Origin of the sequence: Aquibium microcysteis (assembly GCF_014495845.1) — a bacterium.
In the GTDB taxonomy this organism is placed as follows: Bacteria; Pseudomonadota; Alphaproteobacteria; order Rhizobiales; family Rhizobiaceae; genus Aquibium; species Aquibium microcysteis.
This window is the reverse complement of the sequence record NZ_CP061080.1, coordinates 288,986-341,549: the sequence shown is the minus strand read 5'-3', so window position 1 is coordinate 341,549 and position 52,564 is coordinate 288,986. Positions and strand designations below refer to the sequence as shown.

Below are 52,564 nucleotides of genomic sequence, written 5' to 3'. Positions count from 1 at the left end.
TCGATCAAATACGTCGACTTCTTTCCGGAGGATATCTGCATCCTCGTCGGAGCAAATAACGCTGGCAAAACAAACATCTTGTCGGCGGTCAATTTCATACTCGGCGAGCGCTGGCCGATGCCCGCGAATCTGGATGACTCCGACTTCTACGCCCGCAACCGGGACAACAGCGTCTACATCAAGCTGACGCTCGATCATCCGTATGTTTCGGAGATCGAGTTCGACACGTCGAAGCCGCAATACGCCCTGAACGCGTTGGACAAACATGGACGCGGCGTGCGCCCCTTCACCAACGCTCACCGGGAGGAGCTGGCCTTCGCCTACGTCGACGCAAGCCGGAATTACGAGAGGCAATTCAGCACGTCCCGCTGGTCAATTTTCGGTCAGGCGCTGCGCCACCTTCATCAGACCCTGAAGAACAGCGGTGACCAGCTGGCCCAGCTCCGCGATGCCCTCAACACGGCTCACGGCCTGTTGCAGACCGAGCAGTACAAGAAGTTCGAGCAGGAGCTGAAGGATGCCTTCTCTGCTCAGCTGAAGACGGCCCGCTATGACGTATCGTTCGAATTCCGCACACTGGAAGAGACCAACTTGTACCGCAGCCTCTATCCGACGTTGGTCGAGCGTGGCGTGGCCCGCAATCCCTTGGAGGTCGGCTCGGGCGTGCGCAACGTGCTAGTGCTGGCACTCTTCCAGGCCTTCGCCAAGTCGTTCCGCGGCGATGCGGTGCTGGGCATCGAAGAGCCTGAGCTGTATCTGCACCCGCATGCCCAGCGCAGCCTGATGAAGCAATTCGAGGAGCTGGCGGCGGCCGGGAACCAGATCTTCATCTCGACCCATAGCGCCCATTTCCTCGACGTGGCGCGAAGCGACCGCATCGTGCTCGTCGACCGCTGCGAGGATGAAGACGACGAGGTCTGCACGCAGGTGAAGACAGCCTCCAGCGGGGACCTGCTGAAGGCCCGCAAGCAGCTGCATCCGGCGCGCGACCAGATGACCGTAGACTCCGTCCGTGCCTTCGTCCGGAACGTGCGCACCTCTGAGATGACCGAAGCCTTCTTTGCCCGCGTTGTCATCGTGGTTGAGGGGCCGTCGGAGCGCGAGGCCATCCCGATCTTTGCCCGGGCATATGGTATGGACTTCGACACGCACGGCATCTCCATCGTGTCGGCGGGCGGCAAGGCCACAATCGACACGCTGTCGCAGCTTTATGATGTGCATGGCATCCGCACCTACACCGTGTTTGACAACGATGGCGGCAAGCTATCCGAACGAGCGGCCAACCGCACCCTATGCAGGCTGCTTGGAATGCCCGAGGCCGACGAGCCGGCGGCGTGCGTGAAGGCTGACTACGCCATCCTGCAGGGCAACTGGGAAGACCAGTGCAAAACGCACGTGGAGGTTATCGAGACAGGCCTCTTCGACCAGCTCGAGGCACAGGCGCGCTCGGAACTTGGCATTTCCGGAGACCGCAACAAACCCTTGGTGGCGCGTTTCATTGCCGAGGCCCTCGTCCAGCGCGGACACACCCCGAAGTTCGTCAAAGACATCCTCGACGCGGTAAAGAAGAAGCTGCCTGACCATCCGGGTCAGCAGCCTGGGCCTCAACCACCCAGCCCACCGCCGAGCGGCTCCGGCAGTGTCTTCGACTGAAGCGCTCCCGCCGACCGATCGAGGACCCGCTACGAAAAAATGCTGCAACCATAATATTAACGCTAGCAGGGAATGACTTGCGCTAGTCACTATATAGCGTTCGAAAAGTCAATTCCGCGAACGCCGTCAACAACTTAGTTGTTGCGCCGATAGACGAAAGCATCCACCTTTGTTGTGTGGATGGCGCACGGCGCGCCGGAAGCCCCCGGGGGGACCGGGGACACGGGATCACTGAGGAGGCATCCCATGTTCAGCTACAACGAGACCATCATCCGCGGCGCAGGCCGCAACGCCCAGATCGAGGCCTTGATCGGCCGCACCGACATGTTCGGCCTCTCCTGGCAGCTGACCGCGGCCGCCGTCGATGCGATGCTCGAGGACGGCAGTGAAACGCATGCTGGCTGGAACGTCGCCGGTGCCATCGAGATGGGAACCCATGCGGTCGACGTAAGTGAACTCGATGCGGAAACCGAGCCGGAGGTCACCGAGGCCGTACAGACCGCGATCGACATGCTGCAGCACCTCGCAACGGCTCCCAAGGGCATCGTCCTTGTTAATGGCAACGACGGCCTCGTTCATGCCGCAGAGCCCACACTCGACGAGGCGAAGGCCTTCCTCGACCGCGTCAACGGGCAGCCGCTGTCGTGGTCGGAATCCAGCAGTCGCGTGGCCTCGGTCAGCCCGCATCCGGAAGGCGCAATCTATCGCGCGGTCGAGATCGGCTTGCTCGACTGGGAAGCCGGCGACGGCGAACGCGTCGCCGCTCTGGGGACGACCGTGGGCTACTGGCTGGCCCGAGACACCGTCATCAGGCGGGCAGCCTGACATGGACGCGAAAGCGCGCTTCAACGAACTCAGGGGGGAGCTGCGGCTTCCCCTCGACGACCTCGCCCGCCTGCTCGGCAGGGGCCACGGCACGATGCGCGCCTACGCATCGCCCGCCAGCCGGCTCCAGCCCCCTCAGGAAGTCCTGGAGGCGATGGAGGCCGAATTGGTCGGGCAGGCAATAGACCGCATCCGGAAAACCGGGTTCGACGTAATCCGCCGCAAGGCGGCCTGAAAGGAGCAGGACATGTTTACGATCATCGAGCAGCGCGAGTTCTTCGGTCCGTCGTCGGCGACGGGCCTGATGCTTGACCCCTGCGGCAAGCCCGAAGTCTATGAGACCCGATCCGCAGCCGACACCCGCATCCAGGAGCTGGACGACGGCGAATGCCGGATCGCGCACAACGAGAGCAGCCGGCCGCAGTACAGCGTTCGGCATGTGAACCGCCTCAGCCGTGCGGACCGCGCCCTCGTCGACGGTTAGGCCTGCCGGCGGATTGCGGGGGGCTTGTCCCCTGCGAACCACGAAGCGATCTTCTTCATCACGATCAGCAATTGCGCCCGGGCCAGCGATGACCCGGACTTTTCTTTCGCAGGCACCCGTCCCCCGGACCCTGCCAAGCCGGCGGCCATAGCCTCCTCAGCTCGGCTGCGCCCATAGCGCGCCCGCCGCCGGCACACCCATCACCGTGGCATGCAGGCAGGCATGGGCAGCCCTTGCGGGGCGCCTGGCGCGGCCTCGGCCCGCCTTCCGGACGGCTGCCTCGCATCGGGTCTGGCATCAACGCTGCGCCCTGGACTAAACCCTGCGCTGGCCCGATGACGGCGGCGCACGGCCACGTCATCCAGCATCACAACGATCACCGGACGCTGGTCTGCCTCGTGGCGGACGGTCGGCATCGCGCCGTGGGTGACGACCCGCTCTACGCGGAAGCGCTGGCCGCCTGATCAGCGGTGCCCGTACTTCACCTCGAACATCTGGTCTTCCATCCAGGCGGCCAGCCCCTCGACCTGCTCGATGGCTGCCAAGAGGTTGTCGCGCGTAACGACGAGAGACAGGCTGAACCAGGCATAGTCCTCCGCTTGATCCGTCTCGAGAACCCGCCGCTCGTCTTCGCTCAGGAAAAGCGGAAGCGGATGCTTCTCCCGGACGTTCGAGCTGTGCTCCAGCCGCATGTCGTCGATGCTCTTGGCATGGTTCGCGTCGTTCCGTGCCAGCACGACCTGTTCGATGATATCCCAGTCCGCCGGGCAGTCGGACCAGTCGGTCTTCAGAAGCTGCCCGTAGCAGGCCTTGTAGCCGTTGACGAAGCCCTTCTTGAATTCCTTGGGCAGATGCTTCTGGCACTCGATCCCCAGCTGTCGCTCCCACGTCATGAAGTAGAGCTTGAGCGTGTCAGAGAGTATGGAGACGCAGGTCGCGCCGAGTACATCGAGCGACGTTCTGGCATCCGTCCATTCCGACATGAAGGCAGGCTCGCCGCCGTCTTCGCTGTAGGGAGGCTCGTAAGGTTCCTCCTCCGCCTCAATCTTACGGATGATCTCCCAGAACGGTGACGCTCCCACGTCGTAGTGCCGCCGGATGAAGGCGGTTCGCAGCTTCAGAAACTCGTTCACCTCCATCCCCGGATCCTTTTCCCTTTCGAGCCGGCGCTCGACCATGAGGCCTTCTAACGGAGAGCCGCCGTGGCCGCCATGCGCTTGCATCAGCAGTGGCGCGACATCCTCTGGAAAGCCTGGTCGATCCGCCTGATGGCGCTCGCCGCCGTCTTGTCGGGTCTCGAAGTCGCGCTGCCATTCCTCGACGGGCTCCTGTCTGTCGGCACCGGGACGTTCGCCGCGCTGTCGTGCGTGACGACAGCAGGCGCTTTCATCGCGCGCATCGTCGCCCAGCGGGGGCTGTCGGAATGACCAATTTCCTCGCCGCCATCGCTGGCGGGGAAGGCCTGCGCCTCGTGGCCTATCAAGATATCATCGGCGTGTGGACGGCCAGTTACGGTGAAACCAAAGACATCATGCCCGGCAGGGGGTTCAAGGAACATGAGGATTACATCGCTGGGATGGCTGACGGCGAGTGCATTATCGGTCCTGACGCGGACGGGCTGCGCGAGCTCTGGAGGTAGCTTCCGCGACCCGGCCCCTCGCGAGGCGCTGGAACTGACAGCCTCGGACAAGTCCTGCTTCGACGCGACGCTCGAAGTTCCGGACGGCGACATCGGCCGCCGGGATAACATGCGCCTGTGGCTCGAGGCCCGGAAGCTGGACCTGAGGAAGTCGGAGTCGCGCCGGCCCACTCGAATCCTTGTAGCGTCAGCCCGCCGCAAGGATTCGCTCCCGTTTTTCTTGACTGTCTGATCACGGAATGTTCTGACTCTCGCGAGCCGCAAAGGATTCGAAAAGGATTCGTTGCGCCAGGGGAGAGGCAATGCGTTCTGTGGAGTTGTTCGCTGGGGCCGGCGGGCTGGGAATTGGCGCGTCACGGGCTGGATTCAAGCCCGAGGCGGTGGTCGAGTGGGACCGCTGGTGCGCCGATACGATCCGTGAGAACGCGACCCGAGACCTCGAGCACGTCGCTCACTGGCCCCTGACGCACGGCGACGTGCGGGATTTCGACTACTCCCAGATTTCCGATGGCGTGGATCTCGTCTCAGGCGGCCCGCCTTGCCAACCCTTCAGCCTCGGCGGCAAGCATCGCGGCAAGGACGACGCTCGAGACATGTTTCCGGAAGCCGTTCGCGCCGTCCGCGAGCTACGGCCGAAGGCCTTCATGTTCGAGAACGTGAAGGGTCTCACACGGAGCACGTTCGCCAGCTACCTCGAATACGTCCGCCTGCAGCTGACCTATCCCGAACTCGTCGCCAAGAAAGACGAAGAATGGGAAGACCATCTCGGCCGCCTCGAGAAGTACCACCTGCGGGGCAAACCGACTGGCCTGCACTACCGTCTGGTCATGCGGCCAGGGAGTATCGGAAGCCGAGGGCATGAAGGCCCCGCCTCACGGCAAGTTCGGGTTTCGTGTCCTTGCCGCGGACAGCTGACATCATTCGCGCGCGGACTTCTTTCGCGATCTCCTGGGCCATGGGGTCTATCTAAGCTTTTCCAGTAGAGACTCTACTTTGGCGAGCACCTCCTCGTGCTCCCGGGCAGCCACCCACAGATCGTCGACGATCTCCTGCGTCGGCGCCGGATACGGCCCGGGCTTGCGCACCCGCCATTGGTGGACCGACTGAACGGCGCGGCCTGACAGCGCGGCGATCTGCGTGAAAGACATGCCGTACGCGCGAAGCTTCTCAGACACGGCGTAGTACTCGTCCCGCAGACGCTGGCGCTCCTCCGCAGGTACGTTGGAGCGGACCTGGTCGCGCCGACGTGGCTGGATCGTCCGGGGCGCTGCCGTGATCGCGATGGGAAGCGCCGGCGTGTCCGAAGCAAGCCGCGCCTGTGCCGGCACGGGGCCGTCGAGTCCGTTGCGCTGGAGCGCGAGCCGCACAGTCTGCGGACCCACCCCGGTAGCATGCGCAATTTGGTCGGGCCGCATGCCGCTCGCGCGCGCCGCCGTGAGCAGCGACATGGGGAGTGCCGGGCTCCGCTTTGCTCCTGACTTGATGACAGCCTCCCTGTGCACCCGGTAGTCGGCGCACTGGCGCATCGCCAGTGAAAAGGCACCTTGCCCCTTGGTCCAAGGGGTGGGCGCAAGGGCGACGTTTCTGAGCGTTGTGGTTTCCATCACGCTGCTTCCCTCCAGCTCTCTTCCCAATCCCATTGCGCCTGCGTCACCCGCTGCTGCAACTCTCGGCCGATGTAGGCCATGCAGGGCACCGCCATGCTGTTCCCAAGCGCCTTGTAGCGGGGGCCGTCCTCAGGGGATTCCTTGCCCTTGTACGGCACATCGCTCCAGCCGTCGGGGAACCCTTGTAATCTCTCGCATTCCAGAGGCGTGAGCCGGCGGACGATCCATTTTCGGTTCGAGTTTGCCGCAGACCTCAGGACGATGCAGAGATCCGTCTCGTTGCCCTGGCCGGCTGCCCGCGCAAGGCCGGCACCGGACGCACACAGGGTGCCGGTCACCGCCGGATAAACCACGAGGTCAGTTTCGTATGCGGCGCTTCCGCACGCCCGCAAGGTCGAGGCGATGCCGGCCTCGCCGTACTGGTCGCTTTTCTGCCTGTCGTAGTACGCGACGCACTGCTTATGGCCACCTCCGGTGGGCGACCCGGCCAGCAGAGTGTACGCAAGATTGAAAGATGCCTTCGGATCGTAATCGTCGCAGAACGCGATCGGAGCTACTCCCTGAGCGCTTCCTCCAGAAGCGCCGGGAGCTTCTTGTTTCGGTTCTCCGCCCGCCGCAGCACCCCATCCTTGGCGGTCCGGCTCAAAGAGTACCTCGCCTGGACAGACGGGCTCGTCTCCAAAACGGCAGACAGCGAAGATGCGACGGCGGCGCTGTGGAACTCCCCAACCCTGCGCGTCCAGTACGCGCCACGCTGCTTGTCCTGCAGGTCCAATAACATGACCTGCACCTGTCCACCCTCCTCGCCAGCCGTCCCCTGAAGAGACCAGACCACACTCGGGTCCTCCGACAAGCGCTGCCAGGAATTTGCCGAAGGCGTTCGTTCTGTCAGTGAGGACATGGTAGACATTCTCCCAAACGACGAACCGCAGTCCGTTCAGTTTCTTCATGCGCAACGCGAGCTGTACGAATGCCAGCGTCAGGTTCCCGCGGTCGCCGTTGAGCCCCTTGCGAAGCCCGGCGATGCTGAAATCCTGGCACGGGCTGCCACCCTCCAGCACGTCGACCTGACCCATCGAGAGCAGGTCCTTGTCGGTGATCTGGGTCACGTCGCCCCAGTTAGGGACAGAGCCGCCCTTGATGTGCTTGTAGTTCGCCGCCCGGTAGCCTTCCGGCAGGTACACGGGAGCCGTCGCATCGCACCGGGCGTTCAGCACGTGGCAGGGCAGCGGCTCCGGCTCGCAGTAGCCGACGAAGTCGAAGCCGAAGGGCTTCCACGCCACCGAGGCCGCGGAGATCCCGGAGAATGTGGAGAAGACGCGCAAGGTCATGCGGCCTCCTTCACGCGAACAACCGCCTCCTCGCCGAACCTGTCGGCGATCGTCTTCATCGCGACCTGCAGGTTGTACTCATCGAGGATGCTGATCGCCTTCCACGGCGGGCACGTACCCGACGCGCACCTGTAATGCCGGATCAGCGCTTCCGATCTCTCCATCAGGTCTGCGATTTTCGCGTCCGTCAGGCTGCACACCGCCCGTGCCTTGCGCCAAGCGGCGCGCCTCTCTTTGCCGTCTGCAGGTAGGTACCTGGAACTCATCGATCCCCCTTCTCTCCGGCTCCTCGTGGCCGGGCATGAGAAAAGGGTGAGTCTGTCAGCGGATTTTTGCAACACCTTTCGTTCAGGTTTTTCAGAGCCGGATCAGTCGTTTACCCTATTTCTGGGACGGACCGGGTTATTATCGCTTGAGACGCTGGAAAAGTCTTAACGTTAATTTCAAGTCCGTTGTCCAATGCCGCCGCCGGCTGGACCATGTCTTCCGAAATGTGGAGAAGGACACCATGATCAGACGAATACTCGCGGGCATCGCCGGGGCTTTGCTGGCCGGGGTAAAGCTGCCGTTCGACGTGCTCGCCGACATCGCGCGCATGATCGGCCTCGGCTCGCCCGGGACTCCGATGCCGCCGCCGGCCATCGCTGAGGACGTGATCGACAGGCAGGCCACCGAACTGCGCCAGCAACTCGCGGCCGCTCCCTCCGTCGTTCCGGAGTTCCCGAAGGCGAGCGCCGGGCACATCGTCCACGCCTACGCCACGGGCCACCGCGCGACGCGCGACAGTTTCGACGCGTCGAAACTCGAGGAGCACGTCGCTGTGGCATTGCTGACCATGCACCCGAGCCAGCTTGCGCGCCTCGCGCTTGCGGGTCCGGAAGCCTGCGGTAGGTGGGCCGAGGGATGCAAGGGTGTCGTCGGGGTGCCGCTCCCGGATCGGGATTGGCTCAGGCGACCAACCGCTGCAAAGGACGGCTCTGCTCCCAACGAGCAGGACGAAGCGCCTGCCTATAGGCCTGCTCGACGGGCTGCCTGATCGCGGCAGCTACCTCGGCGCGGGTCCGGTTCTCCTTGAGCCCGGACTTCGCCGCCCAAGTCTCCCAGGTAGCTTGATGTCGAACGGTATATGAAGCCGTGAAGCAGTTCGGGGTCTCATCGATCTCCACCCCGCGCGCGGCGCACGGCCTCCGCATCGAAGCGGCCGGCATGGACCGCAGCCTCAATTTCGAACAGGTCCATGACCCGCGTGTTGTCGGCACCGAATTCGAGCGCGGCTCTGATCTTGTCGACAAGCCCGTTGGCCTCTGGCAGCCCTTTGAAGATGCCGGCACCGTCCGGACTTAGTAGTTCTCGACGGTCCCGTGGCCGAAGCCGATGTCGATTGACGTGTTGATCCGCGTCGCGCCCAGCATCGCCTGCAGCTTGATTTTACCCCACCGCCCGAGTGGGACGACGCGTAGGCGCGGAAGGCGGCGAACCGGACGTGGTCCTCCAGCAGCCCGGTCGGCGACATGGAATCGTAGTAGGTCCGGGTCAGCAGATCGGGGATGACGAGGTCCAGGTCCTCGACCGGTCCCTCAGATGCGTGTCCGTGTCCGGAGCTTACAGGGCATGCGCGGGATCGGCGACGAAGGCCACCAGCGATCCCTCGAGCATCATCGATGCGCCGAACGCCTCGTTGAGTCTGTAGACGGCCCGCTCAAGCACGTAGCACTCAAGAAGATGGTCGTTGTGGATGCTCAGCAGCTTCGCGCGCTGCTTGATGCGCTCGGCGACTATGTCGCCCGGTGTCTTCTCCCCATCGCCGCTCTTCCCCGTTGCGATAGGGTGAGGGTTCGGGCCGCCGATGCATGGGACCAACGAATTGTTCGCCTGACGGTGGCCGGCCGGTCAGTAGGTGCGCTCCCCCGTGATCTCTTGGGCGACGGCGATCCGGCTTCGGCGAGGAAGTCCTTGAGGCCTTGGTATGTATCCCGGTAGCGGGCGGACTTGATCACCTTCGGCGAGAACAGAAGGCCGAACTCGGAGACCTCATCCTTGCCGTTGTTCCGCACGAACAGCGGCGAGAGGAGCGCGAGAAGAGCAAGTGCGCTTTCGCGCTGGGCATCGTTGCCTCGGGTGTGGACGTTCATGGCGTAGCGCATGGAGCTGACGACGATGTCGATCAGGGAAGTGAAGCGCGACTGCCCGACCGCGGTGTAGTGCGGGCCGAGGATATGCTTCAGCCTGTACTCTTTCGAATAGGGCATGTCCTTGAGGCCGACCGAGAACTTTTCGGTCAGGTGCCCGTCAATGAGGTTATTCTGGTCGTTGAAGCGGTCCAGCAGCACCAGCCCCTGCGACTTCATGCGCACGAGGCAGCAGTCGAAGTGGAAGCAGACCGTGTTGATACCGTTCCGGCGCGCCTCGTCCATGCTGCTGCAGATATTGTGCAGGATCAGATAGGATAGAAGCCCTACGTTATGCGCCACGGCAGCCTGAATGATCGCCTGCTTCAGGTTCCGGAACTGCTCGTGCGTCAGGTTGTCGGGGCGCGGATTGAACTTCAGCCGAAAGTCACGCGGGATGCCAGCGTCGTCCCTGATCTTCTCGATTGCCGCTGAAAGGCTCGGCGCGGCATCTGAAGAGATCATCACCGCGGCGTAGACCAGGAAGTCCCCGGCATTTTCGTCGATGTTGCTTTCGTCGCAGTAGAGGAGGTACATCGAATCACCCCACAGCTCGTTATGAGACCGCGCAGTTTACGACGCGGAAGCCGGTCACACGAGGCGGCGAGCCTTCACTCCTTCTTTTCCACTGGCTGCCCGGTCGACGGGTCGATCCCGTCCGGGAAGTAGCCGCAGAGCTGTTCCGCTAGGCGGCCGTCACGGTAGCGCTTCCATGCCTCGCGCATGGCCCTCCGGCGGGCTGCCTCGCGGCGCTGCTTCGCTATTGCGTCGACAATCTCGAGCATCTCGTGGTCCATGTCTCCAGCTACGAGGAATGCTGCGGCCACGTCTTCGTCACGCATGTCCGGACAGGCTCCTGATGAGCGTGTCGCGGCTGGCGACGGCCTTGCGCAATGCGGCCACTTCCTCTTCGAGATCGTGTACCCGGTGGACCGCCGACCGCGCAACCGCCAGCGCCTCGGCAGCCGAGGAACGGGCGCGGATCAGCCTGGCGTGCCAGAGGCTCGAGACCTGCGCCTCACGGCGCTCGCGGACCGCCTGCACGCCTGCTTGATGGGCGGATGCGGCTACAGCGACACCAGCCATCCCGAGAGCCAAGAAAGTATTCCCCACGCCCTGCGCGGGACACGGAACGGAACGATGATGATGTGCCATAATGCGGCCTCCGGAACTCAGAACACTGCAGGTAGATGGCAGGATCTTATTCCTAGGACAACCCAGAGGTCCGGAGAACTCGCCGGCATGCCTGGCAGAGATCTAACAGTAGACGGTGTCGCCCCATCGCTCGCCTTCGCGCGACACACGACGCGCATTAGGTTGTGATTGCCGTCGGATCTGAATCGCTGCGGACCTTCCGCGCTTCATTGATGATGTCTACAACGAGCGCCGGCTACACACGGCGCTAGGATATCTGAGCCCGCAGCAGTTCGAGGATCAATACACCCGGCACTCTGTCAAAACCGCCGCCTGATCCTGTCCGCCCGCAGGGGGCGCACTCCAGAGAGCCTTCAGTTAGAGATCGCTCCAGCCGTGTTGGACCAGCACATCTATCAGCGATTCTTCGTCCTCCCGCCACTCCCGCCGGCTCCTGCCATATTGGAGATTGATGGCGAAGACGCGGTTCAGAGTGGACCGTTGCCGGTCTTCGGCGGCCTCTTCCGAAGCGGCGGCGGCGGCTGTCGGCCTTCTCTTTTCGCCCGGATTCGTTGCTGCTCTCGCTGGAGGCGCAAAACTTCCCAGCGCATACGAGTTCTGTCAAACCAGCTTTGATACGCGGTTAGAAGCGGCAACATTGCATCATGCGCTTTTTGCGCTGCCTCCACATCACCAGCTTCAGCAGCAACTCGTTCCCAAGGAACCATGGTGCGCTCTTTCTCGCCCTCATCCGGAACGAATAACAGACGCGCGGTGAACCCTTCCGTCGAAGGGATAGCCAGGGAAGCGGTCCAACGGCCGTGGTTCACTTCGATCACATAATGTCCGGGGAGCGTCGGCCGTTCAGTCGCTTCAATCGAAGCTGCGAAGAATTCTTGTATGATGATCATAGCGAATTCGGTAACTCCGATCCGGTTAAAGATGTTTGTAGGTGTCGCTAATCGGCTCATGATCCCGAACTGCCAAGTGGTGATCGCATGCCATAGACGCTAAGGCGACGTTGTGACCCACGAAATGCTCGCCGATAAGGAGTCGGAGCTACGATAGATGCGGTAGCGGCTGGAAAGGCGTTGTATCGCCTAGTCCGACTCTTAGAACTCGGCAGCAGGTCGGCAAACGATCCCCGTAACTAGCTCGCCGGATATGTGGCCGACCCATCTTCGTGCATGACGGCCCCGTCAGTCGGCGTGGCTGGCTCGATCCTGCCCTTGCCGATCAGGTGGCGGACCTCAATGCCATGCGTCAGCAGATGGTCCGCGATGATGCGTCGATGGCATCGCCACCAGACAGCCTCTGAGCACATGATGCCGCATCGGCGCTCCGTTCCCAAGGTGATGAGCTGATGAAGGCCAGCCGTAAACTCGTCGGCGAGCGCGTAATCCGCGTAGTTGTGAAAGATGCGATTGCGCCACACGCCGTTCGTTTCGGCGGGAATGACATCGACCTTCCCGCGTCTTCCGCCCAGCGGAACGACGAGCTCGTATCCGATCTGGGCTCCGACCAATGACTGCGCAAGACGTTCGCTGTCGAACTGAGGATGCGTGCGGGACCCAGGCAGCCTTCGGACATCCACGATCAGGTCGATGCGGGGGACGCGCAGCAAGTCGATGAATTCGTCGATGGTTCGGTTCGAATGCCCGACCGTGAAGATGGGGTTGTCCAATCTCATCTCGCCTGAGTCGTTACGCCGGGCCGCCAGTGACCCAGCTCCGGCCCTCTGACAACAGCGGCCGGGATGCACAGTTCGGGTTAGCCGACGAGCACGTTGCGGAACTGCCACGGATCCGCTGTGTCGATGTTTTCCGGGAAGAATCCGGGCCGACCTTCGAGCGGCGTCCAGTCGGTGTACGTCCCCGAGACTTTCCCGAGGTAGGGCGTCTGGATCTCCAGGCAGCGACGGAAGTCCAGCTCCTCGACCTCGACGATGCCCTCCGACGGGTTTTCGAGCGCCCACACCATTCCGGCGAGTATCGCGGAAGTCACCTGAAGCCCCGTCGCATTGTGGTGAGGAACGAGCGCGCGCGCCTCTTCAATGGAAAGCGTCGAGCCATACCAGTAGGCGTTCTTGCCGTGGCCGTAGAGCAGCACGCCAAGTTCGTCGACGCCATCGGCGATCTCGTCCTCGCCGAGGATGTGGAAGGTCTTCTGCGGCGTTCCGGCCTTGCCGAACATCTCATGCAGGGAGAGCACCGCGTCGTCGCACGGATGGTAGGCGTAGTGGCAGGTCGGGCGATAGGCAGCCGTTCCGTGCTTGTCGCGCACCGTGAAATAGTCCGACAGCGTGATCGCCTCGTTGTGGGTGACGAGAAAAGCGTGCTGGGCGCCGGCGGTCGGGGTCCAGGAACGGACGCGCGTGTCGGCGCCGGGCTGCAAAAGGTAGATCGCGGACCGCGCGCCCTTCTCATGCCTGCGGCCGTTCTCCGGCATCCATGTCTCGTGCGTGCCCCAGCCGAGTTCGGCCGGCTGCAGGCCTTCGGCGACGAATCCTTCTACGGACCAGGTGTTGACGAATGTTCCGATCGGCTTCGGGGAAAGGGAACGCTGGGTGTCGCGCTCGGCGATATGGATGCCCTTGACGCCCACACGCTGCATAAGCGCGGCCCACTCATCCCGCGTCTTCGGCTCCGGAGCTTCTATGCCCGTGTCCGTCGCGAGGTTCAGCAGCGCCTGCTTGACCAGCCATGAGACCAGGCCCGGATTTGCGCCGCAGCAGTTAACGGCTGTCGGGCCACCGGGGTTTTCCGCCTGCGCCTCGAGGATGATCTCGCGCAGGGCATAGTTTGTGCGTGCTTCCGGCCCGGCGCTTTCGTCAAGGTAGAAGCCCGCCCAGGGCTCGGCGACGGTATCGATGTAGAGCGCCCCGACCTCGCGACAGAGCTCCATCACGGCGCGCGACGAGACATCGACCGACACATTCACGCAGAATCCCTGCCCGCCGCCTTCGGTGAGCAGCGGCGTCAGGAGGTCACGATAGCCGTCGCGGGTGACAGCCGCATGGACGAAGCGAATGCCATTCGCGTCGAGGAGCGCCCGGTCCGCGTCGTTCGGATCGATGACGACGAAGCGCGAGCGGTCGAACTCGAAATGGCGCTCCAGCAGGTGCAGCATGCCTTTTCCGATCGAGCCGAACCCGATCATGACGAGGGGTCCCGTAATCCTGCCGTGGATCGGCCATTCGTTGTTGTTCATGAGACTGTCCAATCTTCAATTCTGCGCCTGTTCGGCGCGCTGTTCTGAGTGCGCGGGGAGATCGCTGGACGCGGATGCGCGTCCGGTTTGTCGCGCGTCGGCGCGATCAGCGGCTTGAGCCGCTTGTCGGGACGGATCCGTTTCCGGCCTACGTCGTGCGATAACCGCCCCGCGCCCAAGGCGTGTCGACGGTCCTGATCATCATTTGAGAAAAAGAGATTGCCTGCGCGGCGTCGATCGGCCGCCACCAGCGTTGCGCCCCACAGCCGGGCGCAACGCGTCCCGACCGGGGGCTAGTTGCCCGCGATGGGGCACACCCTGAAGAGAATTCCGCCGATGGGGAAGACGCTGGTCATACCTGATGAGGTGGGCGTTCTCGCCATGCTTGTCAAGCATCCGTCGCGGCAGCGGCGGGCATCTGACAGGTCCTGTGCGATGCAGGAATTCGCCCAGCTTGACTTTATGTCTAGGGTGTCCCACGTTCTCCCGCATGTTGACTGATCGTTGCCTCCTCCCGCTTGAACGGGCATTCCCTATCGCGGGCACCTAACCCCCGGCTCGGTCGCGTCGCGCCCCGGCCGCGGGGCATAGGGCTACACGCGCTGCGAAACGCGGCGATGTAGGAACAGCGACAAACCAATCCACACATACAATCCTTCAGCCGTTCGCCGCCTGTTGCGGCGCGGTTGGATAATCTTGAAAGAGTTTTGAAATGGCCACCACCACGGGCGGGCGCAAGCCTGCCATCACGATGACTCGCTCCGACCATTTGAGCCTGTCGCGTCTTGCGGAATCCCGCGCTGCCAGGGATCCGGATATGTCCGATCAGCTCCTCGCCGAACTCGACCGCGCCCGCGTGGTTGAGGACAGGCGCATCGCAGCCGACGTCGTCCGCATGGGCTCGACGCTGCGGTTCACCACCGACACGGGCGAAGACCGGACCGTCACGCTTGTGTTCCCTGGGGAGGCAGATATCGCCATGGGCAAGGTCTCGGTCCTGACGCCTATCGGCGCGGCCCTGATCGGCCTGTCCGCCTCGCAGTCGATCGACTGGACGTCGCGCGACGGCCGCGTCCACAGGCTGACCGTCGAGCACGTTGGACAGAACGATGTCGCACGACCGCCACGGCCGCAGCCGGAACTTCGGACGGCATGACCATGTCGGTGCCCCTCAGCCGCCTCTCGCTTTACGGAGGATGTCTCATCGCAGGCTCGTAGCCCCCTGTGCCGCACCCGCGCGGCCAGGGGTTCTCCACTTCGTCCCGACTTTCCCGCTCCCAGGCGGAGCAATGGAGAACTACGATGTCAAAAGAAACCTGCATCCTCACCACGAAGGACTTCACGATCGTCGAGGTCATGCGCGACCGCTGCCTCGGCAAGGACGATCCGCTCGCGCCGATACTCAAGCGGAAGCTCGAATCCGCCATCGTCATGTTCCGCGACGACGTTCCGGACGATGTCGCCACCATGAGCAGCCGCGTCACGTTCAGTGTGAACGGGCGCGATCCCGATACCAGGATCATCTCGCACGACCGGATGACGTCTCCGGTCGGGATGTTCCTGCCCGTCACCACCTTGCGCGGGCTGGCGCTTCTCGGTCTCGCCGAGGGCGAGCACTTCGTGTTCACGAACAGCGACGGTATCGAAGAGCGGATTCTGCTCGAGAAGGTCCACTACCAGCCGGAAGCGGCACGACGGGAAAAGGAAGCCCTGGAGAGACACTCGATTGGACAAGCTCCCGGCAAACCTTCGCTGAGACTGATCCGCGGCGCGTTCTACGATCGTGAACCGCTCGTCGCCGTCTCCCCGGACGGGTTCGACGATCCCGGCCCTTCGGCTGCATGACGGCAGCGTCGTGAACTCGAGAAGCACACGATGACTGAGTATCTGCTGCTGGCCGTTGCGGCCTTCCTCGCAGGCATGCTGAACACGGTGGCGGGCGGAGGCACGTTCCTGACCTTCCCCGCCCTCGTCTACACGGGCGTGCCGCTGGTGGCCGCCACTGCGACCAGCGCCGTCGCCGTCTTTCCGGGGTATCTTGGCGGGGCGGCGGGCTTTCGTAGGGAAATCCGGGCATTCGACCGGAGCCGCCTGTTGAAGGCCACCGCAGCCACTGCCTTGGGCGGTCTTGTCGGATCGCTGCTGCTTCTGGTGTCTTCCAACGAAGCCTTTGCGGCCGTGGTTCCGTTCCTTCTGGCGCTGGCCACGTTCGTCTTCGCGTTCGGCGACCGCCTCAAGAACGTGATGGAGAAGCATGCCGTCGGAGCCGGTGCTGCCGGACACGTCGGAACCATCGCCGTCGCAATCTACGGCGGTTACTTCAACGGTGGTCTCGGGATCATGCTGCTTGCGCTGTTTTCGCTCTGGGGAATGCGCGACCTCAACCAGATGAACGGGCTGAAGAACGGCCTGTCCTTCATCGTGTCGGCGATCTCCGTCGCGACGTTCGCGGCAGCTGGCCTCGTGGCCTGGCCGCAAGCGGTGGTGATGATGGCGGCCGCTACGCTTGGCGGCTACCTCGGCGCACCTGTCGCAAGGGCCCTACCTGCGTGGATGGTGAGAGCGGGAGTCATCGCGGTCGGCGTCGCGATGAGCGCGGCGTTCTTCTGGAGGCTCGTGGCGTGAACGGACTGACGGCATGTCCCCGGATCACGATCCGGAGACATCGGCGGGGCGGCAGGGCAGCATTCGCGCGGCCCTGCCCGTTCCGGAACGCTAACGCCGCTTTGCTCCAGGTCCCGGCGCGGCGATCGCCGACACTGTCGACGCAGCCTGAGCCTTTTTCTCCTTGGGTTGCTTCGGCTTGCGGACCTCGCGGTTGCCTCTTCTTGTCGCCATTTCGGCATTCCTTCTTCCAATGTCCCACCGCCCGGGCCGCGTCTGAACGCTCGAGCCCCGTCGGTGGGAATGTTTCGATCTATGGAAAGGATAGCCCTGGTCCTGGGCGCTCGCCGCGGACCAGGGCTACAAGCCTGCTTTGGGCCGCCTACGGAAGGAAAGTCCGTATGAAGGAATTCTAGTCATGGCCCACATCATGACGAAGTTAAAAATAAAGTCAAACATAATTAGGCGAAGACAAGCAGCGACGCAAGGCCGCACTCGACCTTTGTCTGTTGAAATATCTCTCTGAATTGATTATATATTTGCTATGTTGAACTTCATCCAAGAAAACAACTGGTTTGCTTTCCTAGCGCCATCCCTGACCCGCTCCTAGCCCCGAGCGGCTCGAACGCACGCGTTCGCCGCCTCGGGGCTTCCAAGAAGACAATCAGAGCATATCGCGACGGCGCGCTCCTCACGCGAACGCACCCGTTGCCATGCACGCCGCCTTCGCATTCTTGCGCGCGCGGCTCGATCAACTTTGTGAACGGAGCGGCAATCATGTCCGAATTCAAGCGATCAGGAACCCATCCAGCATCATCCCCTCGCGCGGGTTTTCGCGCGACAGTAGCGGATCTCATCTCCCGCGCGGCGCAGCGTTGGCATCGCGGCCAGGCGGCCGCGGCGCTCCATCGCCTCGACGACCGGCAGCTGGAAGACATCGGGATCTCGCGAAACGACATCCCCCGCGTCGTCGCAGGCCTCGTCCCTTCGAACATCGAGACCTCGACGCAGGACGCCCGGATCTCGGCGCATGCCGCCAGGCTCCTGAGGGCAGCCCGATACCAGTGAAGGAGGCAGAGATGGATATGACGACCAGGACGATCGTGGCCGTAGGGCTTCTCAGCATGATGATCATCGCGTTCTTGGTGATCTGAACGAAACAAGCCTCCGGCGAAGGCACGCAGTCTCGAGAGGCAGGCAGGTAAAATATCGCCATGTGCACTGAAACTTTCATCAGGATTTCGAGGCTTGTCGGGACAGGCCGAATCCTTCGCCGGAGCGGGCAGTCCAACCCTCAATCCCGCATGCAACGCCCTGCTCCGGCACTACCCCCGACAATGCGGTTCATTCCCGCGGCGCCATCTCGCCGCACGATGGAGCGTGACATGAGAATATTCCGGTCGAAGCGCGTCTGCCTTTCCTGCAACCGATCCCTTCCGAGAGCGGCGTCCCGTTGCCCGTGGTGCATCGATTCAATCGTCGTGCCGGCGGCGCTGCTGGACCGACCGATCCCGCACCGCGATCCGCGCGGGCGCAACATGGCACCGAGGCTGTCATGAAGCGCGGCGACCTGCTTGGGGACAAGCGACCTCTTGCTAGGCGCACGACCAAAGGAAAGCGTTCGACGCTGCATCGGAATTGCTCGCAGATACGTTACCGCGAGCCCTCCGATGGCTCGCCACCGTCACCAGCCGATCCCGCGTCTCCATTGCAACTAGAGAGCGCGGGGAGAAGACTGCCGGCCACAAGGAAACGAAGGAGGACAGCATGATAACCGGGTCACAGTGTCGAGCGGCAAGAGCGCTCGTAGAGATCACCCGCGGGAAACTCTGTATCCGTTCCGGCATCGATGAGACCGTCATCCAAGACTTCGAACGCAAGCTTGACAAGCCGGACGACAGAACCATCGACGCGCTCAAGACGGCGCTGGAAGAGCTCGGCGCGGTGTTCATCGACGAGAACGGCGGCGGAATTGGCGTTCGGCTGAAGTTCACGGAATCGGAGGCGAAGCGGATCGCTCGCCTGGAGGGCGAAGGAGGAATCGTCGCGAACGACCGGGTGCCGTGATCCTTCAGTACTGAAGATCGGCTAGGAAAGAGCGCTCCGCTCTCACCACGTCCCGATGCCGGATCAGTCCAAATGGCCTGCTCCGATCGGCGCGAGGGCGAGTAACCCGGGCGGGCTTCGGCCCGCGAGGCCGCCTGCGGAGACATTCCGGTGGCTTTGCCGACGGGTCACTCGGTCCATTATTACAGGAAGTGAAGGAGCGCTCCCAAGCTGCTCGGCCACAGGAGGTCGAGCAGCAGCTCGACGTATCCGTCGTCAATCGCGTCGAACGCGACCGGATGTTTTCGTCGTGGCGATCGCCGCGGCATTGCCTTGCCCGTTTTCACAGGGCAACGCCGGATGTGAGGTTGCTTGGTCCGCCCGGGTCGCGACCCAAGCGAACACATCCAACGTGTTGTGCGATAGCAACCGTAGCACGGGCGGCATAATGTCACCTCGGAAAGCCCACAGCGTGAGCTTACATATGCGACATGTGCATGGAGAATTTCATCAGGGTGTCGAGGCTTACCGGGAACGGGCGCATCCCTTCCCGGAGCATGTTGCCTCACCCTGAATCCCGCACCTAAGCCTGCTCCGGGAATTATCGAATACATTGCGGTCTACTCCTGCGGCCTGATGCGCCGCATCGATGGAGCGTATGATGAGAACCTCCCATGTCCGGCTGATATGCCTTCCATGTAACCGCTCGCTGCCGAGAGCAGCAAACAGGTGTCCTTGGTGCCTGTCGACGATGGTCGAGCCATCTCGGAACCTCTTCCATTCCTTCGCCCGCACTTTAGGCTCGACGGCCGCGCAGGTGGTGCGGCAATGACCGCCGGGCTGGCAAGTCAGACCGTCGCCGAGGCATCGTACCGAGCCGAGTACGCGGCGCTTCCGTGGCGCATGAGTGGCGAGGGAACGATGGAGGTCCTGCTGATTCGGCAACGGCAGGAGAAGCGGTGGACCGTCCCCAGCGGCCCCCGTTCCGGAACGAGAACGGAGTTTCGGGCGGCCGAGCGGGCTGCATTCCAGCATGCAGGCGTCACCGGACGGCTTGCACCGGCACCGGTCGGGCGCTTCCTCACCACCCTCACCCTTGCCGACGGCCGGAAGGACTCCTGCGAGGTGACCGTATTCGGACTGCACGTGTGGGGCACCTTGGTCAACTGGCCAGACGAAACGAAGGTCCTGAGGCGGTGGATGCCCTTGAGCGAGGCACGGGCTTTGGCAGCCGATTCCGGACTTGCAGAGCTGCTCGCTTCCGTCATGTCGGGCGCGACAGTTCAAGACCCGGACGAGCCGCTACGCGTCATCCCAGCTCGGGACGACCGCCGCCTGTCAGGGTCCGCGCCGCTGGCCGGAACGGCCGGGATCGGCCCATGCTGATCCTGCCGCAGTTCGTTTCCCCCAGTGGAGCACGGCTCCTCAAATCGGGATCCTGACCCGGACGCGATCTGACCCCTGGCTCAGCGTCCGGGTCAGCCAGGCTTCAAACAACAGACATCCACTTCGCGCCCATCGCCCGGGCGCGACCGCCTCGGCAGTTGGGCCGGCGCGAGGAGGCCATCATGGATATTCTCGATCTTTTGCATCTGCGGGACATTCACGTCCGAGAGCCGGCACAGGCAAGACGGCCACTGCTCAGGACGTTATCCGGCCGCCTGGCTGCCCGGGCCGGCGCACCTGAGGAGACGGTCCTGGCGGCGCTTCTGAACCGGGAAAGCCTCGGTTCTACTGGTATCGGACATGGCATAGCCGTTCCTCACGCCCTTCTGACCGGGCTCCGGGCGCCTGCTGCGACGCTTGCGATCCTTGACCGCCCGGTCTGGTTCCGGGCTCCCGATGAACAGCCTGTCGACGTGGTGCTTGCGGTTATCTGGCCCCGGGAACGTGGCGGTGAATTCTCGCCCGCGGTGGCGCGCTTCTGTCGCAAGCTGTCGAATCCGGACGTCCTCAAACGAATCCGAAGCGCTCTTTCGTCTGACGGGGTCCTCACATGCCTTGGGGCTTCAGACGGCGTCGCCCAGCAATCACCAACTGCAATCCCGCCTCCTTCGACGGGGGCGGAAGCACCAAGACGGGCGGGGTTCAGATGATGGCGAAGGTCGATGCCTGCCGCGAGATTGCCTGGCATGAAAAGATGAAGACCGATCTCGGAATCGCGGATGCGCTGGAATGCGACGTAGCCATGGCTCGGGAGATTGTCGACGCCTTGTTCCGCGCGCGTTCGACGGCTGGATTCGCACCCGTCGAACGATGTCACGGGACGGAAGCCGGCATCAGGCTGGCGATCGCGCACGCACTCCACAAGGTGGCTGGACTTGGCCTCACCGACGCGGCTGCCGTGTCGGCGGGAAGCCGGCAGGTTTCCGCGTCTCTGACGAAGCTCCTTGAGTTCCGTCCTCGCGGCCTCCGACCGGGCGAAGATGATCTTCCGGACGGCGGCTGCGCGGATCCGCTGATGCTGTTCGCCGCGCATGCGGCGGAAGCAATCCCGATCGCCGCGGCCGACGAGTACCTGGATGTAGCTGATGGCAGGCGCGTCTACTGGCGGAAGCCGCGGCGCGACGCCCACGCGCTCGCCTGCGAGCTCCACCGTCTGTCATGCGCAAGCAGGCGGGAAGACACGCCTGCGCTCCAGGAAGGGTATCTGGAACTGCTCGCCCGGCTGCGAGAGCCGGAGGACCACGTCTGCGAGTGGATCGGGACTGTCGCCGACGGTCGCTTCCACCCTGCTCCCGACAGGTTCTCCGAGCGCTCCCCTGGGATGAGGCAGGGACCGTCCGACATCCCGCTCCGGTCCTTCGCCGAATCCTACGCGGCGAAGGTTTCGGTCAACGTGTCTCTGGCGGCGCGCGCGATGAAGAGGCGGGCGCTCGGCCTCGCCGTGGTCGATCCGCTGAAGATGTCGGCAATCCGGAAAGGCAAGGGCCAGCCATGACGAAGACCCCGCACTATCTCATCGACAAGTCCAGGCTGCTCCGCAACCTCGAGCGGATCGCCTACCTGCGCGAGAAGTCCGGTGCGAAGGCGCTGCTTGCACTGAAGTGTTTCGCGGCCTGGGGCGTGTTCGACTTCATGCGCCCCTACATGGACGGCACGACCTCCTCCTCGCTTAACGAGGTCAGGCTTGGGCGAACCCGCTTCGGAGGCGAAACCCACGCGTACAGCGTCGCCTGGGCTGACCACGAGATCGACGAAGCGGCGATGCTTGCCGACAAGATCATCTTCAACTCGATCGGCCAGCTTGATCGCTTCGGCGCGCGCGTGGGCGGCCTCGCCTGCGGGCTTCGGCTCAACCCGGGCATCAGCGCGTCGCACTTCGATCTTGCCGATCCGTCGCGTCCGTTCAGTCGCCTCGGCGAAACCGACCCGGGCAGGATCGAAGCCGTCCTCGACCGGATCAACGGCTTCATGATCCACAACAACTGCGAGAACGGCGACTTCGCGCTGTTTTCCCAGATGCTCGACCGGATCGAAGCGAGGTACGGCGACCTGCTGCACTACGCCGACTGGATAAGCCTGGGCGGCGGCATCCACTTTGCAGCAGACGGCTATCCGCTGGACGCGCTGTGCGAACGCCTGCGGCGCTTCTCCGAGAAATTCGGCGCCCAAGTCTACCTCGAGCCAGGCGAGGCCGCGATCACCGACAGCGCGACGCTCGAAGTGACGGTGCTCGACACGTTCGACAACGGCCGGAAGCTGGCGATCGTCGACGCCTCGGTCGAAGCGCACATGCTGGATCTGCTGATCTACAGGCAGGATGCCAGGATCGCGCCTGACACCGGACCCTTCGAATACATGGTCTGCGGCAAGTCCTGCCTGGCGGGAGACATCTTCGGCAGCTTCCGCTTTCAGGCCCCGCTCGAAGTCGGCGACCGCGTCTCGGTCCAGGACGCGGCTGGCTACACCATGGTGAAGAAGAACTGGTTCAACGGCGTGGCGATGCCCTCCATTGCCGTGCGCGAACTCGACGGGTCCATCCGAACCGTCCGCGAGTTCGGCTACGCCGACTACGAATCCAGCCTCTCGTGAAATCCTCATCCAAGCAAGGAAGGAGCACCCTCCCCGAAATGAAAAAGCATGCCCTGATTATCGGCGCGGGCGGCGTAGCGAAGGTCGTCGCGCACAAATGCGCGCAGAACAACCACATCCTCGGCGACATCCACATCGCCTCCCGGACCTTGGAAAAGTGCGAGGCGATCATCGCGTCGATCCGCGAAAAGAACGTGCTGAACGCCGAGGGCAAACTGGAGGCCCACCAGCTGGACGCGCTCGATACCGCAGCCACCGAAGACCTGATCCGGCGAACAGGCGCGCAGATCGTCATCAATGTCGGCTCGGCATTCGTGAACATGTCCGTGCTCTCGGCCTGCATCGCGACAGGCGCCGCCTACATCGATACCGCGATCCACGAAGACCCCGCCAAGGTGTGCGAGGCCCCGCCCTGGTACGAGAACTACGAGTGGAAGCGCCGCGAGGAATGCGCCGCAGCCAACGTGACCGCCGTCCTCGGTGCAGGTTTCGATCCAGGTGTCGTGAACGCCTACGCGCGGCTCGCGAAGGACGACTATTTCGACCTGATCGACTCGCTCGACATCATCGACATCAACGCCGGCAGCCACGGGAGGTACTTCGCCACGAACTTCGACCCGGAGATCAATTTCCGGGAGTTCACCGGGCAGGTCTGGTCATGGCAGGAGGAGAAGTGGACCTCCAACCGGATGTTCGAGGTCGGGCAGGAGTGGGAACTTCCCGTGGTCGGGCGGCAGAAGGCTTACCTGACCGGGCATGACGAAGTGCATTCCCTGTCGCAGTTGCTTGACATCCCGAACGTCCGCTTCTGGATGGGCTTCGGCGATCACTACATCAACGTCTTCAATGTCCTGAAGAACCTGGGTCTACTGTCCGAAAAGCCCGTCACCACGGCGGAGGGCGTCGATGTCGTTCCGCTCAAGGTGGTGAAGGCGGTGCTTCCGGACCCGTCGTCACTGGCTGACGGCTACACGGGCAAGACGTGCATCGGCACCCTTGCAAAAGGCGTGAAGGACGGCCGCGAGCGCGAGATTTTCATCTACAACGTCGCCGATCACGAGGAGGCCTGCGAAGAGGTCGGGAGCCAGGGCATCTCGTACACGGCAGGTGTGCCGGCCGTGGCCGCGGCAATCCTGGTCGCCACTGGCCGTTGGGACGTGGGCAGGATGGCGAACGTGGAAGAGCTGCCGCCGCGACCCTTCCTCGGGCTGCTGGGCCAGCTCGGACTGTCCACGCATCTCAGCGAGGGATGCGACGATCGGATCCTGCTGTTCCCATGATTTCTGCGGAGCGCGCCCGGCAGTCCGGGTGCCCTCCGGCCCGCGGCGTCAGCGGGGTAAAGGCCGGAATCCTTCTGCGCCGTGACCCGTCTCCAGCCCGTCGACCGCGCGAAGGATTCCTTCCCTTGTCGGCGAGGCGGCCGTGAGGGACTCGATCCACGGCAGCTGCCCCAGCCGAGTGGCGATCTTGTCCGACAGCGACAGGGACCTCGCCCTCCTGCAGACTTCGGAATTGCCCGTCGACGCGACCAGTCCGCAGAATGCATCCGCTGTCCGCACCGACATGAACAGCACGGCGTCGATCTGTCCGCGTCGCAGGAGGTTCTTCGCTTCCTCGGGCAGCTGCCGGGCCTGGGAGGTAGCGTAGACTTCCACCCGCCCGCAGCTGTAGCCCTGCGCCGCAAGCGCTCCCGCGACATCCACCGAGACATGGCGGCCGCTGGGATATGCCAACGGCCCATACTCCGGCCGCCAGTGGTGCCTGACCATTTCGAGCAGGCTTCCAGCCGTGCCGGAAGCGGCCACGATGTTCGACAGGCCCGCAGCCCTCGCGGCCGATGCCGTGTCGGGACCTACCGCGAAAACCCGGATCCCCGGATCCAGACCCTCGAGCGCAGGCACCGCGTTGGCGGAGGTGAGGATGATCGCCGAGGCTGTCCCGAGGGTCCTGCCGTCGAATGGCAGGGGATCCACCTGCAGCAGAGGCGCGAGATGGACACTGTGCCCTCTTCGCTCCAGAACCTCCGACATGGCGGCAGCCTGCGCCTTGGGACGGGTGAGCAGCAGGTTCAACGCGATCTCCGATGAAGGTCATGCCGCAGCATCAGCTGGTGAAGAAGCTCTGGGTGCCGTGAGCCTCGATCGCCTCGGCGAGACGGCCGAGCGCGTGGACATAGGCCGCGGTGCGCATCGTAACCTGTTTGCTCCTGCTGACGTTCCAGACCTCGCGTCCTTCGCGTTCCATGATCGTCCGCAGCCGCTCGTGGATTTCCTCGACTGGCCAGTAGAAGCCCTGTCGGTTCTGGACCCATTCGAAGTAGGAGACGGTGACCCCTCCTGCGTTCGCCAGGATGTCGGGAAGCACGACGGTTCCGTTTGCCTGCAGGATTTCGTCCGCTTCCGCCGTGAGGGGGCCGTTGGCGAGTTCAAGCACGAGCTTCGCCTTGACCGTTCCGGCGTTTCCCTCGTGGATCATGTTCTCCAATGCCGCGGGAACGAGCAGGTCACACTCGGCCGCAAGAAGCTCGTCCGGCCCCGCCCGCTCGTGGCCGCCGGTTCCGGCGGTGCTGGAAACGGATCTTCCGTTGGCCTTTGCGTCGATGAGCAGGTCGACATGCAGGCCCGCTGCGGAGAAGACCGCTCCCTCGGAGTCCGATACGGCGACGATCTTGTGGCCGTCCGCGGCAAGCAGCCGCGCGATATGCTGCCCTGCGTTGCCGAAGCCCTGGATCGCCACCCGCATCGTCTCGTCGAGTTGCAGGTCCGATGTCAGATGTCTCACGAGATAGTAGCCGCCTCGCGCGGTGGCGTCGCTGCGTCCCAGGGAGCCGCCGAGCGCGATCGGCTTCCCGGTGATAACCGCAGGCTGGTGCTGGCCGACGATCTGCGCGTACTCATCGGCCATCCAGCCCATGATCATGGAGTTCGTGTAGACGTCCGGCGCGGGTATGTCCCGGTCGGGTCCGATGATGCGTGCGAACGCCTGGATGTACGCGCGGGAAAGCCTCTCGAGCTCCGCCTTGGACAGAGTTCGCGGATCCACCTGGACGGCCCCCTTGCCGCCACCATAGGGCAGGTTCATCACCGCGCACTTGAACGTCATCCAGAAAGCGAGCGTCTCGACTTCCTCTGCGGTCGAAGCCGGGTGGAAGCGGATGCCGCCCTTCGTCGGTCCGCGTGTGTCGTCGTAGCGGCAGCGCCACGCCAAAAACGATTTCCGCGATCCGTCGTCCATGCGGATCATCAGCCTGACCTTGGTGGTCTCGCGGGCGTATTTCAGCTTCTCGATCACGTCGGGATCGATGCTCAGGTGAGCCGCGGCTTCGTCGAGGCGGATCAGCGCGTCATCGAGCAGGGTGTGTTCAGCCATCATGTTTCCTTCATTGATATTGCTTGGTCGTGAGTGTTGCCGCGATGGCGCGGATCAGGCAGCGAGCGCTGCGTGGCGACCGTAGTCTCGAGCGAAGCGTCGGCCGAGCCGGGTGAGGATCTCATAGCCGATCGTGCCGGCGGCACGGGCGACATCGTCCACGGTCTGTTCTCGACACATGAGACTTACGAACTCGCCTTCGCGAGGGGCCTTGGCGCAGTCGGTCGCATCGACGACGATGCTGTCCATCGATACGCGCCCCGCGAAGAGCAGTGCCTGACCCTTGTAGAAGGCGGACATGTTCGCGGCGCGTGGCCAGCCGTCCGCGTAGCCGAGCGAAAGCGTCGCGAGACGGCTTTGCCTTTCCACAGTCCGCGCGTGGCCATAGCCGACGCTTGTCCCGGCTGGGACCTCGCGGATCTGAATCACACGCGTCGATAGCGTAACGGCCTGCCTGAAGGGGTTCGAACCATCTGGGACCGGGTTGATCCCGTAGAGCGCCGCTCCCGGCCGAACCAGGTCGAAGCGGAATTCCGGCCCCAGGAGAATTCCGGCGGAGTTCGCGAGCGAAGATGCCGCCCGCCTGGGCAGAACAGTCCGGAGCTTGGCGAACGCGCGCCGCTGCCGTCCGTTGGCAGGGTGCGCCGGCGCGTCGGCACAGGCGAGATGGCTCATGACCAGCTCGACGGAGAGGCCGCTAAGGCCCATCGGCTCCCCCGCCAGCTCGGCCACGTCGCCGTGCGACAGCCCGAGGCGCGACATGCCAGTGTCGAGTTGGAGGGCGACAGGCATGCTGCGTCCCTTCTCCCGGGCATGATCGCGCCAGGCGGCGAGTTCTCCCGCCGTGTTGACGACCGGGATCAGGACCGAGTTGAGGAACTCGCTTTCGGTACCCGCAGGAGTGCCGTTCAGGACGAAGACACGCGAACTGAAGCCGATCGCCTTCCGGAGTTCGAGTCCTTCCTCGAGATGGGCGACGAAGAAGGTCCTGCAACCCGCCGCCTGAAGGGCGACGCCGACCCGCCCCGCGCCGAGGCCGTAGGCGTCCGCCTTGACCACGGCGGCGCATTCGGCGCCCTCCGCCAGCTTCGACAGCAGCCGCCAGTTCGCAACGACCGCATCGAGGTCCACCGTCAGGATCGCACCCGCGCGCAGGGCCGCGGCGCTCATGATCGGTACCGCCCAGGACCGAGGTCGGTCACGTCGATCTCTGGAATCTTTCCGGACACGATGTCGGCGAGTATACGTCCGGAACCACAGGCCATCGTCCACCCGAGGGTGCCATGCCCTGTATTGACGAAAACGCCCGGCACGGACGTGGCGCCCACGATCGGGGGGCCATCCGGGGTCATCGGCCTGAGGCCGCACCAGAAGGAGGCTTCGCTGGCGAGTCCGGCTCCTGGAAACAGGTCCGCGACCGAATGTTCGAGCGGTGCGCGGCGCGAGCGTGGCAAGGAGAGATCGAAGCCGGAAATCTCGGCCGTGCCGCCCACCCGGATCCGGTCCCCAAGCCGCGTGATGGCGATCTTGTAGGTCTCGTCCATCACCGTGGACACAGGCGCGGCAGCCTCGTCCGCGATCGGGAACGTCAGCGAGTAGCCCTTGACCGGGTAGACCGGAATGCGGACGCCCATGGGCTTCAGCAAGCGTGGCGAATAGCTCCCCGCCGCGATGACAACGGCATCGGCGGGGAACACATCTTTCGCCGTGCGGACAGCCGAAACCTTGCCGCGTTCCTGAACGAGACCGTCGACGGCGACACCGTAGCGGAAGTCGACAGCTGCGGACGCGAGCGCCGCAAGCTTTTCCGTGAAAACTCGACAGTCTCCTGTCTCGTCGTCAGGAAGCCGGAGGCCCCCCACGAACTTGTGGCTCACGCGCTCGAGCGCGGGTTCCGCGGCGACGCAGCCCGCGGCGGCAAGGACCGTGTATTCAACCCCGAACTGCTTCAGGACCTCGATGTCGCTGACGATCCCGTCGAGCTGCTTTTGCGTGCGAAAGAGCTGCAGGGTGCCATGTGACCGTTCGTCGTATTCGATGCCGGTCGTCGTTCTCAGCTCGCGAAGGCAGTCGCGGCTGTATTCCGCGATGGGCACCATGCGTGCCTTGTTTACCGCGTATCGCTGCGAGGTGCAGTTCGACAGCATCTTCAGGATCCAAGACCACATCGCGGGATCCAGACGTGGGCGGATCGCCAGCGGCCCGTGTTTCATCAGGAGCCACTTGATCGCCTTCAGCGGCACCCCGGGGCCTGCCCAGGGAGACGAGTAGCCGGGGGATACTTCCCCCGCGTTGGCGAAGCTTGTTTCGAGCGCCGGACCGGGCTGGCGGTCCAGCACGGTGACCTCATGGCCCTCGCGAGCCAGGTACCACGCCGAGGTCACGCCGATGACCCCGCTTCCTACGATGACCACCCTCATATCCGCCTCCCGCGGACAACGAAGATGAATGCCACGCCTGGGCGACCATGGATTTCGTCTGTCATGATGCATCTCCACCGGGCCAGCGGTGGCGGACCCGGAAATCAGAACCGAATTTTAGGCTTGGTTGGATTTCCGGCCCCCGGTCGACGGCCTCGCGGCCGCGCCAGGGCTAGATGCATGCGATGAGGCAGCCGGCGTGGTTGAAGAACCGCCCGCGGAAACTTTCGACAATGTGGCCTTCAGGATGCGACAGCAATTGGAGACGCTCTGTTCTATACGACGTTGATAACCGTTCCGGGGCAGTTTGCAAAGTCGCACGGCTTTGCCCAGCGTGCAGCCGTCGGGGATCGCGGAGGGAATGCGCGACGTGGCTAGAGGGCGTAGGCGGGGAAATCGATCACTAGCCGATGATCTTCGACGCCACGGACGCCGGCGAGGTTCTCCGCCAGGATTCGAGAAGCGCGCCGTTCCTCTTCCGAGTTCACGGTCCCCCAGAAAGAGACGAATCCGTCGCGCACTTCGACGCCGATCTGTGTCGCGCTTGCCCAAGGCTGAAGCCCGAGCTCCTCCAGCAGCCGTGTTCGTATTCCCTCGTCGCTCGGATGCGCATCCGTATCCTCCGGTTTCGCGCCCGCGATCGCCTTGACGAGGTCCGCCCTGCTGACGATGCCGACCACAGCGCCGCCCCTAGTCACAGGAACCCGCTTGATCCGGGCGCGGTCCATGAGTTCCGCTATCTGTTCAACCGACGCCTTCTCCTCCACCGATCGGACGGTCCGGGTCATCAGGTCTGCGACGTGCCTGGAGTGGGACCGGGCGTATTCCTTGGCCATAGTCGACGGGTCCCGGAAAAGTGTGAGCCACCAGGAGCGGCTTCGTTCCGCGGTTCCGATTTCGGCGCGGTGAACGAGATCCCCTTCGCTGATAATCCCCACGAGCAGACCGTCGTCGACCACCGGGACGGCGCTGATGCGGTGACGGACCATCTGGGCCGCAGCCTCTGAAATCGTGCTTTCCGATCGAACGGTGACGACCTTGCGGGTCATGATGTCTTGCGCGTGCAGCATGTCGACGCCTCCTTGATTGAGGGCGACCACGTGCACGGGCCTCGACCCTCGCTCGCATCGTCGCGCCTCGGTCGTCGTCAATCAAACGAATAGAAATGCAGCCTGAATCCGCATTCCTTGCACTGTCCGCATCAAGCTTTTGCGACAGGTGTCATGGTCCGAGCACAGTATGCGCCTGGCTTTAGAGGCCGCTGTGGTGTCGGCTAGGAGGCGAAGGCAGGCTCTTTGCACTGCCGTGGCATTGTGCCTACGCTCTCATCAATCCTGGCAAGTTGCCACAAGGATCCAGTTGACGTCACCGCTCTCCAACTGGCGCGCGAAGGTCCATACCTCGTCCGTCCCCGTCACGGCGGTGGATTCCCCGCTCACCACGGCGCCCGTCGCCGATAGAACCGCGCTCACGATTTCGGCCCGAAAGCGCACGCCTATCTCGGCTTGATCGCCGTTCACCGCCACGAACTCGATTTCGGCGGACGTGAGGCCCACGTAGGCGAAGACGACCGCTTCACCTCGTTCATCCTGAGCTTTCCTGACGTCGGAAAAGGCCGCATGGACCTCCGCCGAGATCAGCGGTCTGAGGGCTTCCAGATCGGCGTTTGCGTACAGGTTCAGGATCTCTTCGTAAGCTCGTGCCGCACCCGCAAGGAACGTGTCCAAGTCGAACCCGGGATCGACCGCACACAGGGCTTCGAGGCGGGGATCGGGCTGGTTCTGTCGGTCCGGCGGAACCCCAGACGCCGGAACCTGCTGCCGCGCCTGTTCCGATTTCTCACGCGACAGGTGTCGATCGAATGCGGAAATCACCGCCCACCAGAACGACAGAAGGATTATCGCTGGAAGGTTGGCGACAAGTTCGCTGGATTCGTTCATGGCCGTGTCCTCACCGTATCAGTGGCAGCTGGCTGAATGGGTGCGTCGGCGGAGGCGAGGACAGCGTCCATTCCAGCGTCGTCGCGCCCTCCCCCAAGGATTCGCGCCCGCCAGGCGCTTCCGGACGAACGCTTCGACGACCGCGACGAGGAATACGCACAGGCCGGCTGCCGAGATGTAGGATCCGATCGAAGAGACGAGGTTCCAGCCTGCGAACGCGTCGGGGTAGTCGGCGTAACGGCGCGGCATGCCGGCGAGGCCGAGGAAATGCTGGGGGAAGAAGACGAGATTGACCCCCGAAAATGTGAGCCAGAAGTGGAGCTTCCCGAGCGTCTCGCTCATCAGGTAGCCGCTCATCTTCGGGAACCAGTAGTACCAGCCCGCGAAAATGGCGAACGCGGCGCCGAGAGACAGCACATAGTGAAAGTGGGCGACGACGTAGTAGGTATCGTGCAGGACGCGGTCGATGCCGGGATTCGCGAGAACCACGCCCGTCACGCCGCCGATCGTGAACAGCAGCACGAAGCCCGCCGCCCAGAGCATGGGCGTCCTCATCGTGATGGAGCCGCCCCACATGGTGGCGAGCCAGGAGAAAACTTTCACGCCGGTCGGCACGGCGATGACCATGGAAGCGAAAGCGAAGTACCGCTGGCTGTCCAAAGAGAGTCCGACGGTGAACATATGGTGTGCCCAGACGACGAAGCCGATCATGCCGATCGCCACCATCGCATATGCCATGCCGAGATAGCCGAAGATCGGCTTTCTCGCGAACGTCGAAATCACATGGCTTACGATGCCGAAGGCTGGGAGGATCATGATGTAGACCTCCGGGTGACCGAAGAACCAGAACAGGTGCTGGTACAGGACAGGGTCCCCGCCGCCTTCCGGCACGAAGAAGGTCGTGCCGAAATTGCGGTCCGTCAGGAGCATGGTGATCGCGCCTGCAAGAACCGGGAGAGCCAGCAGCAGCATGAAGGCGGTCACAAGCATCGACCACGCGAAGAGTGGCATCTTGTGCAGCGTCATGCCCGGCGCCCGCATGTTGAAAATGGTGGTGATGAAGTTGATAGCGCCGAGCACCGACGACGCTCCCGACAGATGTATTGAAAGGATGACGAAGTCGACGGCGGGGCCGGGCTGGCCAGTGCTCGAGTATGGCGGGTAGAGCGTCCAGCCGCCGCCGTGTCCGGAAATTCCGGGCGCCCCGGGTACGAACATCGAGCAGGCGAACAGGACCAGGGAAGCCACCAGCAGCCAGAACGAGACGTTGTTCAAGCGCGGGAACGCCATGTCCGGCGCGCCGATCATGATAGGCACGAACCAGTTGCCGAAGCCGCCGATGAGCGCTGGCATGATGACGAAGAAGATCATCACAAGCCCGTGCGCGCTCACCACGACGTTGAACAGTCCGGGATCGGCGAATAGCTGCATCCCGGGTTCCTGCAGTTCCATGCGCAGCGCAACCGACAGCCCGGTACCGAGCACTCCAGACAGCATCGCAAGGAGCAGATAGAGGGTTCCGATATCCTTGTGGTTGGTGGAAAAAGCCCAGCGCACGAAGAAGCGAGACCGCTGGTCCTCTCCTGTCGTCGCAATATCCGACATCGTGTCCTGCCTTTCTCCACCGCAGACGTGGCAGTTTGACGGCGATGCCGTCGAAGCCATCGGTGCGCAGGCCATGCCTGCCTTCCGTGGTCAGTCGGTGACGATCGTATCCATGGGAATGTCGTGCGGCTGCGGGTAGATGGTCGCAATCTTCGCGGTGGCGAAGCCGATACCGATCCTGAGAGGCATTCGGGGCATAGCCGCCAGCGTTCGATCGAAATACCCGCCGCCGTGCCCCAGGCGATAGTTTGCCGTGTCGAAACCGACGACCGGCGCGATCACCACGTCCGGAAGGACGGCTGGTCCGCGGGAGGGCACCAGGATGTTCCAGACGCCTCGCTCCAGCGGATCTCCCGGTTGCCAGACCCGGAATTCCAGCGGTTCTGACTTCCGAAGCACGACGGGCAGCGCGATCCGCCCGCCTCGTTCGATCACCTTTATGGCCCAGTTGCGAAGGTCCGGTTCGCCACGAAACGGCCAGTAGCTTGAGACGATGCGCCCCGAGACCCGGCCGATTGCCTGGTCAAGCTTTTCCGCGAGACGCTCGGACCGAGCGATACGGTCCGCCGATACCAGCGCCAACCGCTCGTCGATCAGCCGCCTGCGCTCCGCTTTCCTCCACCGTGAGACATCGTCCCAGGCATCGCTGCGCTTGGGCGCGAGCGGCGCTCCCCGTGACAGCTCGTGCATGAAGCACGGAGGAGAAGCGTATTGAGGCAGGTCGGTTTCGTCTTCGTCTGACATCGGAGACCGTTTCGTCGTGAGGTGCGGCTTGAAACTGCGCCCGAGGAAACATGAAGGCAAACGGAATTAAATGCGCTATCAATGCAAAATTGTTGCTTCGAAGGGGAGGCCGACGTGGATGTCGATCGCGCACGCACGTTCCTCGAGATCATTCATACCGGGAGCTTTCTCAAGGCTGCCGATCGCCTCCACGTCACCCAGACGACCGTAAGCGCCCGTATTCGCACGTTGGAAGAAAGCCTCGGGAATCGGCTTTTCGTGCGCAGCCGCAACGGCGTGACCCTGACTGCCGCAGGCCGAGAGTTCGAGCGTTACGCGCAGTCTTTCGTCCAGGTGTGGGAGCGTGCGAGACAACAGCTTTCCGTCCCGCCGGGGCGCACCAGCGTCGTCGCTCTGGGTGGAGAACTCAGTCTCTGGAATCCCGTTCTGCTCGACTGGCTGGTCTGGATGAAGAAACGGCATCCTGAGATAGGCATCCGTGCCAACGTTGGCGTGCCCGACCAGCTAATCGAACAGCTCCGTACGGGCGTTCTCGACATCGCGGTTCTATACGCGCCGCCGCTGCTGCCCGGCTTCAGGATTGAACTCGTCGAAGAGGAAGAACTGGTGCTCGTGCGTACGCCGGAACACCATGAGGATGGACACCAGCCTGATTACGTACACGTGGATTGGGGTCCGCAGTTTGCCGCGGCGCACGGTTTCGCGAGCGCAACCGCCGAGGCTCCGGGTCTTGCGGTAGGACTTGGGCCATTGGGCCTGAGCTATATCCTTCGTGCCGGCGGCATGGGCTATTTTCGCAGAGGGGCGGTGAAACGGCATCTTGAAAAGGCAGAACTCAAGCTCGTTGCGGATGCGCCGCGCTACACCTATCCGGCGTACGCGATCTATCCGGACGGTAGCGAGGTGCGCGCGGATCTCCAGGCGGCGATTGAAGGTCTCAAGCAGGTGGTCCGGTGACGGTCCCGGAGGAAAGAAGCGCTGAAATCGCAAGCTCGCGTCCTTTCCTGCTGATGCCCAAGCCCGACGGGAGTCTTGTCGCGAGACCCAGACAGAGCAATCGAGCGACGGTCACCTGATCGATCGCGAGGCAACGGCCTCGGTTGAGACGCATGAGCGCGGCCTGTTCGGCTCGGTCGAGCTGATCCCAAGCGACGGCTGCCTCGGGGCCGTCTCCGTCCGGCCGGAGCGTGAGCGGCGTTCGTTCCCGAAGGACTTCACCGCGGCCGCGTCGGGTCATCCCCGCCTCTCTCCCATCCGGGCGAGCATTCCCTGAGCGTCAGCGGCAAGCTGCCGTGTGAGTTCGCCTGCAGGAAGCTCGCGGCAGAGCCTTGCCGCCTGACCGGACCATAGCGACATGAACTCGCCGGACCCCGTCTCCTCTGCCGCGGCCCTGATGGGGGCTAGCGCTCCGCCCGCCAACGGAAAGGAAGGAGCCACCGAGCTCATTGGACCGAGTTCACGCATGACGCGATTGAGGATGCCTCGTGCGGGCCGTCCGGTGAACACGTTGGTCAGCGCAGTCTCTTCGGCACGTTCGTTTTGCAACGCCTGTCGATGCGGCGTCGCGAGACGTGCTTCGGGTGTGAACAGATAGGCCGTGCCGATCTGCACGGCGGACGCTCCTAGCGCCAGCGCCGCCAAGATCCCGCGAGCGTCGGCGATGCCTCCCGCGGCGATGACTGGCACCCGAACGGCGTCTACCACCTGTGGAACGAGGGCAAAGGTGCCGAGCTGGGTCGCCATGTCTGCCGTGAGGAAGCTGCCCCTATGTCCTCCTGCTTCGAATCCTTGCGCGATGATGGCATCGCAGCCATTCAGTTCCAGCCAACGCGCTTCCCGGACCGTCGTGGCGGACGACAGCACCTTGGCGCCGGTGGACTTCACCCGCTCGAGCAGGGCCCTTGAAGGAAGGCCGAAATGAAAGCTCACCACTTCCGGGCGGAACTCTTCGACCAACCCGCAGAATTCATCGTCGAAAGGATTCCGGCTCGACGACGCGTAAGGCGCCTCCGGATCGAGGCCGAATTCGCGGTAGTAGGGTTCCAGGGCTCGCCTCCAGGCGATATCCTTCCCGGCGTCGTCGGAGGGCTGATCGTGGCAGAAGAAGTTGACGTTGATCGGCCGCGAGGTCCTTTCGCGTATTCGCGCAAGCTCCGATCGCGCAACCTCGGCCGTCATCGTGGCGCATGGCAGCGACCCAAGGCCGCCGGCCTCCGAGACCGCCACTACCATATCGGCGAATACAGGACCTGCCATGGGTGCCTGAATGATCGGCAGTTCCATGCCGATCATCTCGAGAATTCCTTTGTTCGGCCAGTCCATGTGAATGCCTTTCGCGTCCGTCGAAATTTGTCAGAACTCACTATTTTGCGTCACTGGAATGCCTGACAAACGAAAAGATCATGGGCTAGCCGACAGCTTTCTTGCACCGTCGACATGCAGGGCGCGGACCCAGGCCACTGCACGCGTGTCTACGGAAGTAGCGGCGGCCTGCTGCAACCAAGGTCGGCTAACCGGCCGTCGCGCAGCCCGTATATCCATCCGTGAACCCTGATGCGGCTTCCCCGTTTCCATGCGGATCGCATGATCGTCGAGTTGCAGAGTCGATCCACCTGCGATTTCACCGAAAGGCGGCAGAGCAGATCTGCCCGCGTCAACGGATCCTGGACACGATCGAGGTCGGCCGCGTGCAGTTCCGCTAGTTCGCGGACGGGCTGCAGCCAATGATCGACAAGACCGTGGGGCTGGTCCTCCATCGCTGCCCGTATGCCGCCACAGCCGTAGTGCCCGCACACGATCACGTGGCGTATGTGCAGAACCTCGATCGCGTACTCGAGCACGGAAAGCAGGTTCAGGTCGCCGGGATGAACAAGGTTGGCTACGTTTCGATGAACGAAAACTTCACCGGGTTGCAATCCCGCAATCACGTTGGCGGGCACCCGGCTGTCGGAGCACCCGATCCATAAATATTCGGGCCGCTGCAAGGTCGCCAGTCTCTCGAAATAGCCAGGATCATTCTCGACCTGCGCCGCAGCCCACACGCGGTTGTTCTCGAGCAGATCGGACAGCATCGTTTCACTCCGGAAGCGAGAATTCATCGTCACCGATGACCCCTGCCCGATGGCAACTCAATAGAATTTTTTCGCTATATAACGTCTCAAATTTTCATTTGACTGATCAAGCTCAACGCCAGTGACATGAACGTTTCGCCACCCCCTGCGGCCGCGCAATGAAACATGTCGAAACGGTCGGTATCTTCATCGGATGAGCGAGCAACGTCGATCCGCTAGAACATCCGAACCGCTACAGCGATCAGGCTGACCGCCACAGCTGCGATGCTCGGAACAATCACCGCCGCTCCAGCGGCGACGGAGAGCGCCGCGATCCAGTCGAACTTCCTGTCGGCCGTCATTCCCATGATCGTTCCTTTTCGTCCTCAACGCCTGCTTCCGGGACGACATTCCGGCCCGGGCAGCGGCGCATCACTGCCTTGGTGAAGAACGCGCTCCGCCGCTCCGTCGAGATCCTCGAGCTGTCCGCTCTTCATCGACCAGAGGAAGGCAAGCAGGCCCGCCAGGCCCATGCCCAGGGCCACGGGAACCAGCCACGCCAGGAGCCCGGTCATGCCGTCGCCGGACGCAGGACGTCCGCCCCCGATTCTGGCGCTGGCTCGCGTCTGTCGGAAAGCACCCGCAGCGAGTTGGCCACGACCAGGATGGATGACGTCGACATCGCCACGGCAGCGACGAGCGGCGTAACGTAGCCCGCCACGGCGAGCGGCAGCGCGAGCGCGTTGTAGGCGATCGAGATCGCGATGTTCTGCCGGACGAGGCGCATCGACTTACGCGCCACGGATATCGCCTCCGGCACGCTGCGCAGGCTGGAGCCCAGGAAGACGAGATCGGCCGCGCTGCGTCCGACATCGGCTGCCGTCGATGGTGCCATCGAGACGTGCGCCGCTCCAAGGGCAGGCGCGTCGTTGATGCCGTCGCCGACCATAAATACCCGTCTCCCCTCCCGGCGGAGCGTTTCCAGGCGACTGACCTTGTCTTCCGGACGCTGCGTTCCCGACAGCTGTCCGATGCCCGTCAGCTTCGCGACCCGCCGGGTCTCTTCCTCGGCGTCCCCCGACAGCAGTTCCACCGACAGCCCGGAATCCTTCAGGGCCGTCACCGCCGCGGCCGCTCCCTCGCGCACCGTATCCGACACGGCGAAACCGCCGACGAAGATGCCGTCGCGGGAAAGCCACGGCCCTGAGCCGCCCAGAACGCGGTCTCCTTCGACCGCCCAGCCGGGCCTGCCAAGCCGCCAGATGCAGGCTCCGATACGGGCTTCGACCCCGTTGCCGGGAATCTCACGCGCCTCGGATACCTCGACCCCTTCGCCGCCGCCAAGTGCCGCGACCGCATTGGCCGCCGGATGGCGTGACAGCCGCGCCAGGCCAGCAGCGACAGGCAGTTCTGTCTGGGGAACGTCATGCGAGGAGACCCGCATCCGTCCGGTCGTCAGCGTTCCGGTCTTGTCGAGGACGACGTGGTCGATCTCCGCAAGCCGCTCCAGCGCGCTGCCGTCCTTCATGGTGACCCCGATTCCGAACAGGCGGCGCGCGGCGGCGGCCTGGACCATGGGGACGGCGAGGCCGAGCGCGCAGGGACAGGTGATGATGAGGACGGCGATCGCCAGCGTCAGAGAACGGTGCCAGTCGCCCGTCGTCACGAGCCAGCTCGCGAACGTCGCCAGCGCGACCGCATGGACGACGGGCGAGTAAAGGGCAGCGGCGCGGTCGGCGATTCTGCGGTAGCGTGCGCGGCTGCCTTCGGCGGCCTCCATCAGCCTGACCATGTCGGCCAGGAACGAGTCGCCAGGTCGACGGTCGATGCGCAGCTCGATCGGGCCGCTGAGGTTCAGCGCCCCCGAGAGCACCCGCGACCCCGGCGCGATGCTCTCCGGGGAGGTCTCCCCGGTAACGATGGATAGGTCCAGCGTTCCAACGCCCTTCAGCACGGTGCCATCGGCCGGGATTCGCTCGCCGACGGCCACAAACACGGTGTCTCCCTCGCGCAGCGCCTGAACGTCCCGGAAATCGCGGACGCCGTTCCTGTCCAGCACGGTCGCCCCGCGCGGCATCATGCGCGCCAATGACCGCACCGCGTCGCGCGCCTTCCCACGCATGGAGTGATCGAGCGCGCGCCCGGCCAGCAGGAAGAACAGGAGCGACGTCACCGCGTCGAAGTAGGCGTGCTCTCCTCCGGACAGCGCGTCGTACGTGCTGAGAACGAAGGCGAGCAGGATGCCCACGCTGATGGGCACGTCCATGTTGGTACGCCCGACGCGCAGCGCGCTCCAGGCGGACGCGAAGAAGATGCGGCCCGAATAGGCCACCGCGGGCAAGGCCAGGACCGCGGAGACCAGATGGAAGGCATGGCGGGTGCCCTCCTCGGCCCCGGACCAGATCGAAACGGACAGGAGCATGATGTTCATCGCGGCGAAGCCCGCGACGGCCGTCGCCCGCAGCAGCTTGCCCATCTCCGGGTCGCCGATCGGATCGGCCTCGGCCAGCGTCGCCGCGTAGCCGACCCGGCGAACGGCATCGATCATTGGCGGCACCGGACCGTCCGTCCGCCACCTAACGGCTGCCCTCCTCGCAGTCAGGTTCACGCGTGCGGCGGTCACGCCCGGAAGCGTTCCCAACGCGCCTTCGATCGCGCCGATGCACGCGCCGCAGTGCGCGCCGGGAACGCTCAGGTCGGTCTGCATGATGCCGTCACCGAGGCCCCGGCTGGCCAGCCGGATTTCCTCGGACGGCACGTCCCGGCCCGGCCCGGCCATCAGGGCGGCCTCCGCTCCGGGCGCGCAGCAGCTCATCGCGTCAGGCCTCCGGCCGCGCCACGGCGAGATAGGCATGCCAGGTCGCATGTCCGAGCAGCGGGAAGATCACGATCATGCCCAGCAGTCCGGTCGCGACGCAGAGCGCGAAAAGCACGATCACCATCGCTCCCCATCCGATCATCGCCGGAAGGTTGTTCCACACCAGCTTCATGCTGGTCCCCATGGCCGTCAGCGCGTCGACCCTGCGGTCGAGCATCATCGGCACCGCAAAGACGCCGATTGAAAATGCGAAGGCGGCGAACATGCCACCTATGGCCGTCCCGACCGCGATCATCGTCCAGCCATAGGGCGAGCCGATCAGCACGCCGATGACGTTGTCCAGGCCCGGGAAGGCGGTGACCCCGAAGAACAGCGCCCAGACGATGACGGCAGCTCGGGTCCACAGGAGCATGAGCATGCTGAGCAGCAGCCCGGCGAAGAACACCTGCGCTCCGGCCTTCGGGCGCGTTCTGAGCATGGAAACGAGCCCGACCGTCCGGCCCTCGCCGAGGGCGCGGCTCTTCGCGTAAAGGCCGATCGCAAGGAACGGGGCGACGATCAGGAAGCCCGCCAACGACGGGAACAGGATGTAGTCCCGGCCGAACTCGAACAGCGTCCAGACGAAGGCTGCCGATAGCAGGAACACGCCGACCCCATAGGCGATGCTGGTCAAAGGCCCGCGCCAGAAATCCCGCCAACCCAGCGCCAGCCACCGCAGTCCGGCCGTCGCCGGGAGGCCGCGCTGCAGAGCGGGGTCGCGCGTCTCGCCGATCCCCGAGGTCTCGCTCAGCAGCCAGTAGGACTTGTCGGTCTCGTTCATCGAAACTCCTCCCTCAGCACGCCGACTTGGCGGCCCGGTAGCTGCCGCCCGTACCCGCCTCCTTGAGATGGGGCACGCAGTCCGGCTGCGACGTGACGGCCACATAGACGAGATGGGCGTTTGCCGCCGCCACGAGCAGCAGCCCGGCCGGAACCAGCAGCCATGCGGAAGTCCAGCGTTTGCGTCCGCCTACGGTCCGGGCCGTCATGGCTGCCCCGTCCCGAGATCGTGGACGTAAAGCGATAGGGTCCGGATCTCGGCGTCGGTCATGCGTTCGTCCCAGGTCGGCATGTGGCCCTGCCTGCCTCCATGGACGGAGGCGATGATCGTCTGAAGGTCGCCGCCGTAGACCCAGCGCGTGTCCGTCAGGTTCGGAGCGCCTACCTCGCGGTTGCCTTCGGCGTTCTCGCCGTGACATGCCGCGCATGTAGTGGCGAAGACCTCGCGTCCGGCTTCGATCCGCTCCAGGTTCTCCTCGGTCGAGTAATCGGGATTGCTCAGCGAATAGACATAGGCCGCGACGCTGCGGACCTGGTCCCTCTCCAGCATTCCGTCGCGCCCGAAGGCGGGCATCTGCGCGATCCGCGCGTCCGGATGGGCGGTGTTGATGCCGTAGCGCAGGGTCTGCTCGATCAGTTCGGGACCGCCGCCCCAGAGCCAGTCATCGTCGGTCAGGTCCGGGTAGCCGGCGCGTCCGCGGCCGTCGCGCCCGTGACACGCCGCGCAGTTGTCGCCGAAGAGCTGCCGCCCGGTGCCGCGAACGGACGCCATCAGCGCCTCGTCGGCGAGGATGGCGTCGTAGGGTTCGGACCCCAGGCGGGTCATCCAGACAGACCGCTCCTGCTGGCCTTCGACGACCCGCTCTTCGACCGTCGTGCGCTGGTCGACGCCGAGAAGGCCCTTCGTGTAGGTCGTGCCGAGCGGCCAGGCGGGCACGAAGAACCACCAGGCGATAGCCCAGATATGGGTCGCGATCAGGAACATCAGCACGCCGCGGGGAACGGGCGTATCCAGTTCCTTGATGCCGTTCCACTCGTGCCCTGTCGTTTCCCTTCCGGTGACGGGATCGCGCTCGTTCACTTCCATGGCTTGTCCTCCCTGTCGAGGATGCTGGTCTTCGCCCGGTCGAAGCGCTTCCGGTTCGAGGGCCAGAAGGCGTAGGCGACGACGCAAAGGAAGAAGCCCATCAGGTAGAACAGCCCCCAGCTCTTGGAGAAGGCGACAAGGGTTTCGTGGCTGATCTCGAACATGGCTCAGTCCTCCGCATCGGCAGCTTGTTCAGTCGCGGCCGTGTCGCGGAACGCGGCGTCGGTCAGCCTGCCAAGGACCTGCAGATAGGCCACCAGCGCGTCCATCTCGGTCAGCCGCGTGGCAACCCCGTCGAAGGCGCTCACCGAGGTGGCTTCGCCATAGCGCTCGCTCACTCCTGAAGCCGCCTCGCTGTCGGGGAAGGCCTGGCCATAGGCGTCCCGGGCCGCATTTGCGACCATCTCGTCGGTGTAGGGCACGCCCAAGGCCTGCTGGGCCGCGAGATGCTGCCCGAGGTCGCTCGTCCGAAGCTCGGTCCGCACCAGGAAGGCGTAGGCTGGCATGTTGGATTCCGGCACGACGTCGCGCGGATTGATTAGGTGCGCGACGTGCCAGAAATCGGAATACTTGCCGCCAACCCGCGCGAGATCGGGACCGGTGCGCTTCGACCCCCACAGCATCGGACGGTCGTACTGGGATTCGACGGCCAGAGAATACGGACCGTAGCGTTCGACCTCGTCGCGCAGCGTGCGGATCATCTGGCTGTGGCAGGCATAGCAGCCTTCGCGCACGTAGATGTTGCGCCCCGCCAGCTCTAGTGGCGTATAGACCCGCATGTCGGGCGCTTCCTCGACAGTCTCGTCGATTGTGAAGAGGGGCGCGATCTCGACGATGCCGCCGACGCTCGCGGCGGCGATGATCGCCAGCACGAACCCGATCGCCGAGCGCTCCAGCTTCCGGTGGAAGAGTTCAGGCATCGCTCATTCTCCCGGTACGGCGACGGCCGCGGGCACGTCGCTCTCGCGCCGCTCCGCCAGCGGCACCGACCGTACCGTCATCCAGATGTTGTAGCAGCAGACGACCGCGCCGATCAGGAACAGGAGGCCGCCGAAGGCACGGGCGATGTAGTAGGGATACATCGCGACGAGGGAGTCGACGAAGGAGTAGGCGAGCGCACCGTCTTCCGTGTAGGTCCGCCACATCAACCCCTGGATGATGCCCGAATTCCACATCGCGAACACGTAGATCAGCGTTCCGGCGATCGCGAGCCAGAAGTGGACCTCGACGAGCCTGGCGGAATACATGCGTTCCCGGTTCCACAGGGTCGGCACCAGCGTGTAGAACGAGCCGAAGGTGATCAGCGCCACCCACCCGAGCGCCCCCGCATGCACGTGGCCCACCGTCCAGTCCGTGTAGTGGCTGAGCGCGTTCACCGGGCGGATCGCCATGAAGGAACCCTCGAAGGTCGACAGGCCGTAGAAGACAGCCGCGGCCATCATGAAGCGTAACGTCGCGTCGTCGCGGACCCGATGCCAGGCGCCGTTGAGCGTCAGCAGCGCGTTGCCTGCCGAAGCCCATGACGGCACCAGCAGCATGACCGAAAAGGTCATGCCGAGCGTCTGTACCCAGTGCGGAAGCGCCGTGTAGTGGAGGTGGTGGGAACCTGCCCACATATAGAAGAAGGTGATGCCCCAGAAGCTGAGGATCGAGAGGCGATAGGAGAAGATCGGCCGCTGCGCCCGCACGGGAAGATAGTAGTAGAGCATGCCGAGGAAGCCTGCCGTGAGGAAGAACGCGACCGCGTTGTGCCCGTACCACCACTGTACCATCGCGTCCTGGACGCCTGGCCAGATCGTGTAGCTCTTGGCATGCCCCCACGATACGGGAAGGGCGAGGTTGTTGACGATGTGGAGGATCGCGACGACCACGATGAAGGCCATGAAGTACCAATTCGCCACGTAGATATGCGGCTCGCGGCGGCGCGCGATGGTGCGAAGGAAAAGGACGAAGTAGGTGACCCAGACCACGACCAGCCAGAGGTCGGCATACCACTCGGCCTCGGCGTATTCCTTCGATTGCGTCACGCCGAGCAGGTAGCCGGAGACGGCGAGGACGCAGAACAGGTTGAAGCCAAAAAGCACGAACCACGGGCTGAACTGCCCGGCGAGCCGCGCGCGCGAAGTCCGCTGCACGACATGGAATGACGTGGCGATCAGCGCGTTGCCGCCGAAGCCGAAGATCACCCCGGAGGTGTGCGTCGGCCGCAGCCTTCCGAAGGTCGACCAAGCCGCGTCGAAGGCGAGGTCAGGCCAGGCGAGCTGGGCGGCGACCCAGACGCCCATGAACATGCCGAACACGGCCCAGGCCATCGATAGCACGATGCCGACCTTGATCGGATCGTCGTAGTAGGACGCCTCGCGGTCCTCGGTCGGCTCGGACTCGTAAAACCCGGACAGGACCGGGTAGAGCAGTCCTCCCGCGAAGAGGATCACCAGCAGGCCATGAACGCCAAGCGTGTCGCTCCTGCCGAGCGCGGCCATCGCGATTCCGGCGGCGCATAGCATGACGAGGACGACCGCCGCGTACTGTCGTTCGGTCGAGGTGAGTTTTCCGATCATGATGCCCTCCGGAAGTCGATCATACTGGCTCCGCCGTCTTGCCCGTGAGCCCGAGCAGCTCTGCAAGAACTTCCCTGTTCCCGGCGATGTCCGCCAGCGAATAATCGTCAAAGACGGATAAGAACGCCTCGACAGCTTTCCTGACAATCCCCTTCAGCCGGCAGGCGGGAGATATCGCGCAAACGCCTCCGTCCGCGCGCATGCACTCGACAAGCGCGAACCCGTCTTCCATCTGCCGGACTACCTCTCCGAGATTGATCTCTTCCGGTTTCTGCGCGAGCGCGATTCCGCCGGAACGGCCGCGAACCGTCGTTAGGTAGCCGAGGCGTCCGAGTCGCAGGGCAACCTTGAGCAGATGGTTGCGGGAGATGCCGTAGCTTTCGGCGACGTCGGCGACGCGGGTCGAACCATCCCGGTTGACCGCGAGGTAGACCAGCATGCGCAGCGCGTAATCGGTGTGGAGGGTCAGTTTCATTGGCTGCCCGCGACGTTTTCCGGACGGTCGCGCCAACCCAGTCTGAACAACGCGACGAGCCCGACCGCCACCAGGGCAACGGCTTTGACTGCCTCAAGCACTGCGTAGGCTCCGTGGTGCATCGATGGCGGTAACGGTTCGCCCGAGATGACAGCCTCGACCCGCATGTCAAGGACAGGCAGGAGCCAGAAAGTCTGGATCGAAACGACCAGGACCGCTACGGCGGTGAAGACCATCTCCGCGCGCGGAGCCCTCGGAAAGAACGTCGCTATTGCGAGGAGCGCCGCCAGACCCCACTCGATCTTTGAGAAGATGTCGAAGGTCACACGACCGATCTCGAGCGCGACTTTGAGCTCTAGCGAGGGCGCCTGAAACTTGACCGGGGTCGCGAAGAACGAAACTCCAAGGAGCATTCCAAGCCAGGCGAGCGAAACAAACGCCGCGACGGCATCCGGAAAGGGATCGGTAGAGCGAGGCAACATCTCAGGCTTCCTTCGAAACCGCCCCCGCGGCGGGCAGGCGGAAGAACATGGCGAGCTGCAGGCTTCGGGCGATCCTCTCCGCGCGTTCAATGAAAACGGCAGCGATCTCCGGCTCGCAAAGCTCTGTCGCAGTCTGCCGAAAGGTGTCGAGCCAGATCTCGAAATCCTCCTCGCGGACCTGTTTCAGCTTGAGATGAGCGGGCACTGGTCGCCCGCTGTAGGAGCCGTCCTTCAGGATGACCGAGCACCAGAAGTCCGTCATCTTCCCAAGATGCGGCTCCCAGGTGTCCCCGATGTGAGCGGCGAATATTGGCCCCAAGCGATCGTTCCGGCGGACGCGTCCGTAGAACTCGCGCACGAGGCGGCCGATGAACGTCCGGTCGACTTCCGGATGGACGACGGCTCGTTCCTCGGGAGGGCGTTGCAGCTGCGTGGGCGCTGGATGGGCCAATGTGGTATCTCCAATACCACTTTCTAGCGTAGGCGCGCGGCGAATGAAAGTTCCCGGATGTCGCAGCCCGCGTTCTTCGCGCTCTTTGCGCCGGAACAACGATCGGCCGTTCGCTGCCGGCTACGGTTCTGGCTCGAGGAGACCGCCTGAAATGAAGCCTTCCGCCATAGACCCCGACATGTCGGTCGACGAGATCATGCGCAGATGGCCAGCGACCATCCGGGTCATGATCCGCCATCGGATTCTCTGCATCGGCTGCCCGATCGGCATCTTCCACACCGTGGCGGACGCGGCTGCGGCCCATGCGATCGACGAGGCCGCCTTCTCGGCCGAACTGCTCGCCGCGATGAGGTCGGACCCGTCTGAGGAGGCCCCGTCGGCTTTCGAGACGAACGCTCACAACCCCGAACCTCGCAAAGGAGAACAATCATGCGCGTGATCGAAGCCGTCGCCGCCCGACTCGACCAGTCGGTCAAGATGGCGGGCAACCTCGGGATCGATCTGCCGTCCTCGGGCCTGTCGTCCGAGAACCAGATCCGCAACGCGATCTGGCGCTGCATCTTCTGCAGGCACGGGTCCGAATGCGCGGAGTGGGTCAATGCCGGAACGCGGGGCGTGCCGGGCTTCTGCAGGAACAGCGAGTTCTATCTCGGACGCGCCCTCGACGCAGCATAGTTTCGGCCAGGTGTCCGGGAGCTCATTTCTTGCGTCGGTTCTCGGCGACCAGCATGAGCGCGTGCGGATCGGTGACGGTCACCTTCTGGCGGCCGCTCTTCACGATGCCTTCGTCTTCCCAGGCGCTCATCAGCCTGCTGACCGTGTGGAGCGTGCTCCCTGTCATCTCCGCGATGTCCTGCCGCGTGATGGGGAAGTCGATCTCGACGCCTTCCTCGGTCTTGCGGCCGGACTGCTGGACCAGCCGCATCACCGCGCCGGCGATCCGCTGCTCGACCAGGCGCGTCGACATTTCCACCACGCGTGACTGCGTGTCCTGCAGGCGGGCGCCGATCGTCTGGTAGGCGTTCGCACCAAACGCCGGAGCGCGGAACTGCAATCCGGGCCAAGCCGCGTTCGGCCAGCCCAGGACGACGCAGTCGACAGCGGCGACGGCAGTCGCCGGGTAGGTCACCTGCCCCATCGCGATGGCGATGCCGAACAGTTCGCCCTCGTTGATGTAGCGGGCAATGATCTGATCGCCCTCGGGCGTCGTCCTTACCACCCTGATATGGCCGGAAAGGAGCAGGAAGAACTGCCCGGCTTCTTCGTCCTGCGAGAAGACCTCAGAATCCTTCGGGAACCGCGACGAGCGCGCCGTGTCAAGGACTGCGTCGACGTCCTCGCCGCTCAGTCCGGCGAAGGCGGGAAGTCCCGATACGAGCGACCTGTCGAGCGGCATGCTGGATGTCTTCCGGAAGTCGAAGCTGTTCAGGTTTCTACCCTTTGTTTGCGCTTGCGCAAACTGCCTCACGGCATCGCGGGGTATTGGTTGGTCAACGGCAGATCAAGCCGCGTACACAAAAGGACTGGAAAAATGAAACGCATCCTCACAGCACTTGCCCTTGGCGCGGCAGTATTCGCAGCCGGCGCGGCCCAGGCGGCCGAAATCGAGGTCCTGATGCTCAACAAGGGCTCAAAGGGCACGATGGTGTTCGAGCCCGACCTCATCGTAGCAGCCCCCGGCGACACGATCCGCTTCGTGCCGACCGACAAGGGACACAACGTCGAGACCATCAAGGGCATGTTCCCGGAAGGCGCGGAGCCCTTCAAGAGCAAGTTCAACGAGGAATTCACCGTCACCGTCACGGCCGAAGGCGTCTACGGCGTGAAGTGCGCGCCCCACTACGCCATGGGCATGGTCGCGTTGATCACGGTCGGCGAACCCGCCAACGCGGACGCAGCGAAGGCCGTGAAACAGACGGGCAAGGCCAAGGCGGTCTTCGCTGAACTGTTCGGCCAGGTGCTGGCCGCGAAATGAGAGGACAGACGTGAACGGGAACAAGAGCAGGTTAGGGGTTCGAGAGGCGGCCATGCTACACGTGGCCGCCTCTCGCTACGACAGCTGCCATCCTACCGACAGCTTCAGCGATCTCAGCCACAGGGCACGTTTTTCGAAGGAAGACCGCCGCCTGATGGAGGACTGGCTGGCGGCCACGAAAACCGTCATGGAGACCGACGCCCATGATGGCTGAGGTTGTTACAGTATCGATGAATGATGAGGGCGCGACGGTTGACGTCGCGATCCTCGCCGACGGCTTCGGAATAGATGCGGCCGACGTAGAACCCCTCATGCGACAGGGCAGATTGACGTCGAGATTCGAGAAGGGCGTTGGCAGTGACGCGGGGCGGTCCAGGCTCACCTTCTGGCTGGACGCGAAACGGTTCCGGATTGTCATCGACGGGCAAGGAACCGTGCTAAAGAAATTCCGGACCGATTATGGGACCTTGGGACGGAGGTGAGCCATTACAGCAGTCATTTCGACATCGCCGCAAGATCGCTTTCGCTCCACATGAGCCCGTGCGGTGATCGCGCGACACGTTCAAGCCTGTCGAACACCGATGCCTGCGGCAGCTCCTTGCCCTGCAGTTCCGGCGGCACCTTCCAGCCCGGATCCACGCCTTCCGTGTTCGGAAGCTCGTGCGCGATGCCTTTGTGGCAGTCGATGCAGGTCGCCTCGCCGGACAGCAGGTAGCGGGTGTGGATCTCGGCGGCGCGCGGCGCCTGCCTCGACAGGTCCATGGCGACGGAGGAGTGGCAGTTGCGGCATTCCAGGCTGTCATTTGCTTTTAGCCGCGCCCATTCGTGCTGGGCCAGTTCGAGGCGGTGCTCGAGGAACTTCTGGCGCGTGTTGATGGTGCCGAAGATCTTGCCCCACACCTCCTTGGAGGCCTGCATCTTGCGGGCGATCTTGTCGGTCCATTCGTGCGGGACGTGGCAGTCCGGGCAGGACGCGCGCACGCCGGACCTGTTGGAGAAGTGCACCGTGCGCGTCAGCTCCTCATAGACGTTGGCCTCCATCTCGTGACACGAGATGCAGAAGGCTTCCGTGTTGGTCACTTCGAGCGCGGTGTTGAACGCACCCCAGAAGATCACGCCCCCGAGGAACCCACCCAGCGTCAGAAACCCGAGGCTGAGGGTTGCCGCCGGCGTCGAGACAAGCCGCCAGGCCCACAGCGCGGCGGCCTTGATCCGCGTCCACATCTATTCGTCCCCGGCGTGGCCGACGCCAAGCTCGCTCATGTCGATGAAGGTGTTGCCGATGAGGGGCGCCGTGTCGGCCTGCGGCACGTGGCAGGCCGTGCAGAAGTAGCGCCGAGGAGACACGTCGGCGAGCATCTGTCCCTCGCGCGTCATGTAGTGGGTGACGCTGATCATGGGCGCGCCCGAGCCTTCGGTGAACTCGCGTTTGTGACACGACATGCAGCGGTTGGCGTTCACCGAAAGCTGGTAGCCTTCGATCGAGTGCGGGATGATCGGCGGCTGCTCGGGATAGGCGCGCATCTTGCGGACGTCGTCGACGATCCAGCGCGGGATCGGATCGGAGGGCAGGTTCTCCATGGGTTGCGCCGCGCCCGTCAGCGGCGGCACGATCTCGCTCGACATCTGAGCCAGCGCAGCGGTGCCCGCAAGCGCGACCAGCGCGAGGGCGACGAACAGTCGCGCGCGGCGCGTCATGCGGGGACGATCTTGACCGCGCATTTCTTGAAATCCGTCTGTTTCGAGATGGGATCGGTCGCGTCGAGCGTGACCTTGTTGATGAGCTTGCTGGCGTCGAACCAGGGAACGAACACAACGCCGCGCGGCATCCGGTTGCGGCCTCGCGTCTCGACCCGGACACGCAGTTCCCCGCGACGGGAGACGACGTTGACCTCCGCGCCCTGGTTGATGCCGCGACGGCGCGCGTCGTCGGCGTTCATGAAGCAGACCGCGCCGGGGAACGCCTTGTAGAGTTCGGGCACGCGCATGGTCATCGAGCCCGAGTGCCAGTGCTCCAGCACCCGGCCCGTCACCAGCCAGACGTCATATTCGTCGTCCGGCGATTCCGCGGGGGGCTCGTAGGGTACCGCGAGGATGACCGCCTTGCCGTCCGGCCTGCCGTAGAAGCGCACGCCTTCGCCCGGCTTCACGTAGGGGTCCAGTCCCTCGCGGTATCGCCACTTCGTTTCCTTGCCGTCGACCACGGGCCAGCGCAGGCCGCGCACCTCTTGGTAGGTGTCGAAGGGCGCGAGGTCGTGTCCATGGCCCCGGCCGAACTCGGCATATTCCTCGAACAGACCCTTCTGCAGGTAGAAGCCGTACTCGCGGCTCTCCCTGTTCTCGTATTCCGCGTCGAGATCGGCGAGCGGGAAGCGGTCGACCTTGCCGTTCCGGAACAGCACGTCGAACAGCGTCTTGCCCTTGTATTCCGGATGGGCGTCCAGGAGATCGACAGGCCAGACCTCGTCGGTCGTGAAGCGCTTTGAGAATTCCGTCAGCTGCCAGAGGTCGGACCGGGCTTCGCCTGGCGCGTTCACCAGTTGCCGCCAGACATGGGTGCGGCGCTCGGCATTGCCATAGGCCCCCTCCTTCTCCACCCACATCGCCGCAGGCAGGATCACGTCGGCCGAGAGCGCAGTCACAGTCGGATAGGCGTCGGAAACCACGATGAAGTTGTCGGGATTTCGGTAGCCCGGATATGTCTCGCTCGAGTTGTTGGGCGCCGCCTGGACGTTGTTGTTGACCTGCACCCAGTAGAAACTGAGCTTGCCGTCCTTGAGCATCCGGTCCTGCTGGACGGCGTGGAAGCCGACCTTGTCGGGCAGCAGGCCATGCGGCAGCCGCCAGATTTCCTCGGCATGCTCGCGATGCTCGGGGTTGGTCACCACCATGTCGGCAGGCAGGCGGTGGGCGAAGGTGCCGACCTCGCGCGCGGTGCCGCATGCCGACGGCTGGCCCGTCAGCGAGAACGGGCTGTTGCCTGGCTCGGAGATTTTTCCGGTCAGCAGGTGGATATTGTAGACCATCTGATTGGCCCACACGCCCCGGACATGCTGGTTGAAGCCCATCGTCCAAAGCGACATCACCTTGACGGCAGGGTCGGCGTAGAGCTCGGCCAGTTGCTCCAGGAAGCCCGGCTCCACGCCGGAGAGTTCCGACACCATTTCCAGCGTGTATTCCGAGACCAGCGCCTTGAACGCCTCGAAGTCGATCGGCTCCATCTTGCCCGGATCGGCAGCACCCCTGGCTGCCATCTCGACCGGATTGTCCGGCCGAAGGCCGTAGCCGATGTCGGTCGCCCCTCTCATGAACACGGCGTGGTCGCGAACAAACGCCTCGTTCACTCGGCCCGTCTCGATGATGTGGTTGGCGACGTAGTTCAGGATCGCGAGGTCCGTGCCCGGCTTGAACACGATCGGGATGTCGGCGAGGTCCATCGAGCGGTGGGTGAAGGTCGACAGCACCGCGCAGCGGACGTGCGGATGTCCCAGCCGCCTGTCGGCCAGCCGGGTCCACAGGATCGGATGCATCTCGGCCATGTTCGAGCCCCAGAGCACGAAGGCGTCGGCGTGCTCGAAGTCGTCGTAGCAGCCCATCGGCTCGTCCATGCCGAAGGTGCGCATGAAGGCGACGGCCGCGGAGGCCATGCAGTGGCGGGCGTTGGGGTCGAGGTTGTTGGTGCGGAAGCCCGCCCGCATCAGCTTTGTGGCGGCATAGCCCTCGAAGATCGTCCACTGGCCGGAGCCGAACATGCCCACTGCTTCGGGGCCCTTCTCGCGCAACGTCGCCTTGCACTTCTCCGCCATCACGTCGAAGGCCTCGTCCCACGAGACGGGCTCGAATTCGCCGTCCTTGTCGTAGACCCCGCCGGACTTGCGCATCAGCGGCGTGGTCAGGCGGTCCTGGCCGTACATGATCTTCGAGAGGAAGTAGCCCTTTACGCAGTTGAGGCCGCGGTTGACCTCGGCCTGGCTGTCGCCGTGGGTGGCGACGACGTGGCCGTCCTTCACGCCCACCATGACCCCACACCCGGTGCCGCAGAAGCGGCACGGCGCCTTCGACCACTTGATCTCCAGTGCATTCACGCCACCCGGAACGGGCTGTGCGGCGGCCGGCAGCGCGATGCCCGCGGAAGCGGCCGCAAGCGCGGCCGCATGTGCCTTGAGGAGATCGCGTCGGTTCATGGCAGCCGTCATGACCGCGCCTCCTGGTCCTCGGCATGTTCGAACACCATGTTCGCGGCAAGCACGCCGTCCATCGCCGAGATCATCGTCAACGTTTCGCCCAGCATCCCGCTGGTCGGACCTTCGATGGTCACGACGATCCGGCTACCCTCGCTGGCGTGCACCTCGACGCCGTGCATGCCCGCGAGCCGTTCAGACAATTCGGCACGCCGCTCCGGCAGCGCCAGCACTACAGCGCTTGAAATGTGATGTCGGTCGCCTGCGCCGGCGGTGAGCAGGCCTCGTCTGGTGAGTTCGCGCATGCCGTCAGCCTCCCGGAGGCCCGGGCGGGCCGAAGACGATCTGATACATCCAGACAAAGAAGCCGTAGCCGCCCACGACGCCCACCGCGACGACAGGCCAGATGCCGAATGCCAGGACTAGGAAAGTCAGAAGTTCCCGCCGCCGCACGCTTGCGGGCGGGATGTCCGCCGATGCTGTCGCCTCCCGGGTGTCCTGGGTCATGACCTCCTCATCATGGGCCTGGGACTCGGCATCATGCCGATACGTAGAAAATACTAACCCAGCATTCGCAGATGTCCATCATTGTGAGATCGCAACGGAAGATCACCCTTCCTCTTACGCCCGCCTTCCCCACAGGATCGGCGCATAACGCACCGCGAAGAGCAGGAAGCCTCCGGCCCAGAGCGCGCCGCCGCTGGCAAGCACATGGGCGTACCACTCCCCGGCAAACGGGGCGGCGACGCGAAGAGCGGCTCCGGCCGAGACCATGCCGTACATCGCGACGACGATGCGGTCGGCGCCGATCGCCCGTCCCGTGTGGCCAAGGCTCGCCCTCGTCATGACGGCCAGCGTCATGGTTCCGACCGCCCCTGCGGTCAGAGCATGCAAGGCGGACGAGTGGGGAACCGCATCGGGCAGCACGATCGCGAGGCCGAGCAACGCAAGGGAGACGGCGAGCCATCCGTAGCCGACATGGAGCACGAGCAGAATCGGCTCCCGCACCGTGGACAAGCCGCGCCAGCGGAAGAGGCGCACCGCGAGGAGCGCTCCGGCGGCGAACATGAACGCCCCGACAAGGGCGTTGTCGGGCATGACGACCCACCCAAGCATCGCGGCGGCAGTCGCGGCAAGCGCTGCCTTGTCGAGCCTACCAAAGGGCGCGGGAGGCGTGGCAGAACTTTCCTTGACCAGCCAGTTACGGGTGAAGCTGGGCACGATGCGCCCGCCGATCAGCGCGATCAGCATTCCAGCAACAGCCAGGGCCAGGCGCTGGCCGAGATCGTGGTCGAGCAGTCCGTCACTGGCCAGATGGTCGACCGCGTTGGCGATGCCGAACATAGCGATCATCACCGCCACGGGAGCGTTCTTCCAGTTCCTGCCCGCGAGAACCTCGCGCCAGATCGCGAAGGCGAGCGTCACCGGAAACGCCAGGTCGACCGCCATGGCGAGCCATGGGTCGGGCGAAGCAAGACAAGCCGCCCGCCCCGCGAGCCAGAGGCCGACGAGCACGGCGAGCGGCCACCCACTCAGCGGGAGCCGCCCCGTCCAGTTGGGGATTGCGGTCAGGATGAAGCCTGCGATGACGGCGGATAGATAGCCGAACAGCATTTCGTGGGCGTGCCAGTGCATGCCGCCGAACGGCCCGCCGATGTCGAAACCGCCGAAGTAGGCACCGAGCCAGACAGGGATCGCTAGTCCGGCGTAAAGCGCTGCGAGAAAGAAGAATGGACGGAAACCATAGTGGAGGATCGGCGGCATCGCGCGGATCCGTCCCCGGCCGTCCCGCGACAGATCGCCGGACTTCAGCGCGGCCCTCGGAATGGAGCGGTCGGAGGTTTTCGTGCC

64 protein-coding genes and 2 pseudogenes (2 of these 66 cut by a window edge) are annotated in these 52,564 nt (G+C 64.1%); 26 read left to right on the top strand and 40 right to left on the bottom strand.

The genetic code is table 11. The annotated features are described in order from the left end of the window. The 5 genes from IAI54_RS01635 to IAI54_RS29090 form a co-directional block, all read left to right on the top strand. Nucleotides 1-1,653: the 3' portion of an ATP-dependent nuclease gene (locus IAI54_RS01635; RefSeq protein WP_187970704.1), read on the top strand. The gene continues 36 nt to the left of window position 1, outside the view; the window shows 1,653 of its 1,689 coding nt (coding positions 37-1,689); its start codon lies beyond the left edge, outside the window; it ends in the stop codon at nt 1,651-1,653. A gap of 246 nt (nt 1,654-1,899) precedes the next feature. Continuing rightward, the gene (locus IAI54_RS01630) at nt 1,900-2,478 is read left to right on the top strand and encodes a hypothetical protein (RefSeq protein ID WP_187970703.1); all 579 of its coding nucleotides are present in this window, start codon (nt 1,900-1,902) and stop codon (nt 2,476-2,478) included. 1 nt (nt 2,479) lies between these two features. Next, the gene (locus IAI54_RS01625) at nt 2,480-2,713 is read left to right on the top strand and encodes a hypothetical protein (RefSeq protein ID WP_187970702.1); all 234 of its coding nucleotides are present in this window, start codon (nt 2,480-2,482) and stop codon (nt 2,711-2,713) included. A 12-nt stretch (nt 2,714-2,725) separates the two neighbouring features. Then, nucleotides 2,726-2,962 carry a hypothetical protein gene (locus IAI54_RS01620; RefSeq protein WP_187970701.1) on the top strand — a complete coding sequence of 79 codons (237 nt, stop codon included), beginning with the start codon at nt 2,726-2,728 and terminating at the stop codon, nt 2,960-2,962. A 335-nt stretch (nt 2,963-3,297) separates the two neighbouring features. Further along, nucleotides 3,298-3,426, top strand: coding sequence for a hypothetical protein (locus tag IAI54_RS29090; RefSeq protein ID WP_275403598.1), 129 nt, complete (start codon nt 3,298-3,300; stop codon nt 3,424-3,426). Here IAI54_RS29090 and IAI54_RS01615 read toward each other — a convergent pair whose 3' ends face one another. Then, complete coding sequence (locus IAI54_RS01615) at nt 3,427-4,140, bottom strand: hypothetical protein (protein ID WP_187970700.1); 714 nt, start codon at nt 4,138-4,140, stop codon at nt 3,427-3,429. Nucleotides 4,141-4,173: 33 nt separating this feature from the next. Here IAI54_RS01615 and IAI54_RS01610 point away from each other — a divergent pair, with 33 nt between their 5' ends. The 3 genes and pseudogenes from IAI54_RS01610 to IAI54_RS28875 all read left to right on the top strand — a co-directional run. Beyond that, nucleotides 4,174-4,389, top strand: coding sequence for a DUF7940 domain-containing protein (locus IAI54_RS01610; protein WP_187972970.1), 216 nt, complete (start codon nt 4,174-4,176; stop codon nt 4,387-4,389). Beyond that, the gene (locus tag IAI54_RS28785; protein WP_210321199.1) at nt 4,386-4,601 is read left to right on the top strand and encodes a glycoside hydrolase family protein; all 216 of its coding nucleotides are present in this window, start codon (nt 4,386-4,388) and stop codon (nt 4,599-4,601) included. The genes IAI54_RS01610 and IAI54_RS28785 overlap by 4 nt, the downstream gene beginning before the upstream one ends. A gap of 302 nt (nt 4,602-4,903) precedes the next feature. Further along, a pseudogene (locus tag IAI54_RS28875) lies at nt 4,904-5,233 on the top strand (DNA cytosine methyltransferase); the annotation flags it as partial. Between the two features lie 193 nt (nt 5,234-5,426). Here the strand turns inward: IAI54_RS28875 and IAI54_RS28860 are convergent. The 4 genes from IAI54_RS28860 to IAI54_RS01585 are packed head-to-tail and all read right to left on the bottom strand — an operon-like array spanning nt 5,427 to nt 7,805. Continuing rightward, nucleotides 5,427-5,519, bottom strand: a complete 93-nt coding sequence (locus IAI54_RS28860) for a very short patch repair endonuclease (RefSeq protein ID WP_235679359.1) — start codon at nt 5,517-5,519, stop codon at nt 5,427-5,429. A 44-nt stretch (nt 5,520-5,563) separates the two neighbouring features. Next, nucleotides 5,564-6,205, bottom strand: coding sequence for a hypothetical protein (locus IAI54_RS01595; protein ID WP_187970698.1), 642 nt, complete (start codon nt 6,203-6,205; stop codon nt 5,564-5,566). Beyond that, complete coding sequence (locus IAI54_RS28870) at nt 6,205-7,539, bottom strand: DNA cytosine methyltransferase (RefSeq protein ID WP_235679219.1); 1,335 nt, start codon at nt 7,537-7,539, stop codon at nt 6,205-6,207. The genes IAI54_RS01595 and IAI54_RS28870 overlap by 1 nt, the downstream gene beginning before the upstream one ends. After that, nucleotides 7,536-7,805, bottom strand: coding sequence for a hypothetical protein (locus IAI54_RS01585; RefSeq protein WP_187970697.1), 270 nt, complete (start codon nt 7,803-7,805; stop codon nt 7,536-7,538). Before IAI54_RS01585 ends, IAI54_RS28870 begins: the two co-directional genes overlap by 4 nt. Nucleotides 7,806-7,951: 146 nt before the next feature. On the opposite strand from IAI54_RS01585, the gene IAI54_RS01580 reads away from it, so the two are divergent. Further along, nucleotides 7,952-8,575, top strand: a complete 624-nt coding sequence (locus IAI54_RS01580; RefSeq protein ID WP_187970696.1) for a hypothetical protein — start codon at nt 7,952-7,954, stop codon at nt 8,573-8,575. Between the two features lie 98 nt (nt 8,576-8,673). Further along, complete coding sequence (locus IAI54_RS01575; protein ID WP_187970695.1) at nt 8,674-8,883, top strand: hypothetical protein; 210 nt, start codon at nt 8,674-8,676, stop codon at nt 8,881-8,883. A gap of 431 nt (nt 8,884-9,314) precedes the next feature. Here IAI54_RS01575 and IAI54_RS01570 read toward each other — a convergent pair whose 3' ends face one another. The 6 genes from IAI54_RS01570 to IAI54_RS01545 all read right to left on the bottom strand — a co-directional run bounded on the left by IAI54_RS01570 (nt 9,315) and on the right by IAI54_RS01545 (nt 14,051). Continuing rightward, entirely contained in the window at nt 9,315-10,244 is a 930-nt protein-coding gene (locus IAI54_RS01570) for a DUF3800 domain-containing protein (protein WP_187970694.1), read from the bottom strand. A gap of 74 nt (nt 10,245-10,318) precedes the next feature. Further along, complete coding sequence (locus tag IAI54_RS01565) at nt 10,319-10,549, bottom strand: hypothetical protein (RefSeq protein ID WP_187970693.1); 231 nt, start codon at nt 10,547-10,549, stop codon at nt 10,319-10,321. Next, the gene (locus IAI54_RS01560) at nt 10,542-10,805 is read right to left on the bottom strand and encodes a hypothetical protein (protein WP_187970692.1); all 264 of its coding nucleotides are present in this window, start codon (nt 10,803-10,805) and stop codon (nt 10,542-10,544) included. Before IAI54_RS01560 ends, IAI54_RS01565 begins: the two co-directional genes overlap by 8 nt. 524 nt (nt 10,806-11,329) lie before the next feature. After that, the gene (locus tag IAI54_RS01555; protein WP_187970691.1) at nt 11,330-11,812 is read right to left on the bottom strand and encodes a hypothetical protein; all 483 of its coding nucleotides are present in this window, start codon (nt 11,810-11,812) and stop codon (nt 11,330-11,332) included. A 179-nt stretch (nt 11,813-11,991) separates the two neighbouring features. Next, entirely contained in the window at nt 11,992-12,525 is a 534-nt protein-coding gene (locus IAI54_RS01550; RefSeq protein ID WP_187970690.1) for a DUF488 domain-containing protein, read from the bottom strand. A gap of 86 nt (nt 12,526-12,611) precedes the next feature. Then, on the bottom strand, nt 12,612-14,051 hold the full coding sequence (locus IAI54_RS01545) for a homospermidine synthase (RefSeq protein ID WP_187970689.1): 1,440 nt from the start codon (nt 14,049-14,051) through the stop codon (nt 12,612-12,614). Between the two features lie 712 nt (nt 14,052-14,763). Between IAI54_RS01545 and rnk the strand changes: the two genes are divergently transcribed. The 10 genes from rnk (at nt 14,764) to IAI54_RS01495 (ending at nt 24,016) form a co-directional block, all read left to right on the top strand. Then, the gene (rnk, locus tag IAI54_RS01540) at nt 14,764-15,207 is read left to right on the top strand and encodes a nucleoside diphosphate kinase regulator (RefSeq protein WP_187970688.1); all 444 of its coding nucleotides are present in this window, start codon (nt 14,764-14,766) and stop codon (nt 15,205-15,207) included. 146 nt (nt 15,208-15,353) lie between these two features. Then, a complete protein-coding gene (locus IAI54_RS01535; protein WP_187970687.1) occupies nt 15,354-15,896 on the top strand; it encodes a GreA/GreB family elongation factor in 543 nt (180 codons plus the stop codon). Between the two features lie 30 nt (nt 15,897-15,926). Further along, a complete protein-coding gene (locus IAI54_RS01530) occupies nt 15,927-16,676 on the top strand; it encodes a sulfite exporter TauE/SafE family protein (protein ID WP_187970686.1) in 750 nt (249 codons plus the stop codon). A 756-nt stretch (nt 16,677-17,432) separates the two neighbouring features. Then, entirely contained in the window at nt 17,433-17,723 is a 291-nt protein-coding gene (locus tag IAI54_RS01525) for a DUF1127 domain-containing protein (RefSeq protein WP_187970685.1), read from the top strand. 699 nt (nt 17,724-18,422) lie between these two features. Next, a complete protein-coding gene (locus IAI54_RS01520; RefSeq protein ID WP_187970684.1) occupies nt 18,423-18,722 on the top strand; it encodes an XRE family transcriptional regulator in 300 nt (99 codons plus the stop codon). A gap of 807 nt (nt 18,723-19,529) precedes the next feature. Continuing rightward, complete coding sequence (locus tag IAI54_RS01515; protein WP_187970683.1) at nt 19,530-20,087, top strand: NUDIX hydrolase; 558 nt, start codon at nt 19,530-19,532, stop codon at nt 20,085-20,087. Between the two features lie 182 nt (nt 20,088-20,269). Continuing rightward, nucleotides 20,270-20,797 (top strand): PTS sugar transporter subunit IIA, encoded by a 528-nt coding sequence (locus IAI54_RS29230; RefSeq protein ID WP_187970682.1) that lies wholly within the window; start codon nt 20,270-20,272, stop codon nt 20,795-20,797. Continuing rightward, complete coding sequence (locus tag IAI54_RS28780) at nt 20,794-21,642, top strand: hypothetical protein (protein ID WP_210321198.1); 849 nt, start codon at nt 20,794-20,796, stop codon at nt 21,640-21,642. The genes IAI54_RS29230 and IAI54_RS28780 overlap by 4 nt, the downstream gene beginning before the upstream one ends. Continuing rightward, entirely contained in the window at nt 21,639-22,736 is a 1,098-nt protein-coding gene (locus IAI54_RS01500) for a carboxynorspermidine decarboxylase (protein WP_187970680.1), read from the top strand. Before IAI54_RS28780 ends, IAI54_RS01500 begins: the two co-directional genes overlap by 4 nt. Before the next feature lie 38 nt (nt 22,737-22,774). Beyond that, the gene (locus IAI54_RS01495; RefSeq protein ID WP_187970679.1) at nt 22,775-24,016 is read left to right on the top strand and encodes a saccharopine dehydrogenase family protein; all 1,242 of its coding nucleotides are present in this window, start codon (nt 22,775-22,777) and stop codon (nt 24,014-24,016) included. Between the two features lie 48 nt (nt 24,017-24,064). Here the strand turns inward: IAI54_RS01495 and IAI54_RS01490 are convergent, their stop codons facing one another. The 8 genes and pseudogenes from IAI54_RS01490 to IAI54_RS01455 form a co-directional block, all read right to left on the bottom strand. Next, entirely contained in the window at nt 24,065-24,808 is a 744-nt protein-coding gene (locus tag IAI54_RS01490; protein WP_187970678.1) for a uroporphyrinogen-III synthase, read from the bottom strand. A 31-nt stretch (nt 24,809-24,839) separates the two neighbouring features. Continuing rightward, entirely contained in the window at nt 24,840-26,105 is a 1,266-nt protein-coding gene (locus IAI54_RS01485) for a Glu/Leu/Phe/Val family dehydrogenase (RefSeq protein WP_187970677.1), read from the bottom strand. Between the two features lie 54 nt (nt 26,106-26,159). Continuing rightward, entirely contained in the window at nt 26,160-27,275 is a 1,116-nt protein-coding gene (gene alr, locus IAI54_RS01480) for an alanine racemase (protein ID WP_187970676.1), read from the bottom strand. Further along, nucleotides 27,272-28,525 carry a D-amino acid dehydrogenase gene (locus IAI54_RS01475; protein ID WP_187970675.1) on the bottom strand — a complete coding sequence of 418 codons (1,254 nt, stop codon included), beginning with the start codon at nt 28,523-28,525 and terminating at the stop codon, nt 27,272-27,274. The genes alr and IAI54_RS01475 overlap by 4 nt, the downstream gene beginning before the upstream one ends. Before the next feature lie 374 nt (nt 28,526-28,899). After that, nucleotides 28,900-29,595 carry a CBS domain-containing protein gene (locus IAI54_RS01470; RefSeq protein WP_187970674.1) on the bottom strand — a complete coding sequence of 232 codons (696 nt, stop codon included), beginning with the start codon at nt 29,593-29,595 and terminating at the stop codon, nt 28,900-28,902. 258 nt (nt 29,596-29,853) lie between these two features. Beyond that, nucleotides 29,854-30,465 carry a Tim44/TimA family putative adaptor protein gene (locus IAI54_RS01465; RefSeq protein ID WP_187970673.1) on the bottom strand — a complete coding sequence of 204 codons (612 nt, stop codon included), beginning with the start codon at nt 30,463-30,465 and terminating at the stop codon, nt 29,854-29,856. A gap of 10 nt (nt 30,466-30,475) precedes the next feature. After that, nucleotides 30,476-32,070, bottom strand: a pseudogene (gene ctaD / locus IAI54_RS01460) (cytochrome c oxidase subunit I). 90 nt (nt 32,071-32,160) lie between these two features. Continuing rightward, nucleotides 32,161-32,814, bottom strand: a complete 654-nt coding sequence (locus IAI54_RS01455) for a 5-formyltetrahydrofolate cyclo-ligase (RefSeq protein ID WP_187970672.1) — start codon at nt 32,812-32,814, stop codon at nt 32,161-32,163. Nucleotides 32,815-32,928: 114 nt separating this feature from the next. On the opposite strand from IAI54_RS01455, the gene IAI54_RS01450 reads away from it, so the two are divergent. After that, entirely contained in the window at nt 32,929-33,771 is an 843-nt protein-coding gene (locus tag IAI54_RS01450) for a LysR family transcriptional regulator (protein ID WP_235679218.1), read from the top strand. A gap of 276 nt (nt 33,772-34,047) precedes the next feature. Here IAI54_RS01450 and IAI54_RS01445 read toward each other — a convergent pair whose 3' ends face one another. From IAI54_RS01445 to IAI54_RS01385, 14 genes are all read right to left on the bottom strand, one after another. Beyond that, a complete protein-coding gene (locus IAI54_RS01445) occupies nt 34,048-35,136 on the bottom strand; it encodes an NAD(P)H-dependent flavin oxidoreductase (protein ID WP_187970670.1) in 1,089 nt (362 codons plus the stop codon). Nucleotides 35,137-35,285: 149 nt separating this feature from the next. Then, nucleotides 35,286-35,885: a carbonate dehydratase gene (gene can / locus IAI54_RS01440; protein ID WP_187970669.1), complete on the bottom strand. Its 600-nt coding sequence runs from the start codon at nt 35,883-35,885 to the stop codon at nt 35,286-35,288. 215 nt (nt 35,886-36,100) lie between these two features. Then, entirely contained in the window at nt 36,101-36,226 is a 126-nt protein-coding gene (locus IAI54_RS29085) for a hypothetical protein (RefSeq protein ID WP_275403597.1), read from the bottom strand. A 24-nt stretch (nt 36,227-36,250) separates the two neighbouring features. Continuing rightward, complete coding sequence (gene ccoS, locus IAI54_RS01435) at nt 36,251-36,439, bottom strand: cbb3-type cytochrome oxidase assembly protein CcoS (RefSeq protein ID WP_187970668.1); 189 nt, start codon at nt 36,437-36,439, stop codon at nt 36,251-36,253. Next, complete coding sequence (locus tag IAI54_RS01430) at nt 36,436-38,679, bottom strand: heavy metal translocating P-type ATPase (protein ID WP_187970667.1); 2,244 nt, start codon at nt 38,677-38,679, stop codon at nt 36,436-36,438. The genes ccoS and IAI54_RS01430 overlap by 4 nt, the downstream gene beginning before the upstream one ends. Nucleotides 38,680-38,683: 4 nt before the next feature. Next, nucleotides 38,684-39,502 carry a DUF2189 domain-containing protein gene (locus IAI54_RS01425; protein ID WP_187970666.1) on the bottom strand — a complete coding sequence of 273 codons (819 nt, stop codon included), beginning with the start codon at nt 39,500-39,502 and terminating at the stop codon, nt 38,684-38,686. Between the two features lie 13 nt (nt 39,503-39,515). Then, nucleotides 39,516-39,710, bottom strand: coding sequence for a hypothetical protein (locus IAI54_RS01420; RefSeq protein WP_187970665.1), 195 nt, complete (start codon nt 39,708-39,710; stop codon nt 39,516-39,518). Continuing rightward, nucleotides 39,707-40,588, bottom strand: coding sequence for a cytochrome-c oxidase, cbb3-type subunit III (gene ccoP, locus IAI54_RS01415; protein ID WP_187970664.1), 882 nt, complete (start codon nt 40,586-40,588; stop codon nt 39,707-39,709). Before ccoP ends, IAI54_RS01420 begins: the two co-directional genes overlap by 4 nt. Continuing rightward, nucleotides 40,579-40,752 (bottom strand): cbb3-type cytochrome c oxidase subunit 3, encoded by a 174-nt coding sequence (locus IAI54_RS01410; RefSeq protein WP_187970663.1) that lies wholly within the window; start codon nt 40,750-40,752, stop codon nt 40,579-40,581. Before IAI54_RS01410 ends, ccoP begins: the two co-directional genes overlap by 10 nt. A 3-nt stretch (nt 40,753-40,755) precedes the next feature. Beyond that, a complete protein-coding gene (gene ccoO, locus IAI54_RS01405) occupies nt 40,756-41,508 on the bottom strand; it encodes a cytochrome-c oxidase, cbb3-type subunit II (protein ID WP_187970662.1) in 753 nt (250 codons plus the stop codon). A 3-nt stretch (nt 41,509-41,511) separates the two neighbouring features. Next, nucleotides 41,512-43,149 (bottom strand): cytochrome-c oxidase, cbb3-type subunit I, encoded by a 1,638-nt coding sequence (ccoN, locus tag IAI54_RS01400; RefSeq protein WP_420838257.1) that lies wholly within the window; start codon nt 43,147-43,149, stop codon nt 41,512-41,514. 19 nt (nt 43,150-43,168) lie between these two features. Beyond that, on the bottom strand, nt 43,169-43,624 hold the full coding sequence (locus IAI54_RS01395) for an Rrf2 family transcriptional regulator (protein WP_187970661.1): 456 nt from the start codon (nt 43,622-43,624) through the stop codon (nt 43,169-43,171). Further along, entirely contained in the window at nt 43,621-44,106 is a 486-nt protein-coding gene (locus IAI54_RS01390; protein ID WP_187970660.1) for a DUF4149 domain-containing protein, read from the bottom strand. Before IAI54_RS01390 ends, IAI54_RS01395 begins: the two co-directional genes overlap by 4 nt. A 1-nt stretch (nt 44,107) precedes the next feature. Beyond that, the gene (locus tag IAI54_RS01385; protein WP_338021485.1) at nt 44,108-44,656 is read right to left on the bottom strand and encodes a group III truncated hemoglobin; all 549 of its coding nucleotides are present in this window, start codon (nt 44,654-44,656) and stop codon (nt 44,108-44,110) included. A gap of 52 nt (nt 44,657-44,708) precedes the next feature. On the opposite strand from IAI54_RS01385, the gene IAI54_RS01380 reads away from it, so the two are divergent. Together IAI54_RS01380 and IAI54_RS01375 are read left to right on the top strand one after the other, a co-directional pair. After that, a complete protein-coding gene (locus IAI54_RS01380; protein ID WP_187970659.1) occupies nt 44,709-44,996 on the top strand; it encodes a DUF1858 domain-containing protein in 288 nt (95 codons plus the stop codon). Next, complete coding sequence (locus tag IAI54_RS01375; protein ID WP_187970658.1) at nt 44,987-45,232, top strand: DUF6455 family protein; 246 nt, start codon at nt 44,987-44,989, stop codon at nt 45,230-45,232. The genes IAI54_RS01380 and IAI54_RS01375 overlap by 10 nt, the downstream gene beginning before the upstream one ends. Before the next feature lie 22 nt (nt 45,233-45,254). Here the strand turns inward: IAI54_RS01375 and IAI54_RS01370 are convergent, their stop codons facing one another. After that, nucleotides 45,255-45,953: a Crp/Fnr family transcriptional regulator gene (locus IAI54_RS01370; RefSeq protein WP_187970657.1), complete on the bottom strand. Its 699-nt coding sequence runs from the start codon at nt 45,951-45,953 to the stop codon at nt 45,255-45,257. A 135-nt stretch (nt 45,954-46,088) separates the two neighbouring features. Here IAI54_RS01370 and IAI54_RS01365 point away from each other — a divergent pair, with 135 nt between their 5' ends. The 3 genes from IAI54_RS01365 to IAI54_RS01355 are packed head-to-tail and all read left to right on the top strand — an operon-like array spanning nt 46,089 to nt 47,014. Then, nucleotides 46,089-46,532 carry a pseudoazurin gene (locus IAI54_RS01365; RefSeq protein WP_187970656.1) on the top strand — a complete coding sequence of 148 codons (444 nt, stop codon included), beginning with the start codon at nt 46,089-46,091 and terminating at the stop codon, nt 46,530-46,532. 10 nt (nt 46,533-46,542) lie between these two features. Next, nucleotides 46,543-46,746: a hypothetical protein gene (locus IAI54_RS01360; protein WP_187973408.1), complete on the top strand. Its 204-nt coding sequence runs from the start codon at nt 46,543-46,545 to the stop codon at nt 46,744-46,746. Beyond that, nucleotides 46,736-47,014, top strand: a complete 279-nt coding sequence (locus tag IAI54_RS01355; RefSeq protein ID WP_187970655.1) for a DUF6522 family protein — start codon at nt 46,736-46,738, stop codon at nt 47,012-47,014. Before IAI54_RS01360 ends, IAI54_RS01355 begins: the two co-directional genes overlap by 11 nt. 13 nt (nt 47,015-47,027) lie before the next feature. Here IAI54_RS01355 and IAI54_RS01350 read toward each other — a convergent pair whose 3' ends face one another. From IAI54_RS01350 to IAI54_RS01325, 6 genes are all read right to left on the bottom strand, one after another. After that, complete coding sequence (locus IAI54_RS01350) at nt 47,028-47,756, bottom strand: NapC/NirT family cytochrome c (protein ID WP_187970654.1); 729 nt, start codon at nt 47,754-47,756, stop codon at nt 47,028-47,030. Further along, a complete protein-coding gene (locus tag IAI54_RS01345) occupies nt 47,757-48,230 on the bottom strand; it encodes a nitrate reductase cytochrome c-type subunit (RefSeq protein ID WP_235679217.1) in 474 nt (157 codons plus the stop codon). Beyond that, nucleotides 48,227-50,728, bottom strand: coding sequence for a periplasmic nitrate reductase subunit alpha (napA, locus tag IAI54_RS01340; RefSeq protein ID WP_187970652.1), 2,502 nt, complete (start codon nt 50,726-50,728; stop codon nt 48,227-48,229). Before napA ends, IAI54_RS01345 begins: the two co-directional genes overlap by 4 nt. Further along, entirely contained in the window at nt 50,725-51,018 is a 294-nt protein-coding gene (locus IAI54_RS01335) for a chaperone NapD (RefSeq protein WP_187970651.1), read from the bottom strand. The genes napA and IAI54_RS01335 overlap by 4 nt, the downstream gene beginning before the upstream one ends. Before the next feature lie 4 nt (nt 51,019-51,022). Next, nucleotides 51,023-51,220, bottom strand: coding sequence for a periplasmic nitrate reductase, NapE protein (gene napE, locus IAI54_RS01330; protein ID WP_187970650.1), 198 nt, complete (start codon nt 51,218-51,220; stop codon nt 51,023-51,025). 114 nt (nt 51,221-51,334) lie between these two features. Then, nucleotides 51,335-52,564 carry the 3' portion of an NnrS family protein gene (locus IAI54_RS01325; protein ID WP_187970649.1) on the bottom strand. Its footprint extends 6 nt past the window's final position, so only the last 1,230 of its 1,236 coding nucleotides appear in the window; the start codon falls outside the window, past its right edge — the gene reads right to left on this strand; its stop codon occupies nt 51,335-51,337.

Excerpts from the sequence above, each read along its gene's own strand:
- IAI54_RS01630 (WP_187970703.1), top strand. The coding sequence starts at position 1,900 with ATGTTCAGCTACAACGAGACCATCATCCGCGGCGCAGGCCGCAACGCC.
- IAI54_RS01625 (WP_187970702.1), top strand. The coding sequence starts at position 2,480 with ATGGACGCGAAAGCGCGCTTCAACGAACTCAGGGGGGAGCTGCGGCTT.
- IAI54_RS01620 (WP_187970701.1), top strand. The coding sequence starts at position 2,726 with ATGTTTACGATCATCGAGCAGCGCGAGTTCTTCGGTCCGTCGTCGGCG.
- IAI54_RS29090 (WP_275403598.1), top strand. The coding sequence starts at position 3,298 with ATGACGGCGGCGCACGGCCACGTCATCCAGCATCACAACGATCACCGG.
- IAI54_RS01615 (WP_187970700.1), bottom strand. The coding sequence starts at position 4,140 with ATGGTCGAGCGCCGGCTCGAAAGGGAAAAGGATCCGGGGATGGAGGTG.
- IAI54_RS01610 (WP_187972970.1), top strand. The coding sequence starts at position 4,174 with ATGCGCTTGCATCAGCAGTGGCGCGACATCCTCTGGAAAGCCTGGTCG.
- IAI54_RS28785 (WP_210321199.1), top strand. The coding sequence starts at position 4,386 with ATGACCAATTTCCTCGCCGCCATCGCTGGCGGGGAAGGCCTGCGCCTC.
- IAI54_RS28860 (WP_235679359.1), bottom strand. The coding sequence starts at position 5,519 with ATGTCAGCTGTCCGCGGCAAGGACACGAAACCCGAACTTGCCGTGAGG.
- IAI54_RS01595 (WP_187970698.1), bottom strand. The coding sequence starts at position 6,205 with ATGGAAACCACAACGCTCAGAAACGTCGCCCTTGCGCCCACCCCTTGG.
- IAI54_RS28870 (WP_235679219.1), bottom strand. The coding sequence starts at position 7,539 with ATGACCTTGCGCGTCTTCTCCACATTCTCCGGGATCTCCGCGGCCTCG.
- IAI54_RS01585 (WP_187970697.1), bottom strand. The coding sequence starts at position 7,805 with ATGAGTTCCAGGTACCTACCTGCAGACGGCAAAGAGAGGCGCGCCGCT.
- IAI54_RS01570 (WP_187970694.1), bottom strand. The coding sequence starts at position 10,244 with ATGTACCTCCTCTACTGCGACGAAAGCAACATCGACGAAAATGCCGGG.
- IAI54_RS01565 (WP_187970693.1), bottom strand. The coding sequence starts at position 10,549 with ATGCGTGACGAAGACGTGGCCGCAGCATTCCTCGTAGCTGGAGACATG.
- IAI54_RS01555 (WP_187970691.1), bottom strand. The coding sequence starts at position 11,812 with ATGAGCCGATTAGCGACACCTACAAACATCTTTAACCGGATCGGAGTT.
- IAI54_RS01545 (WP_187970689.1), bottom strand. The coding sequence starts at position 14,051 with ATGAACAACAACGAATGGCCGATCCACGGCAGGATTACGGGACCCCTC.
- rnk (WP_187970688.1), top strand. The coding sequence starts at position 14,764 with ATGGCCACCACCACGGGCGGGCGCAAGCCTGCCATCACGATGACTCGC.
- IAI54_RS01535 (WP_187970687.1), top strand. The coding sequence starts at position 15,354 with ATGTCAAAAGAAACCTGCATCCTCACCACGAAGGACTTCACGATCGTC.
- IAI54_RS01530 (WP_187970686.1), top strand. The coding sequence starts at position 15,927 with ATGACTGAGTATCTGCTGCTGGCCGTTGCGGCCTTCCTCGCAGGCATG.
- IAI54_RS01525 (WP_187970685.1), top strand. The coding sequence starts at position 17,433 with ATGTCCGAATTCAAGCGATCAGGAACCCATCCAGCATCATCCCCTCGC.
- IAI54_RS01520 (WP_187970684.1), top strand. The coding sequence starts at position 18,423 with ATGATAACCGGGTCACAGTGTCGAGCGGCAAGAGCGCTCGTAGAGATC.
- IAI54_RS01515 (WP_187970683.1), top strand. The coding sequence starts at position 19,530 with ATGACCGCCGGGCTGGCAAGTCAGACCGTCGCCGAGGCATCGTACCGA.
- IAI54_RS29230 (WP_187970682.1), top strand. The coding sequence starts at position 20,270 with ATGGATATTCTCGATCTTTTGCATCTGCGGGACATTCACGTCCGAGAG.
- IAI54_RS28780 (WP_210321198.1), top strand. The coding sequence starts at position 20,794 with ATGATGGCGAAGGTCGATGCCTGCCGCGAGATTGCCTGGCATGAAAAG.
- IAI54_RS01500 (WP_187970680.1), top strand. The coding sequence starts at position 21,639 with ATGACGAAGACCCCGCACTATCTCATCGACAAGTCCAGGCTGCTCCGC.
- IAI54_RS01495 (WP_187970679.1), top strand. The coding sequence starts at position 22,775 with ATGAAAAAGCATGCCCTGATTATCGGCGCGGGCGGCGTAGCGAAGGTC.
- IAI54_RS01485 (WP_187970677.1), bottom strand. The coding sequence starts at position 26,105 with ATGGCTGAACACACCCTGCTCGATGACGCGCTGATCCGCCTCGACGAA.
- alr (WP_187970676.1), bottom strand. The coding sequence starts at position 27,275 with ATGAGCGCCGCGGCCCTGCGCGCGGGTGCGATCCTGACGGTGGACCTC.
- IAI54_RS01475 (WP_187970675.1), bottom strand. The coding sequence starts at position 28,525 with ATGAGGGTGGTCATCGTAGGAAGCGGGGTCATCGGCGTGACCTCGGCG.
- IAI54_RS01470 (WP_187970674.1), bottom strand. The coding sequence starts at position 29,595 with ATGCTGCACGCGCAAGACATCATGACCCGCAAGGTCGTCACCGTTCGA.
- IAI54_RS01465 (WP_187970673.1), bottom strand. The coding sequence starts at position 30,465 with ATGAACGAATCCAGCGAACTTGTCGCCAACCTTCCAGCGATAATCCTT.
- IAI54_RS01455 (WP_187970672.1), bottom strand. The coding sequence starts at position 32,814 with ATGTCAGACGAAGACGAAACCGACCTGCCTCAATACGCTTCTCCTCCG.
- IAI54_RS01445 (WP_187970670.1), bottom strand. The coding sequence starts at position 35,136 with ATGGACTGGCCGAACAAAGGAATTCTCGAGATGATCGGCATGGAACTG.
- can (WP_187970669.1), bottom strand. The coding sequence starts at position 35,885 with ATGCTGTCCGATCTGCTCGAGAACAACCGCGTGTGGGCTGCGGCGCAG.
- IAI54_RS29085 (WP_275403597.1), bottom strand. The coding sequence starts at position 36,226 with ATGACGGCCGACAGGAAGTTCGACTGGATCGCGGCGCTCTCCGTCGCC.
- ccoS (WP_187970668.1), bottom strand. The coding sequence starts at position 36,439 with ATGACCGGGCTCCTGGCGTGGCTGGTTCCCGTGGCCCTGGGCATGGGC.
- IAI54_RS01430 (WP_187970667.1), bottom strand. The coding sequence starts at position 38,679 with ATGAGCTGCTGCGCGCCCGGAGCGGAGGCCGCCCTGATGGCCGGGCCG.
- IAI54_RS01425 (WP_187970666.1), bottom strand. The coding sequence starts at position 39,502 with ATGAACGAGACCGACAAGTCCTACTGGCTGCTGAGCGAGACCTCGGGG.
- IAI54_RS01420 (WP_187970665.1), bottom strand. The coding sequence starts at position 39,710 with ATGACGGCCCGGACCGTAGGCGGACGCAAACGCTGGACTTCCGCATGG.
- ccoP (WP_187970664.1), bottom strand. The coding sequence starts at position 40,588 with ATGGAAGTGAACGAGCGCGATCCCGTCACCGGAAGGGAAACGACAGGG.
- IAI54_RS01410 (WP_187970663.1), bottom strand. The coding sequence starts at position 40,752 with ATGTTCGAGATCAGCCACGAAACCCTTGTCGCCTTCTCCAAGAGCTGG.
- ccoO (WP_187970662.1), bottom strand. The coding sequence starts at position 41,508 with ATGCCTGAACTCTTCCACCGGAAGCTGGAGCGCTCGGCGATCGGGTTC.
- ccoN (WP_420838257.1), bottom strand. The coding sequence starts at position 43,149 with ATGATCGGAAAACTCACCTCGACCGAACGACAGTACGCGGCGGTCGTC.
- IAI54_RS01395 (WP_187970661.1), bottom strand. The coding sequence starts at position 43,624 with ATGAAACTGACCCTCCACACCGATTACGCGCTGCGCATGCTGGTCTAC.
- IAI54_RS01390 (WP_187970660.1), bottom strand. The coding sequence starts at position 44,106 with ATGTTGCCTCGCTCTACCGATCCCTTTCCGGATGCCGTCGCGGCGTTT.
- IAI54_RS01380 (WP_187970659.1), top strand. The coding sequence starts at position 44,709 with ATGAAGCCTTCCGCCATAGACCCCGACATGTCGGTCGACGAGATCATG.
- IAI54_RS01375 (WP_187970658.1), top strand. The coding sequence starts at position 44,987 with ATGCGCGTGATCGAAGCCGTCGCCGCCCGACTCGACCAGTCGGTCAAG.
- IAI54_RS01370 (WP_187970657.1), bottom strand. The coding sequence starts at position 45,953 with ATGCCGCTCGACAGGTCGCTCGTATCGGGACTTCCCGCCTTCGCCGGA.
- IAI54_RS01365 (WP_187970656.1), top strand. The coding sequence starts at position 46,089 with ATGAAACGCATCCTCACAGCACTTGCCCTTGGCGCGGCAGTATTCGCA.
- IAI54_RS01355 (WP_187970655.1), top strand. The coding sequence starts at position 46,736 with ATGATGGCTGAGGTTGTTACAGTATCGATGAATGATGAGGGCGCGACG.
- IAI54_RS01350 (WP_187970654.1), bottom strand. The coding sequence starts at position 47,756 with ATGTGGACGCGGATCAAGGCCGCCGCGCTGTGGGCCTGGCGGCTTGTC.
- IAI54_RS01345 (WP_235679217.1), bottom strand. The coding sequence starts at position 48,230 with ATGACGCGCCGCGCGCGACTGTTCGTCGCCCTCGCGCTGGTCGCGCTT.
- napA (WP_187970652.1), bottom strand. The coding sequence starts at position 50,728 with ATGACGGCTGCCATGAACCGACGCGATCTCCTCAAGGCACATGCGGCC.
- IAI54_RS01335 (WP_187970651.1), bottom strand. The coding sequence starts at position 51,018 with ATGCGCGAACTCACCAGACGAGGCCTGCTCACCGCCGGCGCAGGCGAC.
- napE (WP_187970650.1), bottom strand. The coding sequence starts at position 51,220 with ATGACCCAGGACACCCGGGAGGCGACAGCATCGGCGGACATCCCGCCC.